Annotated in this window: 54 protein-coding genes (2 of these 54 running past the window's edge); 24 read left to right on the forward strand and 30 right to left on the reverse strand. The window is 58.1% G+C overall.

Annotated elements, in window-relative coordinates; all coding sequences use genetic code 11:
• Positions 1-63, forward strand: partial view of a transcriptional regulator TyrR gene (tyrR, locus tag DBY66_RS01110; RefSeq protein ID WP_104085005.1) — the 3' end only. The gene continues 1,503 nt to the left of window position 1, outside the view; only the last 63 of its 1,566 coding nucleotides appear in the window; its start codon lies off the left edge, out of view; it ends in the stop codon at positions 61-63.
• A 62-nt stretch (positions 64-125) separates the two neighbouring features.
• Here tyrR and tpx read toward each other — a convergent pair whose 3' ends face one another.
• Positions 126-629, reverse strand: a complete 504-nt coding sequence (tpx, locus tag DBY66_RS01115; RefSeq protein ID WP_039384481.1) for a thiol peroxidase — start codon at positions 627-629, stop codon at positions 126-128.
• A 149-nt stretch (positions 630-778) separates the two neighbouring features.
• Between tpx and ycjG the strand changes: the two genes are divergently transcribed.
• Positions 779-1,765, forward strand: a complete 987-nt coding sequence (ycjG, locus tag DBY66_RS01120; protein ID WP_108569347.1) for an L-Ala-D/L-Glu epimerase — start codon at positions 779-781, stop codon at positions 1,763-1,765.
• Here ycjG and mpaA read toward each other — a convergent pair.
• The gene (gene mpaA, locus DBY66_RS01125; protein WP_039384479.1) at positions 1,734-2,447 is read right to left on the reverse strand and encodes a murein tripeptide amidase MpaA; all 714 of its coding nucleotides are present in this window, start codon (positions 2,445-2,447) and stop codon (positions 1,734-1,736) included. The two genes, ycjG and mpaA, sit on opposite strands and share 32 nt — an antisense overlap.
• 183 nt (positions 2,448-2,630) lie before the next feature.
• Here mpaA and DBY66_RS01130 point away from each other — a divergent pair, with 183 nt between their 5' ends.
• The 3 genes from DBY66_RS01130 to DBY66_RS17895 all read left to right on the forward strand — a co-directional run bounded on the left by DBY66_RS01130 (position 2,631) and on the right by DBY66_RS17895 (position 5,722).
• Complete coding sequence (locus tag DBY66_RS01130; RefSeq protein ID WP_108569346.1) at positions 2,631-4,250, forward strand: peptide ABC transporter substrate-binding protein; 1,620 nt, start codon at positions 2,631-2,633, stop codon at positions 4,248-4,250.
• 95 nt (positions 4,251-4,345) lie between these two features.
• The gene (gene zntB / locus DBY66_RS01135) at positions 4,346-5,329 is read left to right on the forward strand and encodes a zinc transporter ZntB (protein ID WP_039384477.1); all 984 of its coding nucleotides are present in this window, start codon (positions 4,346-4,348) and stop codon (positions 5,327-5,329) included.
• A 246-nt stretch (positions 5,330-5,575) separates the two neighbouring features.
• Positions 5,576-5,722, forward strand: coding sequence for a hypothetical protein (locus tag DBY66_RS17895; RefSeq protein ID WP_199559908.1), 147 nt, complete (start codon positions 5,576-5,578; stop codon positions 5,720-5,722).
• 50 nt (positions 5,723-5,772) lie between these two features.
• On the opposite strand, the gene ttcA is transcribed toward DBY66_RS17895, so the two are convergent.
• Positions 5,773-6,708: a tRNA 2-thiocytidine(32) synthetase TtcA gene (gene ttcA, locus DBY66_RS01140; protein ID WP_104085350.1), complete on the reverse strand. Its 936-nt coding sequence runs from the start codon at positions 6,706-6,708 to the stop codon at positions 5,773-5,775.
• Between the two features lie 179 nt (positions 6,709-6,887).
• A complete protein-coding gene (locus tag DBY66_RS01145; RefSeq protein ID WP_039384476.1) occupies positions 6,888-7,544 on the reverse strand; it encodes an MgtC/SapB family protein in 657 nt (218 codons plus the stop codon).
• A gap of 189 nt (positions 7,545-7,733) precedes the next feature.
• On the opposite strand from DBY66_RS01145, the gene DBY66_RS01150 reads away from it, so the two are divergent.
• Positions 7,734-8,006 (forward strand): DUF333 domain-containing protein, encoded by a 273-nt coding sequence (locus tag DBY66_RS01150; RefSeq protein WP_108569345.1) that lies wholly within the window; start codon positions 7,734-7,736, stop codon positions 8,004-8,006.
• A gap of 15 nt (positions 8,007-8,021) precedes the next feature.
• Here DBY66_RS01150 and DBY66_RS01155 read toward each other — a convergent pair whose 3' ends face one another.
• Positions 8,022-9,014: a 2-hydroxyacid dehydrogenase gene (locus DBY66_RS01155; protein WP_104085003.1), complete on the reverse strand. Its 993-nt coding sequence runs from the start codon at positions 9,012-9,014 to the stop codon at positions 8,022-8,024.
• A gap of 164 nt (positions 9,015-9,178) precedes the next feature.
• On the opposite strand from DBY66_RS01155, the gene DBY66_RS01160 reads away from it, so the two are divergent.
• The 3 genes from DBY66_RS01160 to DBY66_RS01170 are packed head-to-tail and all read left to right on the forward strand — an operon-like array spanning position 9,179 to position 12,308.
• Positions 9,179-11,791 (forward strand): YdbH family protein, encoded by a 2,613-nt coding sequence (locus tag DBY66_RS01160; RefSeq protein ID WP_104085002.1) that lies wholly within the window; start codon positions 9,179-9,181, stop codon positions 11,789-11,791.
• A 2-nt stretch (positions 11,792-11,793) separates the two neighbouring features.
• Positions 11,794-11,979, forward strand: coding sequence for a YnbE family lipoprotein (locus DBY66_RS01165; RefSeq protein ID WP_108569420.1), 186 nt, complete (start codon positions 11,794-11,796; stop codon positions 11,977-11,979).
• Positions 11,979-12,308: a YdbL family protein gene (locus tag DBY66_RS01170; protein ID WP_108569344.1), complete on the forward strand. Its 330-nt coding sequence runs from the start codon at positions 11,979-11,981 to the stop codon at positions 12,306-12,308. Before DBY66_RS01165 ends, DBY66_RS01170 begins: the two co-directional genes overlap by 1 nt.
• 70 nt (positions 12,309-12,378) lie before the next feature.
• On the opposite strand, the gene DBY66_RS01175 is transcribed toward DBY66_RS01170, so the two are convergent.
• From DBY66_RS01175 to DBY66_RS17760, 3 genes are all read right to left on the reverse strand, one after another.
• Complete coding sequence (locus DBY66_RS01175; RefSeq protein WP_104085000.1) at positions 12,379-13,521, reverse strand: hypothetical protein; 1,143 nt, start codon at positions 13,519-13,521, stop codon at positions 12,379-12,381.
• A 341-nt stretch (positions 13,522-13,862) separates the two neighbouring features.
• Positions 13,863-14,462, reverse strand: coding sequence for an FMN-dependent NADH-azoreductase (gene azoR / locus DBY66_RS01180; RefSeq protein WP_094110923.1), 600 nt, complete (start codon positions 14,460-14,462; stop codon positions 13,863-13,865).
• Positions 14,463-14,477: 15 nt separating this feature from the next.
• Positions 14,478-14,726 carry a hypothetical protein gene (locus DBY66_RS17760; protein WP_145339057.1) on the reverse strand — a complete coding sequence of 83 codons (249 nt, stop codon included), beginning with the start codon at positions 14,724-14,726 and terminating at the stop codon, positions 14,478-14,480.
• On the opposite strand from DBY66_RS17760, the gene hrpA reads away from it, so the two are divergent.
• The gene (gene hrpA, locus DBY66_RS01185; RefSeq protein ID WP_108569343.1) at positions 14,713-18,609 is read left to right on the forward strand and encodes an ATP-dependent RNA helicase HrpA; all 3,897 of its coding nucleotides are present in this window, start codon (positions 14,713-14,715) and stop codon (positions 18,607-18,609) included. The genes DBY66_RS17760 and hrpA overlap by 14 nt on opposite strands.
• Positions 18,610-18,652: 43 nt before the next feature.
• Here hrpA and DBY66_RS01190 read toward each other — a convergent pair whose 3' ends face one another.
• The 5 genes from DBY66_RS01190 to rstA all read right to left on the reverse strand — a co-directional run bounded on the left by DBY66_RS01190 (position 18,653) and on the right by rstA (position 23,839).
• Positions 18,653-19,459 carry a serine protease gene (locus DBY66_RS01190; protein WP_039384464.1) on the reverse strand — a complete coding sequence of 269 codons (807 nt, stop codon included), beginning with the start codon at positions 19,457-19,459 and terminating at the stop codon, positions 18,653-18,655.
• Between the two features lie 270 nt (positions 19,460-19,729).
• Positions 19,730-20,152: an acid resistance repetitive basic protein Asr gene (gene asr / locus DBY66_RS01195; RefSeq protein ID WP_039384462.1), complete on the reverse strand. Its 423-nt coding sequence runs from the start codon at positions 20,150-20,152 to the stop codon at positions 19,730-19,732.
• 157 nt (positions 20,153-20,309) lie between these two features.
• The gene (locus DBY66_RS01200; protein ID WP_039384459.1) at positions 20,310-21,794 is read right to left on the reverse strand and encodes a carboxypeptidase M32; all 1,485 of its coding nucleotides are present in this window, start codon (positions 21,792-21,794) and stop codon (positions 20,310-20,312) included.
• A 12-nt stretch (positions 21,795-21,806) separates the two neighbouring features.
• Complete coding sequence (gene rstB, locus DBY66_RS01205; protein ID WP_039384456.1) at positions 21,807-23,117, reverse strand: two-component system sensor histidine kinase RstB; 1,311 nt, start codon at positions 23,115-23,117, stop codon at positions 21,807-21,809.
• Complete coding sequence (gene rstA / locus DBY66_RS01210; RefSeq protein ID WP_039384454.1) at positions 23,117-23,839, reverse strand: two-component system response regulator RstA; 723 nt, start codon at positions 23,837-23,839, stop codon at positions 23,117-23,119. Before rstA ends, rstB begins: the two co-directional genes overlap by 1 nt.
• A 176-nt stretch (positions 23,840-24,015) precedes the next feature.
• Here rstA and DBY66_RS01215 point away from each other — a divergent pair, with 176 nt between their 5' ends.
• On the forward strand, positions 24,016-24,429 hold the full coding sequence (locus DBY66_RS01215; RefSeq protein WP_039384453.1) for a hypothetical protein: 414 nt from the start codon (positions 24,016-24,018) through the stop codon (positions 24,427-24,429).
• On the opposite strand, the gene DBY66_RS01220 is transcribed toward DBY66_RS01215, so the two are convergent.
• The 4 genes from DBY66_RS01220 to DBY66_RS01235 form a co-directional block, all read right to left on the reverse strand.
• Complete coding sequence (locus tag DBY66_RS01220; RefSeq protein WP_039384450.1) at positions 24,430-25,821, reverse strand: basic amino acid/polyamine antiporter; 1,392 nt, start codon at positions 25,819-25,821, stop codon at positions 24,430-24,432.
• A 205-nt stretch (positions 25,822-26,026) separates the two neighbouring features.
• On the reverse strand, positions 26,027-26,983 hold the full coding sequence (gene ydgH, locus DBY66_RS01225; RefSeq protein ID WP_039384446.1) for a DUF1471 family protein YdgH: 957 nt from the start codon (positions 26,981-26,983) through the stop codon (positions 26,027-26,029).
• Between the two features lie 302 nt (positions 26,984-27,285).
• Complete coding sequence (gene uspE / locus DBY66_RS01230; RefSeq protein ID WP_071668843.1) at positions 27,286-28,242, reverse strand: universal stress protein UspE; 957 nt, start codon at positions 28,240-28,242, stop codon at positions 27,286-27,288.
• A 118-nt stretch (positions 28,243-28,360) separates the two neighbouring features.
• On the reverse strand, positions 28,361-29,113 hold the full coding sequence (locus DBY66_RS01235; RefSeq protein ID WP_039384441.1) for an FNR family transcription factor: 753 nt from the start codon (positions 29,111-29,113) through the stop codon (positions 28,361-28,363).
• 251 nt (positions 29,114-29,364) lie between these two features.
• On the opposite strand from DBY66_RS01235, the gene smrA reads away from it, so the two are divergent.
• Positions 29,365-29,928, forward strand: a complete 564-nt coding sequence (gene smrA / locus DBY66_RS01240; RefSeq protein ID WP_104084997.1) for a DNA endonuclease SmrA — start codon at positions 29,365-29,367, stop codon at positions 29,926-29,928.
• Here the strand turns inward: smrA and DBY66_RS01245 are convergent.
• Positions 29,925-30,845, reverse strand: coding sequence for a LysR substrate-binding domain-containing protein (locus DBY66_RS01245; RefSeq protein WP_071668841.1), 921 nt, complete (start codon positions 30,843-30,845; stop codon positions 29,925-29,927). The genes smrA and DBY66_RS01245 overlap by 4 nt on opposite strands.
• 320 nt (positions 30,846-31,165) lie before the next feature.
• Here DBY66_RS01245 and DBY66_RS01250 point away from each other — a divergent pair, with 320 nt between their 5' ends.
• The 4 genes from DBY66_RS01250 (at position 31,166) to DBY66_RS01265 (ending at position 37,648) form a co-directional block, all read left to right on the forward strand.
• Positions 31,166-32,500 carry an aromatic acid/H+ symport family MFS transporter gene (locus DBY66_RS01250; protein ID WP_108569342.1) on the forward strand — a complete coding sequence of 445 codons (1,335 nt, stop codon included), beginning with the start codon at positions 31,166-31,168 and terminating at the stop codon, positions 32,498-32,500.
• An 88-nt stretch (positions 32,501-32,588) separates the two neighbouring features.
• On the forward strand, positions 32,589-33,932 hold the full coding sequence (locus tag DBY66_RS01255) for a VOC family protein (RefSeq protein WP_108569341.1): 1,344 nt from the start codon (positions 32,589-32,591) through the stop codon (positions 33,930-33,932).
• A gap of 363 nt (positions 33,933-34,295) precedes the next feature.
• The gene (locus DBY66_RS01260) at positions 34,296-35,819 is read left to right on the forward strand and encodes a carboxylesterase/lipase family protein (RefSeq protein ID WP_104084993.1); all 1,524 of its coding nucleotides are present in this window, start codon (positions 34,296-34,298) and stop codon (positions 35,817-35,819) included.
• Positions 35,820-35,977: 158 nt separating this feature from the next.
• A complete protein-coding gene (locus DBY66_RS01265) occupies positions 35,978-37,648 on the forward strand; it encodes a methyl-accepting chemotaxis protein (RefSeq protein ID WP_108569340.1) in 1,671 nt (556 codons plus the stop codon).
• Here DBY66_RS01265 and DBY66_RS01270 read toward each other — a convergent pair.
• Positions 37,645-38,487, reverse strand: a complete 843-nt coding sequence (locus tag DBY66_RS01270) for a LysR substrate-binding domain-containing protein (protein WP_108569339.1) — start codon at positions 38,485-38,487, stop codon at positions 37,645-37,647. The two genes, DBY66_RS01265 and DBY66_RS01270, sit on opposite strands and share 4 nt — an antisense overlap.
• Before the next feature lie 128 nt (positions 38,488-38,615).
• Between DBY66_RS01270 and DBY66_RS01275 the strand changes: the two genes are divergently transcribed.
• Entirely contained in the window at positions 38,616-39,782 is a 1,167-nt protein-coding gene (locus DBY66_RS01275) for a methionine aminotransferase (RefSeq protein ID WP_039384423.1), read from the forward strand.
• A gap of 13 nt (positions 39,783-39,795) precedes the next feature.
• Positions 39,796-40,581 (forward strand): transporter substrate-binding domain-containing protein, encoded by a 786-nt coding sequence (locus tag DBY66_RS01280; RefSeq protein WP_039384421.1) that lies wholly within the window; start codon positions 39,796-39,798, stop codon positions 40,579-40,581.
• A 33-nt stretch (positions 40,582-40,614) separates the two neighbouring features.
• Here DBY66_RS01280 and pepT read toward each other — a convergent pair whose 3' ends face one another.
• A complete protein-coding gene (gene pepT / locus DBY66_RS01285; RefSeq protein ID WP_071668838.1) occupies positions 40,615-41,847 on the reverse strand; it encodes a peptidase T in 1,233 nt (410 codons plus the stop codon).
• A 124-nt stretch (positions 41,848-41,971) separates the two neighbouring features.
• Here pepT and DBY66_RS01290 point away from each other — a divergent pair, with 124 nt between their 5' ends.
• Complete coding sequence (locus DBY66_RS01290; protein WP_199559912.1) at positions 41,972-43,558, forward strand: ABC transporter substrate-binding protein; 1,587 nt, start codon at positions 41,972-41,974, stop codon at positions 43,556-43,558.
• Here DBY66_RS01290 and DBY66_RS01295 read toward each other — a convergent pair.
• Positions 43,548-44,462, reverse strand: coding sequence for a LysR family transcriptional regulator (locus tag DBY66_RS01295; RefSeq protein WP_071668836.1), 915 nt, complete (start codon positions 44,460-44,462; stop codon positions 43,548-43,550). The two genes, DBY66_RS01290 and DBY66_RS01295, sit on opposite strands and share 11 nt — an antisense overlap.
• Positions 44,463-44,607: 145 nt before the next feature.
• On the opposite strand from DBY66_RS01295, the gene DBY66_RS01300 reads away from it, so the two are divergent.
• Positions 44,608-46,029 carry a M20 family metallopeptidase gene (locus DBY66_RS01300; protein WP_104084988.1) on the forward strand — a complete coding sequence of 474 codons (1,422 nt, stop codon included), beginning with the start codon at positions 44,608-44,610 and terminating at the stop codon, positions 46,027-46,029.
• Positions 46,026-47,300: an MFS transporter gene (locus DBY66_RS01305; RefSeq protein WP_104084987.1), complete on the forward strand. Its 1,275-nt coding sequence runs from the start codon at positions 46,026-46,028 to the stop codon at positions 47,298-47,300. Before DBY66_RS01300 ends, DBY66_RS01305 begins: the two co-directional genes overlap by 4 nt.
• Positions 47,301-47,339: 39 nt before the next feature.
• Here the strand turns inward: DBY66_RS01305 and DBY66_RS17765 are convergent, their stop codons facing one another.
• The 5 genes from DBY66_RS17765 to DBY66_RS01325 all read right to left on the reverse strand — a co-directional run bounded on the left by DBY66_RS17765 (position 47,340) and on the right by DBY66_RS01325 (position 50,923).
• Positions 47,340-47,438, reverse strand: a complete 99-nt coding sequence (locus DBY66_RS17765; RefSeq protein ID WP_139239671.1) for a YoaK family small membrane protein — start codon at positions 47,436-47,438, stop codon at positions 47,340-47,342.
• Between the two features lie 11 nt (positions 47,439-47,449).
• Entirely contained in the window at positions 47,450-47,773 is a 324-nt protein-coding gene (locus DBY66_RS01310; protein WP_108569337.1) for a hypothetical protein, read from the reverse strand.
• A gap of 117 nt (positions 47,774-47,890) precedes the next feature.
• A complete protein-coding gene (locus DBY66_RS01315; RefSeq protein ID WP_094110957.1) occupies positions 47,891-49,075 on the reverse strand; it encodes a sugar transporter in 1,185 nt (394 codons plus the stop codon).
• A 243-nt stretch (positions 49,076-49,318) separates the two neighbouring features.
• A complete protein-coding gene (locus DBY66_RS01320) occupies positions 49,319-49,570 on the reverse strand; it encodes a hypothetical protein (protein WP_108569336.1) in 252 nt (83 codons plus the stop codon).
• A 147-nt stretch (positions 49,571-49,717) separates the two neighbouring features.
• On the reverse strand, positions 49,718-50,923 hold the full coding sequence (locus tag DBY66_RS01325) for an MFS transporter (protein WP_233499558.1): 1,206 nt from the start codon (positions 50,921-50,923) through the stop codon (positions 49,718-49,720).
• Between the two features lie 128 nt (positions 50,924-51,051).
• Between DBY66_RS01325 and DBY66_RS01330 the strand changes: the two genes are divergently transcribed.
• From DBY66_RS01330 to bioD, 3 genes are all read left to right on the forward strand, one after another.
• Positions 51,052-51,948: a LysR substrate-binding domain-containing protein gene (locus DBY66_RS01330; RefSeq protein WP_108569334.1), complete on the forward strand. Its 897-nt coding sequence runs from the start codon at positions 51,052-51,054 to the stop codon at positions 51,946-51,948.
• A 135-nt stretch (positions 51,949-52,083) separates the two neighbouring features.
• Complete coding sequence (locus tag DBY66_RS01335) at positions 52,084-53,301, forward strand: ROK family transcriptional regulator (protein ID WP_094110910.1); 1,218 nt, start codon at positions 52,084-52,086, stop codon at positions 53,299-53,301.
• 108 nt (positions 53,302-53,409) lie between these two features.
• A complete protein-coding gene (bioD, locus tag DBY66_RS01340) occupies positions 53,410-54,132 on the forward strand; it encodes a dethiobiotin synthase (protein WP_052246494.1) in 723 nt (240 codons plus the stop codon).
• Positions 54,133-54,169: 37 nt separating this feature from the next.
• Here the strand turns inward: bioD and osmV are convergent, their stop codons facing one another.
• The 4 genes in view from osmV to DBY66_RS01360 are tightly spaced (at most 18 nt apart) and all read right to left on the reverse strand, a layout consistent with a single transcriptional unit that may run on beyond the window.
• The gene (gene osmV / locus DBY66_RS01345) at positions 54,170-55,306 is read right to left on the reverse strand and encodes an osmoprotectant ABC transporter ATP-binding protein OsmV (RefSeq protein WP_108569333.1); all 1,137 of its coding nucleotides are present in this window, start codon (positions 55,304-55,306) and stop codon (positions 54,170-54,172) included.
• Positions 55,306-55,953 (reverse strand): osmoprotectant ABC transporter permease OsmW, encoded by a 648-nt coding sequence (osmW, locus tag DBY66_RS01350; protein ID WP_108569332.1) that lies wholly within the window; start codon positions 55,951-55,953, stop codon positions 55,306-55,308. The genes osmV and osmW overlap by 1 nt, the downstream gene beginning before the upstream one ends.
• A gap of 9 nt (positions 55,954-55,962) precedes the next feature.
• On the reverse strand, positions 55,963-56,889 hold the full coding sequence (locus tag DBY66_RS01355) for a glycine betaine ABC transporter substrate-binding protein (protein ID WP_108569331.1): 927 nt from the start codon (positions 56,887-56,889) through the stop codon (positions 55,963-55,965).
• 18 nt (positions 56,890-56,907) lie between these two features.
• A protein-coding gene (locus DBY66_RS01360; protein WP_108569330.1) for an ABC transporter permease crosses the window boundary here: on the reverse strand, positions 56,908-57,038 show its end. 586 nt of this gene lie beyond the right edge of the window; the window shows 131 of its 717 coding nt (coding positions 587-717); the start codon falls outside the window, past its right edge; the stop codon is at positions 56,908-56,910.

Raw genomic sequence — 57,038 nt, forward strand, 5'->3', positions numbered from 1 at the left:
ACGGCGATTGCCAATAAACTGCGTGAATATGGATTAGGGCAGAAGCGCGGAGAGAGCGAGTAGCTGCGCTGGCCTGTTCTGAACAGTAAAAACCGTCCCGTAAGGACGGTTTTTTTATGAGCAACTTACTTCAGCGCGGCCAGCGCTGCATCGTAATCGGGCTCTTCGGTGATCTCATTGACCAGCTGGCTGTAAAGCACCTTGTCATTCTCATCAAGCACCACTACTGCACGGGCGGTCAGGCCTTTTAGCGGGCCGTCAGAGATAGCGACGCCATAATTCTCTTTGAACTCAGAGCCGCGCATAGCGGAAAGCGTGACCACATTGGCGACGTTCTCCGCGCCGCAGAAGCGTGACTGGGCAAACGGCAGGTCAGCTGAAATGCAGAGCACTACGGTGTTGCTGGTATCACCGGAGCGCTCGTTAAACTTGCGAACCGAGGCGGCGCAGACGCCGGTATCGATACTCGGGAAGATGTTCAGCACTTTGCGCTTTCCGGCATAGTCTGCCAGCGAAACATCAGCCAGATCTTTAGTGACCAGCGTAAAAGGCTGCGCCTGCTCGCCTGCCTGCGGGAAGTGGCCGGCAACCGGAACAGGATTACCCTGAAAGTGAACGTTCTGTGACATACAATCTCCTTTTTAAATGAAAAGTCAGCGCAGCGCGCGACTTTACGAAAACCGTTAAAGTTTATGCCATAATTTTTAGGGGTTTACGATTACCTTTCTTACAATAATCGCTCAGCTTCACATCAGGCGCACAATTTTAAGGTGTAAAAATGAGAACAGTGAAGAGTTATCCTGAAGCCTGGCCACTGCATTCGCCGTTCGTTATCTCGCGCGGCAGCCGGACGGAAGCGCAGGTTGTGGTGGTGGAAATTGAAGAGAATGGTATTAAAGGCACCGGAGAAGCGACCCCGTATGCCCGTTATGGTGAGAGCGAGACCTCAGTGCTGGCGCAGATTGCCGCTCAGCTGCCCGCGCTGCAGCAGGGCTTAACCCGAAGCGCGCTGCAGCAGGCGATGCCGGCGGGTGCGGCGCGCAATGCCATTGATTGTGCGCTCTGGGATCTGGAACGCCAGCAGCATGGGCAGACGCTGGCCGCGCTGTGCGATCGCCCTCTGGCCGGGCAGGTAGCCACGGCGCGCACCATCAGTATCGATACGCCGGAAGCGATGGCCAGCAGCGCGCTGGCGCTGTGGCAGCATGGTGCAAAGCTGCTCAAAGTGAAAATGGATAATCATCTGATCAGTGAGCGGCTGGTAGCGATCCGCAGCGCGGTGCCGGAAGCGACCCTGATTATCGACGCAAATGAATCCTGGGAAGCGGAAGGGCTGGCGGCACGCTGTCAGCTGCTGGCGGATCTCAATATTGCGATGCTGGAGCAGCCGCTGCCCGCCGGGCAGGATGCTGCGCTGGCAAATTTTGTCCATCCGCTGCCGATCTGCGCAGATGAGAGTTGCCATACGCGCGACAGCCTGGCGGAACTGGCGGGGCGCTACGAGATGATCAATATCAAGCTGGATAAAACCGGCGGCCTGACAGAGGCGCTGGCGCTGGCCGCTACCGCGCGTGAGCAGGGATTTACGCTGATGCTGGGCTGTATGCTCTGTACCTCGCGCGCTATCCGGGCCGCGCTGCCGCTGGTTTCACAGGCCGCCTTCACCGATCTGGATGGCCCGACCTGGCTGGCAGCAGATGTCGATCCCGCGCTCTCATTCAGCTATGGCACACTTAATGCGGCGCCTGCCAGCGCAGCAGATTAATCATCGCCTCAAGATAGCGTTCGGTCGCCTCATCAACGGAAATCGGCGGCATTTCCGCCGTAATGCAGAGTAGCCCCAGATCGGCGCACCAGCTGCCAAAAGAACCCGGCGTGGCGTATCCCACGCTGCTTACCACCGGCAATGCGGTCTGCTCACCCAGCCAGCGCGCCAGCGCGCTGTGATGGGGATCGTCGATACAGGCCAGCGGTTCATGCCATGAGACCACCCAGCGCGGCTGCAGCTGATGGATCAGCTGGCACAGCGCGCTGGTTTCGGGTTCGGAGGCGGGCTTCTCACCAGTAGAGAGCACCACATCGCGTGCGTCAGCGGCGCTGTTCCAGCGGTAGTGCGTATCGCCCCGCTGCCAGTTAGCGGCGGGAAAGTTACGGTTGAGATCGACGCCGCGCGCGTTGGCGCGCAGCCCGAGCTGACAGCCGTCCGGATTCACGGCCAGAATGACATGATGGCGGCGCAGGGAGGCTGGCAGCGTCCGCAACGCGGCGGAAAGCGTGGCGATTGCGGCGTTCTCATCGCCGTGAGTGCCGGCGATGATCAGTCCGCTCTCTTCATCAGCTGACTGCGCCGGAAACCAGAGCAGCGGGGCGCCGAGCGCCGAGCGACCATACTGCTGCCAGACCGCATCAAGCTGACCGCGCTGCGGTCGCGGGTGATGAAATGACATATCAGGCTCTCCTGTGAGCGGCTCTGCAAACGAGCGGGGCGCGCGCCTGTCCGGCACTACATTAACGGTAAACAGCAAACCGGGAAATAGCTACATACCAATCAGCAATTTGCGTTACAGTTGCCGGAGTTGCTGGCGACATTACGCACTTCAGGTCGCCCTTTTTTCTGTTAAGGAGTGATGATGAAGCCTCTGTTTTTCCCCACGGCGCTGGCGCTGATCGTCAGCAGCACGTTTTTTCCGGCTACTGCTGCTGAGATACCGGCGGGCGCGCTGCTCGCCAGCCAGCAGACAATTGTTCGCCACATCAAAGATGAACCCGCCTCGCTTGATCCCATGAAAGCCGTGGGATTGCCGGAAATTCAGGTCATGCGCGACCTGTTTGAAGGCCTCACCAGTCAGGATGCAAAAGGCCAGATTGTGCCCGGTGTCGCTGAGAGCTGGAGCAGTAATGACAATAAAATCTGGCTGTTTACGCTGCGCAAAGATGCGCGCTGGTCAGATGGCAGCCCGGTCACTGCGCAGGATTTTGTCTACAGCTGGCAGCGTCTGGTCGATCCGAAAAACAGTTCGCCTTTTGCCTGGTTTGCGGCGCTGAGCGGTATTGAAAATGCGGAAGCGATTACCAAAGGCAGCATGAGTCCGGAGAAACTGGGCGTAACGGCCACCGATGCCACCCATCTGAAAGTGACGCTGTCACGACCGGTGCCGTGGCTGCCAGCCATGATGGCCAACGCCGCGCTGTTTCCCGTGCCGCAAAAAGTTATCCAGGCTGAAGGTGACGCGTGGACCGCACCGGGCAAGCTGGTGGGAAATGGCGCCTATCAGTTACAAACGCGGGTCGTAAACGAAAAGATTGTTCTGGTGCGCAATAAACATTACTGGGACGACAAGCATTCAGTGCTGACGCAGGTGACCTTTCTGCCCATCAATGAAGAGTCCAGCGCCACTAAGCGCTACCGCGCCGGGGATATCGATATCACCGAATCATTTCCGAAAAATATGTTTGCGCTATTGAAAAAGAGTCTGCCGGGTGAGGTCTATACCCCTGACCAGCTCGGAACCTACTACTACGCCTTTAATACGCAGAAAGGACCGACGGCTGATGTGCGCGTGCGTAAAGCGCTTTCGTGGAGTATCGATCGCCGCATTATTGCGGAGAAGGTGCTGGGGACCGGCGAGAAGCCGGCGTGGCATTTCACTCCCGATGTGACGGCCGGTTTTACGTCACAGCAGAGCTATCTGCAGCAGCATAGCCAGCAGGAGCTGAATGCGCAGGCGAAAGCGCTGCTCGCGGCAGCGGGCTACGGTCCAGTTAAGCCGCTGCATCTGACGCTGCTCTATAACACCTCAGAAAGCCACCAGAAAATTGCTATCGCCGTCGCCTCGATGTGGAAAAAGACTCTGGGCGCAGAGGTTACGCTGCAAAACCAGGAGTGGAAAACCTATATCGACAGCCGCAACAGCGGAAATTTTGATGTGATCCGCGCCTCGTGGGTCGGTGATTATAACGAACCCTCTACCTTTCTCAGTCTGCTGACGGCCAGCCACAGCGGGAATATTGCGCGTTTCAATAGCGCGGAGTATGACGCGCTACTGGCAAAAGCGAGTACCGAAACCAGCGTGCAGGCGCGCAATGCAGATTACAACAAAGCGGAGCAGATCATTGCCGACCAGGCACCCATCGCACCGCTATATCAATATACAAACGGCCGCCTGATAAAACCGTGGGTAAAAGGCTATCCCATCACCAACCCGGAAGATGTGGCTTACAGCCGCGAGTTGTGGATTGAAAAGCACTGAGTACCTTGCGTCACGTTTGCATACACCGGCGCGATTGCAACTGAAAAGCGCGGCGCTAGACTGTAGCCTGTTGATTGAGAGCGTGGAGTGGGGACGTGAACGTTATTGAAGGGAAAGCATTACAGGTATCAGATGCCATTATTGCCTGTCAGTTTGATGGCAAAGGTGGCGTTATCGCGATTAAAGATGACGATATCATCCACTGCGAGCGCCACTGCTGGCTGCATCTGAATTACGCGCAGCGCCAGAGCGCGGAGTGGCTGCAGAATACGCCGCTGATCCCCGATGCCGTGCGCGATGCGCTGGCAGGCGACAGTATGCGGCCGCGCGTCACGCGGCTTGGCGACGGCTTTATGATTGTGCTGCGCAGCGTGAACCACAACGCCGACTCGCGTCCCGATCAGCTGGTGGCGATGCGCGTATTCATCAATGACAAACTGATCGTCTCTACGCGCCGCCGCAAAGTCAACGCGATAGATGAAGTGCTCAATGAGCTGCAGCATGGTAATGGCCCGGCAGACGGCGGCAGCTGGCTGGTGGATGTCTGCGACGCGCTGACCGATCACGCCAGCGAATTCATTGAAGATATGCATGACAAGATTATTGAGCTGGAAGATGCGCTGATGGATCAGCAGGTGCCGGCCAGAGGCGAGCTGGCGCTGCTGCGCAAGCAGCTGATCGTCATGCGCCGCTATATGGCACCGCAGCGTGATGTCTATGCGCGACTGGCCAGCGAGAAACTCCCGTGGATGAGTGACGACGACCGGCGACGCATGCAGGACGTGGCGGACCGTCTGGGCCGCGGCCTGGACGATCTCAACGCCGGCGTGGCGCGCACCGGCATCCTCGCTGACGAGGTCGCCTCGCTGCTGGCGGAGTCGATGAACCGCCGGACGTATACCATGTCACTGATGGCGATGATTTTTCTGCCTGCGACCTTTCTTACCGGACTGTTTGGCGTCAACCTCGGTGGCATTCCGGGCGGTAACTGGCAGCACGGTTTTCTGCTGTTTTGTCTGATCCTGCTGCTGATGGTCGGGGGCGTGGCGGTATGGCTGAAAAAACGCAAATGGCTGTAGCAAAAGCGGGAAAAGCTGATCGATATCAACTCACCCTGCGGAAAATCGCGGCACACTCTCTTTCGCAGGTGAATGCAACGTCAGGCGATGGGCGTTGTACTCCATATTGTCTTACTTCCTGTTTGCGAATTACTGCATAGCACAGTTAATTCCTCTGACACCGGCCCCAGGGCCGGTTTTTTTTATGCTGGCTTGTTCAGCAAAGCTTTCCTACGCTTAAAGTACGTTCCGCAACAGGAGAAAGCGATGCAAGCTATCCACGCCAGTGAACCGATCCCAACCGACCCGGTGCCGATTCCGGAGCCTGTTCCGCAGCCGCAGCCCATTCCGGAGCCGGAGCCGCCGCACGATCCCGATGTGCCACTCATCAGCGATCCGCCGCCGCATCAATAAAAAAAGGCGCGTTCCCGCCGGGATACGCGCCTTTGTAGTTCTCAGCAGAACTACTTTATCTCTAATACATCCAGCCGCAGCTTCGCGGTGGCTGCTGCATCCTCATCCGGCTGCCAGCCCGCGGGCTGCATCGGCAGCGTTTCGCGATCGAAGCCAATATCACCACCATCAACCACTTCATCGCCATGGCGGATGCCTTTGAAATCGAACAGGCTGATATCCGCCATATGCGAAGGCACAATGTTCTGCATGGCGCTGAACATGGTTTCAATGCGGCCCGGAAAACGTTTATCCCAGTCGCGCAGCATATCGGCCACCACCTGACGCTGCAGGTTGGGCTGCGAACCGCACAGGTTGCAGGGGATAATCGGGTACTGGCGCGCTTCAGCAAAGCGGATAATATCTTTTTCACGGCAGTAGGCGAGAGGGCGGATAACAATATGCTTGCCGTCATCACTCATCAGCTTGGGCGGCATGCCTTTCATTTTGCCGCCGTAGAACATATTAAGAAACAGCGTCTGCAGGATATCGTCGCGATGATGGCCGAGCGCAATTTTAGTACAGCCCAGTTCGCTGGCGGTGCGATAGAGAATACCGCGACGCAGACGCGAGCAGAGTGAGCAGGTGGTTTTGCCTTCCGGGATCTTCTCTTTAACAATAGAGTAAGTATCTTCGGTGACAATTTTATACTCCACGCCCAGCGTCTCAAGATAAGCGGGCAGAATATGCGCCGGGAAGCCGGGCTGCTTCTGATCGAGATTGACCGCCACCAGCGAAAAATTCACCGGCGCGCTCTGCTGCAGGCTGCGCAGGATCTCCAGCATGGTATAGCTGTCTTTACCGCCTGAGAGACAGACCATGATGCGGTCGCCTTCTTCAATCATGTTGAAGTCAGCAATCGCTTCGCCGACGTTGCGGCGCAGGCGCTTCTGCAGTTTATTGAAGTTGTATTGCTCTTTTTTTGTTACGTCTTGATTTTCTGACATTATTTTCACGCTTGAGAGTGCCGGCGAACAGAACAGGCGGCTGAAACCCGCATTGGCGGTCATAAACCTGTAGTTATGGATGCGTATGGTACGGATTGCGCGCGCGAATACCAGCCTCGCGTGAACGCTTTTAATCTGTTGCCGCATCCGTGGCTAATAATTTTGCTCTGTCTGCGCCTCTATACCATCTCCAGTGACTGCACCCCTTTAATATCCATGACCTTCTCATAAAGGCTGTGGCGCGGTGCCCGGCGGGAGAGTGTGACCTCTACGCTGAGTTCACACAGGCCGCTCTCTTCGTCACGGTTGACCACCGCGATATGCCCGTAGCGGATCCCTTCACGCTGCAGCACCAGTAACACCAGCGGGACGCTTTTGGCTTTCAGATGCACGATCAGCGTATGATGGCGGCCAATCAGCCAGTGGCTGAGGCGGCGAAAAACCTCCAGCACGACCAGCGCCAGCAGCGTGCCATAAATGCCAATTTCATACATGCCGCTACCGATAACCAGACCGATGGCGGCGGTAACCCAGAGGCCCGCTGCGGTAGTCAGGCCTTTTACGATCTGCTTCTGAATAATGATGGTACCGGCCCCGAGAAAGCCCATACCGCTGACGACCTGCGCCGCGATGCGGCTGGGATCAAGACCCACATGGTCGCTGCTGAGCATATCGGCAAAGCCATATTTCGAGACCAGCATAAACAGGGCGCTGCCGATCCCCACCAGAATATGGGTACGCAGACCCGCCTCTTTTGCCCGCATCTGACGCTCAAGTCCGATAAGCCCGCCGAGAACGCCGGCCAGCGCGATGCGTAACAGCATATCGGTTAACATAATTTCCCCTGAGCAATTGAAATAACGGATTATTTTAGAAGATAACCGGCAAAAATCTTCTCTTCAGGATAATTCTGCTTGCAATGAAAGGTCTGAAATTTTGTAAAAAGCTATGTCCGCACTCGATTCGCAGCAGAGGCTGTCATATGCTGTGAGCACTTTTCGTCCCCTGTCCCCGGAGTCCGACTAATGAAAGCTGCCTCTTTACTGCTGGCTGGTGCAGCACTGCTGCTCTCCGCCTGCAGCAGTACCCCTGATAACGAACCGCCGCAGCAGGCGACCGCGGCTCACGTCCAGCCGCACGTCGTGATGTCCGCGATGGCAGAAAGCAGCTGCAGCGGTGCCGGGGGCACGCTGGCATTTTCCCGCCAGCTGGATGGTTCACGTATCGGCATGTGTCAGCTGTCAAACGGCCGCCGCTGCGATGAACAGGCGCTGATAGGTGGCACGTGCGCCCGCTGATGCGGGCGCACCATTTCAGGGCTTAACCCGGTTCGGGCACGCTTCGCCTTGATCGAGCTGCTGCAGATTACCCAGCGTGGTTTCTGAGATGGCGGTCAGGGCTTCTGCGGTCAGAAACGCCTGATGTCCGGTAAACAGCACGTTGTGGCAGGCAGAGAGGCGGCGGAAAATGTCGTCCTGAATAACGTCGTTCGATTTGTCCTCAAAAAACAGATCGCGTTCATTTTCATAGACGTCCATTCCCAGCGACCCGATCTTCTGCTGTTTTAGCGCTTCAATAGCCGCCTGCGAATCGATCAGGCCGCCGCGGCTGGTATTGATGATCATCACGCCATCTTTCATTTCGCTGAACGCCTGCGCGTTAAGCATATGATGATTTTCCGGCGTCATCGGGCAGTGCAGCGTAATCACATCCGAGCGGGCAAACAGCGTTTTCAGATCGACATATTCTGCACCCAGCTCAAGCGCAGCGTCGCTCGGGTAGGGATCACAGGCCAGCAGCTTCATGCCAAATCCTTTCAGGATCCGCAGCGTAGCCACACCGATTTTCCCCGTACCGACCACGCCTGCGGTTTTATTGTGCATGTTGAAGCCGGTCAGGCCATCAAGCGAAAAGTTTGCGTCACGGGTGCGCTGATAAGCGCGATGAATGCGGCGATTCAGCGCCAACATCATACCCACCGTGTGTTCCGCCACCGCTTCCGGGGAGTAGGCGGGCACGCGTACGACCTCCATGCCCAGCTCAGCAGCCGCCTGCAGATCGACGTTATTGAATCCGGCACAGCGCAGGGCAATATACTTAATGCCCAATGCCGCCAGCTCTTCCAGTACCGCTCTGCCGCAGTCGTCATTTACGAAAATACAGACCGCGTCACAGCCGGCAGCATTTTTTGCCGTATCCTCGCTGAGCAGGAAATCAAAGAACACCAGCTCAAATCCAAAACGGGCGTTGACCTGTTCAAAATATTTCTGGTCATAGTGCTTGGTGCTGTAAACCGCAACTTTCATTGTTTCGCTCCTGAAAAATGCCATGTCGGTATCATTAAAGGATAACGGTTTCTGCGCGACTTTGCTTTTCTTCACGCAGCAGGCCAGGCTAACACCTTCATTTGCGAATGATTACGTGCCATCATTTCGGCAGGAAAATATAAACAACAGGATAGTTACCCGCCATGACGCGTGGCCTTCGCCGACTACTTGCCGCCTTGCTGGCGCTGATTCTGCTGCTGCTGGGCCTGCTGCTGACGCTGACGCAGTGGCTGCCACGGCTGGCCGGTATCTGGCTGCCGGATGAGACGCGCATCGAAATTGAGGGCAGGCCGGGCTGGCAGCAGGGCGCAGTGACGTTGCCGCAGCTGCGTTACCTGACGGGCAGCTGTACGCTGGCTAAGGTTGAGCAGGTGGCGCTGGGCCGCTCACAGCAGCGCTGGCAGCTTAGCGCACAGCGCGTCACGCTTAACAGCGCCTGCTGGCAGTCGCTGCCGCCGCAGCCAGCTTCTGCCGTACCGCGTACGCTGGCCGACTGGCAGCAGCGCCTGCCGGGGGCCGATGTACATATCGGCAGGCTGGCCGTCCTGCCGTGGCAGCACTATGCCGGTGAACTCGATCTCACGCTTGCACCGGAACAGCAGCAGCTGCGCTATCGCGGCGATAATCTCAGCCTGAACGCACGCCTGCAGGGCCAGACGCTGACGGTCGACTCTCTTAAGTTACAACATCCTTTTCTGACACAACCGCTGACGTTACATGGCAGCGTAGCGCTGCCCACATTTGCGGATGGCTTGCCAGTAACCGGCGCACTGCAGAGTGAGCTAAGCGTGGCTCAGTGGCCGCAGCCGCTGACGCTGGATCTGCAGTGGCAGCAGCAGCAGGGTAAGCTGATCGTTCAGGAGCAGGGCGATGAGACACCGCTGCTTGAGCTGCCGTGGCAGAGCGACCGCGATACGTTTCAGATCGCCGACGGGCGCTGGCGCTGGCCTCTGGCCAGTCAGATGCTGTCAGGCGGCGTGGGGCTGACCCTGACCGGATGGCAGCAGGGGATGGACAATCTGCGCGTGCAGGGGCGGCTGAATCTGCTGACGCAGGGGCGCGGCGGTAAAGGTAATGTGGTATTGAGCGTAGGGCCGGGACCGCTGCGCGTAACGGATAACGCGCTGCCGCTGCGCATTACCGGCGAGAGTAAATTTGCCGGGCTGCAGCTCTATGGCAGCCTGCCCGGCGAGCTGCGCGGTGCACTCAGCGCGCCGACGCTGACGTTCCAGCCAGGCGCACTGCTGCGCCTGCGCGGCCAGCTGCTGGATCTCCCTGAAGTGGATGAAGCGCGCTGGCCCCTGGCGGGTGTTTCACTTTCAGCGCAGGGCATTGATGGCCGGCTGCAGGCGATTCTGACGGCGCATAAGCGCGACTATGGTCACTTTACGCTGCATCTGGATGGCCGCGCTGCCGCGTTCTGGCCAGACAGCGGCAGCTGGCGCTGGCGCTACTGGGGCGACGGCAAACTGCAGCCGTTTAACGCAGAGTGGGATGTTACAGGCACCGGCAGCTGGCTGGATCAGCGTATTACGCTGGATACGCTCAATACCGGCCTGAATCAGCTGGCGTGGGGGCCGGTGCAGATTGACCGGCCGCGTATCCGGCTCACTGCGCCGCTGCGCTGGCAGCGGGATAGCACGCAGCCCGGTTTTGCAGGCAGTTTTCGTCTTGATGCGGGGCAAACGCACTTCAGCTACGGCGGCTGGCTGCCGCCTGCAGGGCTGACGTTTGATGTAAAAGGCCGCGATCCGGCACGGTTTTTATGGCGCGGTGAACTGCGCGCTGAAGATATCGGCCCGCTGCGCGTGCACGGGCGCTGGGATGGTGAGCGGCTACGCGGGGAGGCCTGGTGGCCGGCACAGTCGCTGCGCGTGTTCCAGCCGCTGCTCAGCAGCGACTTAAAAATGCGTATCCGCAGCGGTGAGCTGCGGGCGCAGGTCGCGTTTTCAGCCGGAGCCAGTCAGGCATTTCAGGCTGGCGGCTTCTTTGCGGTTCAGCAGGGTAGCCTGCAGCTGCCGGACAGTGACATCAACGGCATCGACTTTGCGCTGCCGTTTCGCTATCGCGCTCAGCAGTGGCAGCTGGGACGGCGCGGACCGGTTTCGCTGCGTATCCGCGAGGTTAACAATCAGTTTGCGCTGCAGAATATCACGGCCGATCTGCAGGGTTACTATCCCTGGCAGGAGAGACAGCCGCTTACCCTGAGTAACGTGACGCTCGATTTACTGGGCGGGCACGTCAGTATGCCGGCGCTGCGCATGCCGCAGCGCGAAGCGGCCAGGATTTCGCTGCGCCAGATCGATCTCAGCCGGCTGGTGACGGCACTCAAGCCCAAACAGTTTGCTATGTCGGGTAAGGTTAACGGTGAGCTGCCGCTCTGGCTCAGTAATCCGCAGTGGCTGATCAGAAATGGCTGGATTGCTAACAGCGGGCCGCTCACGTTTCGGCTGGATAAGGATACGGCAGACGCGATTGTAAAAGACAATGTCGCCGCCGGGGCAGCGCTGAGCTGGCTGCGTTATCTGGAGATTTCACGCTCCTGGGCCACACTCGATCTGGATAATACCGGTAATCTGGTGATGCAGTCGCAGGTCACCGGCGTCAGCCAGTTCAGCAACCGGCGCCAGACAATCAATCTCAACTATCGTCATCAGGAGAATCTGTTCCAGCTATGGCGCAGCCTGCGCTTTGGCGATAATTTACAATCCTGGGTGGAGCAGAACGCCACCCTGCCATCAAAGAGGGATCCCTGATGATGAGGTTAAGAAGTGCGCTGCTGGCAGGCAGCGTTGTGCTGGCAGGATGCGTACCGCGGATTGAAGTGGCCGCTCCTGATGCGCCGATTACGATAAATATGAACGTGAAAATTGAACATGAGATCCACATCAAGGTGGATAAAGATGTCGAGGCGCTGCTGCAGAATCAGAGCGGGCTGTTCTGATGGCCCGCAACCGAACAATACGCGCCGTTGCGCTGCTGCTGGTTTTGCTGGCCGGGTCTGCCCATGCGCTGACGCTTGATGAGGCGCGGCAGCAGGGGCGGGTCGGGGAAACGCTGAGCGGCTATGTTGCTGCACGGCAGCAGGATGAGGTCACGCTGGCGCTGGTGAGTCGTATCAATGAGGGCCGCCGGATGGCGTATCAGCGCATTGCCGGGGAAAACAAACTCACAACCAGCGACGTCGCGCGGATTGCCGGAGAGAAGCTGGTGAGCCGGGCCACCGCAGGGGAATATGTGCGCGGCATCAACGGCCAGTGGCTGCAGAAGTAACCGGTGGCGGGAGGCTCAGCGCTTTCCCGCCACCGGGTGTGGCTTGCGAAGGATCTGCTGCTGTCAGGCATTACGCTGCACTGCTGGTACGTAAGACTGCCAGCGCCGGCTGCCCTTCAAGCAGCGCGGCACGCATTTCGTTACGGTCGAAGCTGTGGCGTGTACCATAAATATTTCTTTTGTCATTGTGTATATCATTAAACAGTTTTGAATAGGCGTCATTAACCATCCTCCGGGTTATTGACTGTACTGAGTTAGCACGCTGGCGCCCACTTAAGCTCTGCGAATTACGACGTAAGGTTGCGGAGGTTGCGTTTTTACTTCCAATGTCTTCCTCTACCCGACTGACGCGCTGCTGCATAGTCGGTACGCCATATTTTATATTGTGCCCGATAGTGTTATTTTTTGATAGCGTGAAAAATCTGGCGTTAGCGCCTGAATTAACCGCATAGCGATTAGCCTGATCGCATAGCTTACGCAGATCGATTTCTTTATTTTCTTTTTCTGCCTGATCAATGATGTCACTTATAGCATTAAATATTAGCTCCTGTTTTGCTGCGTTATAAAGAAAGAGAGCATTGGAAGGACTATTGTCATATGCGTTTATTATTTCAGTCATTGATTTACAGCCTTCAGATTTGGTTCTGGCGGTATTTTCAAAGTGTGCTATTTTTTCGCTCTGTTGCTGCCGGAATGTATCTGTCAGTGACGAAATATAACTTTTTATCGATGACCAGAACTGCGCAAATTGATGCTTAATTTGGGTTAGCAATGAGGGCGCGCCTTTATGCCCGGCTGTAGTTTTTGCCTGAGTAGTGACAGGGTCAGGTTTTGCTTCTGCCAGAGAAGATGCTGACACACTCGGTCGGGCGATAGAGATATCCTGTACTCTCGCAACTGGCGCTGCTACAGCCGTCGCTATAACCGGTGCAGCGATAGGGCGTGTTACGGAAGAAGATGGCGTGCGGTTGCCCGTACTATGAAGTTTTTCAAAAGCTGATGTCAGCTGCGAAACCTTCTTTTTAGCTTCAATTACAGCGATTTCGCGTGTGTTTTTAACATTGGCATTCAACTGTGCGTCATAGTTACCCGTTCTTTTAATGGGCATCTCAAACATTTTAATCTTGTCGCTCACACCCGAAAAAGAGTTAACGGTTGCAGTTTGTCCGGGCAGCGTATCGCTTACATGGATATAGCATAACAGTAAGGCCATATTATTCTCCTGGTAAAAAAATTATTATTTGAGTAAAAGTTCAAATGTAGTTCCAGCCTGCACGGCTGGATTTGATTGCGGATTAATCGTGCCACGTTACTGGTGAGAAAACTTTCGTATTTCGATTTTTATTAAAGGTCGGGCGGTGCTGCGCTTTAATTAAAATGCGGGCGCGGGTTGTCAGTAACAGGGTTGAAATCGTAAAGCAGAATGAGAGAGTGATACTGCAGTGTAAATTAAAAAAGCGGGCAGCTGCCGGGAAGCAAAGATATATTGACGTTAAAATAAAAAACCGGGCGCTCAGGCCCGGTAAAATGAAGCAGAATATCTTTTTTTATTAATCAGGCAGAGACGCGCTGTTTAATCGCATCTTTCGCATCAGCGGTCGCTTTGGTCGCCACTTCCGGACCGTAGGCGATACCTTCCGCGAAGACAAACTCAACGTCAGTGATGCCGATAAAGCCAAGGAACAGCTTCACATACGGCGTCAGCAGATCGGTTGGGGTATCTTTGTGGATACCGCCACGGCTGCTCAGGATCACCGCACGTTTGCCTTTAACCAGACCTTCCGGACCCGCTTCGGTGTAGCGGAAAGTCACGCCCGCGCGGGCAATCAGGTCAAAGTAGTTTTTCAGCTGCGTCGGGATGTTGAAATTGTACATCGGTGCCGCAATAACAATGGTGTCATGCGCCTGCAGCTCAGCGATCAGCGCATCAGAGAGCGCCAGCGCCTCCTGCTGACGTGGAGAAAGTGGCGCATCTGAAGGACGCAGAGCACCCACCAGTTCACCATCCAGTACCGGTACCGGATCGGCAGCCAGGTCGCGTACGGTTACGCTGTCGCCGTTGGCGCGCGCTTCTTCAGCGTAAAAATCAGCCAGCTGACCTGACTGTGAATAACCGGCAAGGATACTGGACTTCAGAATTAATACGTGGCTCATAATAGGTTCCTGTGGTTATGCGGCGGGCTTCCCGCTCAATGCGTCATACTCTACGGCGTTCACCGGCAGCGTAAAAGCGTAATAATTCGAGGCCAATGTTCGAATTAATTGAATAAGCCAGCCGGAGCGGCTCAGCCAGCAGGCTGAGAATATGCTATTATGGCGTCCGGTAATTGATTGAATCTGCCGGGAAAGCGTTCCGGCGCCGCGCGTGTTTTCGCCGTGCTGCACTAACAGGTAATCCATCCCTATGTCATCATCCATTGAATCACCTTTAGCACCACTCTGGGCCCGGCTTGATGCGCTGACGCTGCGCGATCGCCAGCGCCTGCAGCGACGTCTGCAGGGTGCGGCAAAGGTGAAAAACAGCGCCGCACAGCAGACCATTGCCGCAGAGCTGGCGGAGGAATTCAGCGTTGCCGAACAGCGCATCGCCCGGCGCGTGGCCGGCACCCCGCGCATCACCTTTCCTGAGAATCTGCCGGTCAGCCAGAAGCAGCAGGCGATATCAGACGCGATTCGCGATCATCAGGTAGTGATTGTTGCCGGTGAAACCGGATCGGGTAAAACTACTCAGCTGCCAAAAATCTGCCTGGCGCTGGGACGCGGCGTGAAAGGCCTGATCGGGCACACGCAGCCGCGTCGTCTGGCAGCCCGCACCGTGGCGAGCCGCATCGCGGAAGAGCTGGAGACCGCGCCGGGAAGTACCATCGGCTATAAAGTCCGTTTTACCGATCAGGTCAGCGACAGCACGCAGGTCAAACTGATGACCGACGGTATCCTGCTGGCGGAGATCCAGCAGGACCGGCTGCTGCTGCAGTACGACACCATCATTATTGATGAGGCGCATGAGCGCAGCCTTAACATCGATTTTCTGCTGGGATACCTGCGTGAGCTGCTGCCGCGCCGCCCCGATCTCAAAGTGATCATCACCTCCGCCACTATCGATCCGCAGCGCTTCTCGCGTCACTTTAATAATGCGCCGGTTATCGAAGTGTCAGGCCGGACTTACCCGGTGGAGGTGCGCTACCGGCCTATCGCGGAAGAAGCGGATGAGAGCGATCGCGATCAGCTGCAGGCCATTTTTGACGCCGTGGATGAGCTGGGGCAGGAGAGCCGTGGCGATATATTGATCTTTATGAGCGGGGAGCGTGAGATCCGCGACACGGCCGATGCGCTGATGAAGCGTGATTTGCCGCATACCGAGATCCTGCCGCTCTACGCGCGTCTCTCCAACGCCGAGCAGAATCGCGTGTTTCAGTCCCACAGCGGGCGGCGCATTGTCCTGGCCACGAACGTGGCAGAGACCTCGCTCACCGTGCCGGGCATCAAATATGTCATCGATCCCGGTACCGCGCGAATCAGCCGCTACAGCTATCGCACCAAGGTGCAGCGCCTGCCGATTGAGCCGGTTTCACAGGCTTCGGCAAACCAGCGTAAAGGGCGCTGCGGCCGCGTTTCGGAAGGGATCTGTATCCGGCTCTACTCCGAGGCTGATTTCCTCAGCCGGCCCGCTTTTACCGATCCGGAGATCCTGCGGACCAATCTCGCGTCGGTGATCCTGCAGATGACCGCCCTGGGGCTGGGCGATATTGCGGCGTTCCCGTTTGTGGAAGCGCCTGACAAACGAAATATTCAGGATGGCGTGCGGCTGCTGGAAGAGCTGGGCGCCATTACTCTTAATGAAAATGAGCACTACCGGCTGACGCCGTCCGGTCGTACCCTGGCGCAGCTGCCGGTGGATCCGCGGCTGGCGCGGATGGTGCTGGAGGCGCAGCGCTTTGGCTGCGTGCGCGAGGTGATGATTATCGCGGCGGCGCTCTCGATTCAGGACCCGCGCGAGCGGCCGGTCGAGAAACAGCAGGCGTCCGATGAGAAACATCGCCGCTTTGCTGATAAAGAGTCTGACTTTCTCACCTTTGTTAATCTCTGGAACTATATCCAGGAGCAGCAGAAAGCGCTGTCGGGCAACCAGTTCCGCCGCCAGTGTAAAAGTGACTATCTCAACTATCTGCGCGTGCGCGAATGGCAGGATATCTACACCCAGCTACGTCAGGTCGTGCGTGAACAGGGGATGCCCGTCAACAGCGAGCCGGCACCTTATCGTGAGGTGCACTGTGCGCTGCTGACCGGCCTGCTGTCGCATATCGGACAGAAAGATGCGGAGAAGCAGGAGTTTACCGGCGCGCGCAACGCCCGCTTTGCCATATTCCCTGGCTCCGGTTTGTTTAAAAAACCGCCGAAATGGACCGTGGTGGCAGAACTGGTAGAAACCAGCCGCCTGTGGGGCCGGGTGGCGGCACGCATCGATCCGGAGTGGATTGAGCCGCTGGCTCAGCACCTTATCAAGCGAAGCTACAGCGAACCGCACTGGGAGAAAGCACAGGGCGCGGTGATGGCTACGGAAAAGGTAACGCTCTACGGGCTGCCCATCGTGCAGGCGCGTAAAGTGAATTACAGCCGCATCGATCCGCAGCTGAGCCGCGAGCTGTTTATTCGCCATGCGCTGGTTGAGGGCGACTGGCAGACGCGCCACGCCTTTTTCCGCACCAACCTGAAGCTGCGCAGTGAAGTTGAGGATCTGGAGCATAAATCACGCCGCCGCGACATTCTGGTGGATGATGAAACGCTGTTTGCGTTTTACGATCGCCGTCTGGGCAAAGAGGTGGTCTCTGCCCGTCACTTTGACAGCTGGTGGAAGCAGGCCAGTAAAGAGAATCCGGACCTGCTCAACTTCGACAAGCAGATGCTGATCAAAGAGGGAGCAGATAAGGTCAGCCAGCTCGACTACCCTAATGTCTGGCAGCAGGGCAACCTGAAGCTGCGGCTCACCTATCAGTTTGAGCCAGGCGCCGATGCGGATGGCGTGACCGTTCATATCCCGCTGCCGCTGCTGAACCAGGTGGATGAAGCGGGTTTTGAGTGGCAGATCCCTGGCGTGCGGCGTGAGCTTATCATCGCGCTGATTAAATCGCTGCCCAAACCGCTGCGCCGCAATTTTGTGCCGGCCCCCAATTACGCGGAAGCGTTTCTCGGTCGCGTTCAGCCGCTGGCACAGCCGCTGCTGGATGCGCTGGAGCGTGAGTTCCGGCGCATGTCAGGCGTGACGATTGAGCGCGATGCCTGGCACTGGGATCAGGTGCCCGATCACCTTAAAATGACGTTCCGCATTGTGGATGAGCACAACCGCAAGCTGCAGGAAGGTAAAGATCTGCATCAGCTGAAACAGGCGCTGAAAGGCAAAGTGCAGGAGACGCTGTCGAAGGTTGCCGATGATGGTCTGGAGCAGAGCGGCCTGCACATCTGGAGTTTTGGCGACCTGCCACAGAGTTATGAGCAGAAGCGCGGCAGCTATCAGGTCAAAGCCTGGCCGGCGCTGGTAGATGAAAAAGATAGCGTGGCGATCCGCCTGTTTGACAGTGAAGAGGAGCAGCAGAAGATGATGTGGCGCGGTCAGCGTCGCCTGCTGCTGCTGAACATTCCGTCACCGGTTAAATATCTGCATGAAAAGCTGCCGAATAAAGCCAAGCTCGGGCTCTACTTTAATCCGTATGGCAAAGTGCTGGAGCTGATAGACGACTGTATTGCCTGCGGCGTGGATAAGCTAATGGCGGAGGCGGGCGGCCCCGCGTGGCAGCAGCAGAATTTTGAGCAGCTGCGCGATAAAGTGCGGGCGGAGCTGAACGACACCGTGGTGACGATTGCGCAGCAGGTTGAGCAGATCCTCACCTGCGTGTTCAATATCAACAAATTTCTGAAAGGCCGCGTGGATATGACGCTGGCGCTGGCGCTGGCAGATATCAAACAGCAGATGAGCGGTCTGGTCTATCGCGGATTTGTCACCGGCAACGGCTACGATCGGCTGGGGGATACGCTGCGCTATCTGCAGGGAATCGAGCGCCGTCTGGAGAAGCTGCCCGCCGATCCGCACAGCGATCGCGCCCGCATGCTGAAGGTACAGGCGGTGGAACAGGCGTGGAACGTCTGGCGCAGCAAGCTGCCGCCGCAGCGCCGGGATGATGCCGATGTAGTGGCGATCCGCTGGATGATTGAAGAGCTGCGCATCAGCTACTTTGCTCAGCAGCTGGGTACTCCCTATCCGGTTTCAGATAAGCGGGTGCTGCAGGCGATGGAGCAGCTGAGCTGAATGCATAATGCGCGCAGGTGTGCGTGATCGCGCGCCTGCCTGCTTATTCAGCCAGCTCTTCGAGTTTATCTTTAAATGAGGTCACGGCAATGGCCCGGTTGTCAGCGCGATAGCGATCGACCGGCGCCGGTGCCGAACTCTGTACGGCGATGAGCTGCCAGCCATCATCTTTTTTCAGCAGCAGCGGGGAGCCGCTGTCGCCAGGCAGCGTATCGCACTGGTGCGAAAGCACGGCGCGCTGCGCCCAGCCGGTGACTATACAGTCGCTATGCGAATAGAGTGAATCGAGGTGATCGGCCGGATAACCCGCCTGGGTGACTTTGCGTCCGCTCTCTTTGAGCGCGGCGGTGAGATCGCTGCGTGAGCCATCAAACAGCGGGATCGGCACAATACCTGAAGGGGGGTTGTGCAGGATCACCAGACCATAATCGTAAGGCGCGGCGGCAGAGGGCACAATCCAGCCCTCGCCATCGGCCTGCAGGCGCCGCGCCAGCGACGGCTCAACCCGGGCATCTATATCGTGAATTTCGTAACGCCAGCCTTTTTCACCCGCCATAAAGCGCAGCGCAACCGGCTTATCGAACCGCCCTGGCGGTGTCAGCAGGCAGTGGCCGGCGGTCAGGGCCAGATGAGCAGAGATCAGCGTGGCGGTGCAGAGGTTGCCGCTTTCCGTCTCCAGCTGACCAATGGCATCCCAGGGCGCAGCGGCCACGTCGCTTATTGCCTGGCGATGGTCTTTACCAAAAAACAGCGTCTTGATCTCTTCGGGACTCAGCCCGTCTTCATCATCGGCGTGTGCTGTGAGGGTAAAGCCGAAAATACCAATAAATAACAGAATTGCCAGGCGCATAGTTCTCTCGACAGGGAGAATAAAAGGGAGTTTTTGTTATCACGCTTAGGCGATAACTATAGTCGGTGAGCGGTAAAAAAGGGAGAAATATTGGAGTAATCAGCGCGCTACAGCCATCAAATAAAAAAACTGGCCGCGACAATGCCGCAGAGAATCATCACAAAGAGAATAATTTCGAAGCGATAGCGACGCACCATTTTTCGCTACTCCAGTAAATAAACACCCGGCATAACCGGGTGTTTTAAACAACATCGTGGTGTTGGCGCGAACTTATTTCGCTGATTTTTTCATTTTGTGATGCTTTTTAGCTGCCTGCGCTTTCTGCGCAACTTTAGCGTGGTGCTTTTTAGCCGCCTGTGCTTTCTGTGCAGCAGGTTTAGCGGATTTCACGTGGTGCTTTTTGGCAGCCTGCGCTTTCTGTGCAGCGGGCTGAGTTGATTTTTTGTGATGCTTTTTAGCGGCCTGCGCTTTCTGTTCAGCAGGCTTGGTTGCTTTTTTATGATGCTTTTTCGCAGCCTGGGCTTTCTGCGCAGCAGCTTTATGTTTGTGATGCACCATTTTATGTTTAGCTGGCGCAGCGGTAGTGGAGCTGGTGGTGGCAGTTGCCGCCGGAGCAGCGGTTGTCTCAGCAGCAAAAGCAGCAGAAGAGAGACCCATAGCAGCGGCGATTACCAGTGCACATAATTTTTTCATCGCTTAATCCTCGGACTATTTTTCATATGTAGCCCACTGCGGGGCCGGTGAAAACACTATATGAAAAAGCGATTTCGCTTTCCGTGAGGGATTGGTATCGGCGTGTAACGGATTGTACAAGGCGGGAAAGTGGCGGCCGTTGCGGCCGCCTGCGGGATCAATCTGCGAGGTAGCGCTGCTCAAGGTGCTGACGGAAATAGTCCGGGTTCAGCGCTTCACCGGTGGCGTTGCGCAGCAGCTGTTCAGTCGGGAAGCGACTGCCGTGCTGCCAGATATTCTGCTGCAGCCAGTCAAATACCGGCTGCAGCTCGCCGTTAAGGATCAGCGTCTCCAGCTGCGGGATCGCGCGCTTAACCGCCTGATAAAGCTGTGCCGCATACATCGCACCCAGCGTATAGGTCGGAAAGTAACCGAACGCGCCGTCGGTCCAGTGGATATCCTGCATACAGCCATCGCGATAGTTGCCACGGGTATCAATGCCGAGCGACTGCTGCATTTTTTCATCCCACAGCGCCGGAATATCCTCTACCTCAATCTCACCTTCAATCAGCGCGCGCTCAATCTCATAGCGCAGAATAACGTGTGCCGGATAGCTCAGCTCATCGGCATCGACGCGGATAAAGCCAGGCTTAACGCGCTGCGCCAGACGAATAAAGTTAGGCGTCTCCAGCGCAGGCTGCTCACCCATCAGCGCGACGACCTGCGGCTGAATATGCTGCAAAAAGGCGCGGCTGCGGCCCAGCTGCATCTCCATAAACAGGCTCTGCGACTCATGAATCGCGGTAGAGCGCGCCAGGGCCACTGGCTGACCCCGCCACTGCTGTGGCAGATTCTGTTCGTAGCGCGCGTGCCCGGTCTCATGGATCACACCCATCATGGCGCTGAGAAACTCGCTTTCGTTGTAGCGCGTGGTGATGCGCACGTCGTCCGGCACACCGCCGCAAAAAGGGTGGGCGCTGACATCCAGACGACCATGATTGAAATCGAAGCCGAGCAGCTTCATTACGCTCAGCCCCAGCTGCTTCTGTGACTCAACGGCAAAGGGTCCCAGCGGCTGAAGCGGCGCCTGCGCCTGCTTTGCCACCGCCCGCTGCAGTAAATCAGGCAGCCAGCTTTTCAGCGCGCCAAAAGTGGCGTCAAGCCGGGCGCTGGTCATGCCTGGCTCATACAGATCCAGCAGCGCGTCATAGCGCGACGTGCTGGCCGCAGCGGCGCGCAGCTGCGCCTCTTCCCGGCTCAGCCGGACAACCTCTTTGAGGTTAGCGCTGAAGCCCTGCCAGTCATTCGCCGGGCGCTGCGATCGCCACGCATGCTCGCAGCGCGAGCCCGCCAGCGATTTTGCTTCGACCAGCGCGGCGGGAAGCAGCGTTGCCTGACGCCAGGCGCGCTGCATCTCCGCCACGTTTGCCTGCTCAACATCGTTCAGCGACTCCTGCTCAGCAGCAGAGAAAAGCCCTTCCAGCGCCGGCGCGGTCAGCAGCTCATGCATAAACACGCTGAGTTCGGCCAGCGCTTCGCCACGCGCCTGACTGCCGCCGGGCGGCATGGTAGTCTGCATATCAACCCCGGCAATCGCACCGAGGTGACCGAAACGGGAAAGGCGCTGAAACGTGCGGGTAAGTTCCTGATAAGCTGATGTCACAGCCAGATCTCCTTAAGCGGGTAAGCGGGGGGGTGTCTCACGCAAGGGTAAATCAACCGGCCAGCAAAAGCGAACGCTGGCGCCGCCGAGCGGCGAGCTCTCGATCACCACCTGACCCTGCAGCGCCTGGGCAATCGAATGGACGATAGCCAGCCCGAGGCCGCAGCCGCCGGTCGCGCGATCGCGGCTGGGATCGAGACGAACGAAAGGCTCAAAAACCCGCTGGCGCTCTTCGGCCGGAATGCCGGGACCATCATCCTCTACCTGCAAAATGCCGGTTGTGCCGTCAAACCAGAGGCTGACGCGCAGCCGCTCAGTAGCGTAGCGCAACGCATTATTGACGAGGTTATCCAGCACCCGCTCCATCAGCCGCATGTCGGCGCTGCCGGTATTCTGCAGCTGCGGAATATCCAGCGCGATCTGCGTGTGCGGCTGCATACTCTGTACATCAGCAATATAGAGCCGCAGCCACTGCGCCAGGTCGAACGACTGCAGATGCAGGTCGACCCGCGGACGGTCCAGCCGGGCATAGGTCAGCAGTTCTTCAATCAGGCTCTCCAGCTGGCCCACATCGCGATTCAGCGCGGCGGACTCCGCCTCTGTCAGGTTATCGCTCATTTCCAGCCGGTAGCGCAGGCGCACCAGCGGCGTGCGCAGCTCGTGGGCGATGCCATCAATCAGCTGTTTTTTGCTGGCCACCAGCGTATTGATGTTATCCGCCATCTGGTTAAACGCCACGCCGAGACTGTGAAGGCTGGAGGTGCTTTCAAAATGGGTGCGCACGTCCAGCTCACCGCGGCCAAAGCGCTCCGCGGCTTTCTCCAGCCGCTGCATCTCCTGCCAGTGCGGACGCAGCCAGATAAATACCGGCAGTGCCAGCGACATACCGATAAACGCCACCAGCGCAATATCCAGCAGCCGCATCTGATGCAGATAAAACAGATAGGGGATAGGCCCGACAGAGAGCACGTAGTGGCTGCGGGGAATATGCTGCAGAAAGGTGTATTGATCGTCGAGCGCGACAATTTCGCCGGCGCGCAGACGTTTCATATCCCTCTCATCAAGCTGGTATTTGCTCATGGGTTCGATATTGAGATCGAAGGAGAGGTCAAGATCGAGACTGCGGATAGTTTTGTTCCAGTCACGCGGCGGGATCTCGCGCAGCTCGCTGCGCATCAGAAACAGCGAGCTGGCCATCAGGTCATTCATCGACTGCCGGCCAGCCCGCTCGGCGGTAAACTTATACACCAGGCCCACCAGCAGGGTCATCACCAGAAAGCAGACAAACAGCAGCAGGTAAAACTGAATAAAGAGCTTTCTCATCAGCTGCGGGTATCCCAGGCCTGAGGCGCAAACAGGTAGCCTTTGTTGCGGATGGTTTTGATGCGAAACGGCTCAGTCGCGCTGTCATAGAGCTTTTTGCGCAGCCGCGAGATAGCCACATCAATACTGCGATCCATGCCGTCATAGCTCACGCCGCGCAGCGTCATCAGCAGCGCGTCGCGATCGAGGATCTCGCCGGCGTGGCTCGCCAGCTGCCACAGCAGATCGAAGTCGGCCGTTGAAAGCGTAATGTTCTCATCAAACAGCAGCACCTGACGGTTCAGCGCATCGATGGTCAGCGAACCAAACCGCAGCACTTTCTGCGACTGCTGCTGTGCCGGCGTGCTCTCCGGCTTGTTGACCACCGCCTGACGCAGATGCAGCCGCAGCCGCGCCAGCAGCACGGCAGGGGGCGTGGTCTTGAGAATGTAGTCATTGGCGCCCATTTCAAGCGCGAGAATATGGTTCATATCGCTGTCGAGCGAGGTCAGCAGGACAATGGGACCACTCCAGTGCGCCCGCAGGTCGCGGCAGAGCGTCATGCCATCTTTACCCGGCAGCATAATATCCAGCAGGACCAGATCCGGCTGGACGTTAAGAATCGTCGCCTCGGCGCGATCGCCGCGCGTTTCGACCACCACGTCAATATCATGGCGACCCAGATAGGCGGCGATCAGCTCGCCGACTTCCGGCTCATCTTCAACATAGACAATTTTGTTCATAGGTAAGCGCGCTGAAAAAGAATGGCAGCAGCATAGCTTTTCCTGGTCCTGAGCACTACGCTACCGCACGAAATATCCCTGTCTCACTGGTATGTATACCGTGAAATGTGCCATTATTAGCGGCGCGTTAAGGCGCAAGGTTCGGAACCGCATTGAAAAACAGGAGGAGTGCGAGGGTGTCTGATAAAGAGCTGGCTTCAGCCGGATACAGTGATCGCATCTGCTTCAATTACAGTGACTTTCTCTCCGCTTCCTGCAAAAAACGCTGGAGCTTTGTTGACGCCATTTACGGTGTCATGCCCATTTTTGGCATGGTAACCCGTAAGTCCGCTCACAGCTTACAGGCCAGCGACGATCATCTGAAAGAATTAGCGTTGCAAATCATTTCAACGCAGGTCAGCGATGAGATCAATATCGCCCGGCTGATTACGCTGGCGGAGCAGCAGCATATCAGCCGGTTTGATATTCAGCTGCCTTATCCGCTCTCTGCGGAACAGCTTGATGGGATCCACCTCGAATACAGCAAACCCCTGAATCTTACACAGCAGAACGATCTGCTGTGCGTCTCCATTCCGGCACTCGCGCATTGATTACTGCGTAAGCTGCCACAGCGCGGGCAGCGATGCCGCCATCAACAGCACAATCGCCATGCGTTCCAGCTGCAGCAGCGGCTTGTCACCGCGTCCGCCGCGGCGCGCGTAGAGAAACAGCAGCAGTCCCGGCGCGTAAAGCACCACGGAGAGCAGCAGATGCAGCGGGCCTGAGGCGTAGAGCAGCCAGAGGCCATACAGCGTGGCACCCAGCCCGATGCTCATCGCCAGCGGTTTCTGCTGGCCGCGCACCACCTTCATCAGATAGAGTCCCACCAGCAGGTAAGGCACCAGAATCATCTCTGAAGCGATTGTCAGCAGGGTATTGTAGTCAGCGCCGGTCAGCGCGATGGCGATCAGGCAAACCTGTACGCTGCCGTTGGTCAGCCACAGCGACGCCGCAGGCGAGTTATGACGGTTTTGTCGGGCGAGGCTGCGCGGAAATGCACCCTGCCGGGCAGCGATAAAGGGAACTTCAGCCGCCATGATGGTCCAGCTGAGATAGGCGCCGCAGACCGAGACAATCAGCCCTGCGGCTATCACCGCATCGCCCCAGTGACCCAGCAGATGCGTCATCAGCCCGGCCATTGACGGGTTGCGCAGCTGCGCCAGCTCAGCGCGCGGGATCACACCCAGCGAGAGCAGCGTGACCAGCAGATAAACCAGCAGCGCCGCCAGCACCGCCAGCAGCGTGGCGCGCCCCACATCCTGTTTATTGCGCGCGCGCGCCGATACCACCACGGCACCCTCAACGCCGATAAAGACCCACAGCGTGATAAGCATGGTCTGCTTGATTTGCTGCCACAGCGGCTGACCCAGCTCAGCGCCGCTGAAATCAAAGCTGAACCGGTCATAATTAAATGCCAGCAGCGCCAGCACCACAAACAGCAGCAGCGGGACCAGCTTGCCAAGCGTGGCCAGCATATTAATGCTCGCTGCGGTCTGCACGCCGCGCAGCACCAGCCAGTGTACCAGCCAGAGCAGCACCGAAGCGCCCAGCATCGCCTGCCAGGTGTTACCGTCGCCAAACACCACGTGCTGCGGCGTATCGGTAAAAAAGCTCAGCGCAGAGAACACAATCACCAGATAAGAGACGTTGGCGATCACGGCGCAGAGCCAGTAGCCCCACGCCGAGCAGAACCCCGTCAGCTCACCAAATCCGGCGCGGGCATAGGTAAAGATACCGCCGTCGAGCTCCGGTTTGAGCCGCGTCAGCAGCAGCATTGCGAGGGAGAGAAAAATGATACCCACCCCGGTGATGAGCCAGCCGATGAGCAGCGCCGCCGGACCCGCGACGGCCGCCATATTTTGCGGCAGGCTAAACACGCCCGCGCCAAGCATGGAGCTGAGCACCAGAGCCGTCAACGCGCTAAGACCTAATTTTTTATCCAAAATGCCTTTCCTGAACAGCAGAGTATGCTGGGTCGTGAACTTTCCGTAGAAGTGTAGTGCACCATCAGGCGCAGATTAAAACGGAATCCCCTGAAAACAGGCGGCAGATTTTACGAGGAGGAGAGGGGGATGGCAATGCAAGAGTATGCAGATTTGTGCAGGAACTATGCAAACAGCAGGGCAGTCTGGCTGCCCCGCTGCATCATTATTTAAACAGGTCGGCGGTAACGGTAAGGTTGCCACCGCTCTGGTTCTGCCACTGGCGCGTGATGTGGTAATACTTCGCGCCTTTGGCGATAGCCCGCTTGCCGACGGCCTCTGAAATCTCAGTCGGCGTGCCGAAATGATCGGAGAAGGTGATGGTATCAAACGGCTGCATCTGCGCGGCGGTAATCGCATTGACTTCCTGCACGCTGCGGCCGTCTGACTGCTTCACCGTATAGCGTTTGCCGGTTGAACTCTGCGTCTCAAAGAAGCGACCTACATTGGTGCTCGGCGTATCAGAAGAGGCTACACCCGGCAGCGCCACGCGCGACGCCGCTGCGCCGCCAGCGGCCAGCGCGGCTTTTCCGGCTTCAGAATCAGCAGGAATCGAGTTTGATGTATCCTGGACGATACGCGCTTTGGCATCAGCTTTATAGACATAGGCGGTGACGTACTGATTGCCGCCGTTATTGGCATCAACCTGGCGCACGATAAAGAATGAGGCGGCGCCTTTTTTCTGTGCGGCTCTGGAGATCGCATCATTTACCGCAGGCTGGCTGGAGAAGAAGCCACTGACTGAAACCGTGTCGAACGGTTCAAGGCGGTAGGCTTCCGCTTTCGGCAGCTCTTTAACGCCGTTGATCACGCGATACTGCGTATCGGTCGATGCTTTAGCGGCGTCCGCTTTGTATAAATCTGCGGTGACGCGCCAGTTGCCGCCGTTACCGTTGGTATCATTGATGCCCTGAACGTAAAACGAGTCAGCGCCTTTCTCATCTGCTGCTCTCGAGACTGCGCTGGTGGCATCACCGATTGCGTTGAAGCGGCCGTTGATATTAATACGTTCGAATGGTTTCAGGCCGGCCGCTTGTTCCGGCGTCAGCTCTTTGGCAGCAAACGCGTTAGCTGCCAGCAGCGATAACAGAGTAGACGCCAGAATGGTGTTCTTCAGCTTCATAAAAATGATCCTTCGCCTTACGCAAAATGAGTACGAAAACGTGCTGGACTCTTGATGTATAACAGATTAGCCGCTGATTATTGCATGTAATAATCAGCCTGTCTCAGCCAATTTAGCGTGAATGCCGTATGGATGCATGTCTCTTTTTGCGGCAATATTTTTTCTGAAATCGCGGACGCATCTGTCGGGCAGTTAAGCGCGTAGCCCGTTCAGGCTACGCGCTGCGGTATAGGATGTTGTTAAGCGGGGCAATGGATCAGGATGGGCGTCATCATGCAGGGGCGCCGCAGCGCCCGTGACGGTTAATCCTCTTCATCTTCCTCATCATCACGATCGACCGGCGATTTAAAATCATCCGGCTTGATGGCCAGTAAATCACAGCGCAGATGATCAATAACCTGTTCAGCGGTGTTGCCAAGAAAGGCCGCCGAGAGGCCGGTACGGCCAATCGTACCAAGCACGACAATACCGGCATCCAGCTGTGAAGCGATATCGGGGATCACCTCTTCCGGCAGGCCTTTAGCGACGTGAGTAAACTCTTCACCAATGGAAAATTTCTGTCGCAGCGCTTTCATCGCCACCAGATGCTGACCGCGGATAGCGTCGTTATAGACGCTGGGATCAAAATCGGGCAGCTCAATGGCGATATTAATCGGCGTAACCGGATAAGCGCCCACCAGATGGACCTCGGTGTGATTTACCATTTCCGCTAGACGCGCGGTTTCGCGGATCAGTTTCTGATTCAGCTCATCGTGATGCGGCTCTTCGCTGGCGAGGTTTACCGCCACTACCGCTTTACCGCCTTCCGGCCACGGCTGATCTTTTACCATCCACACCGGGCAGGGACATTTACGCAGCAGATGCCAGTCGGTGGGGGTAAAAATAACCGACTCCAGCCGGTCATGCTGGTGTGCCATTTTCAGCACCAGGTCATGATTGTGCGCCAGCACCTCCTGAATAATCGCTTCAAAAGGGCGGTTGTGCCAGACCACTTTGATTTCGATATCTACGCCGGCATCCAGATAGGCCTGCGCCTGCTCACGGATCCACTCGGTGCGCTGGCTAATCACCCCTTTGCGCATATTGGTGCGCTCATCAGGCGAAAGCAGGGTGGTCATTTCATAGGAGAAATCATAGATAGGCAGAAACGCTTTAATTTTTCCGCCGATGCGTTGATTCAGATAAACCGCGCGACGCAGCGCCGGCTGATCGTCCTGCTGAGGATCGATCGCGACCAGAACATGTTGGTAACGGGACATAGCGCACTCTCCTTAGACCCAGGCCATATGGAATAAAGATAGCCTAAGTTTCGGGCGTGCAGAAGCGGAAAAGGTGTAGCCGGATCAATAAAATAACAATTACTGACCCGGCATTGCCTCAGGCGGGTTGTTCCGCCTGACCCGCCAGCTCAGAGAGCAGGGCGTGATCTTCAATAGTGATATATTTGCCTTTAACAGCCAGCATGCCGCTTTTCTGAAAACGCCCCAGCAGGCGGCTGATGGTTTCAACCGTCAGTCCCAGATAATTGCCGATATCGCCGCGCGTCATGGTCAGCCGGAACTCGCGCTGCGAAAAACCGCGCTGGCCAAAGCGCCGCGAGAGATTCCAGATAAAGGCGGCCAGACGCTCTTCAGCATTTTTTCTGGAGAGCAGCATAATCATATCCTGATCGCCTTTAATCTCTCCGCTCATCAGACGCATCATCTGCTGACGCAGTGCGGGCATTTTGCCTGACAGATCGTCCAGCGTCTCAAAAGGGATTTCGCAGACCATGGCCGTCTCCAGCGCCTGTGCGAAGCCCGGGTGCTTAGCGTTAACGATGGCATCAAACCCGACCAGGTCGCCTGCCAGATGAAAGCCGGTGATCTGCTCGTCGCCCTGTTCGGTAATGGTATAACTCTTGATTGTGCCGGAGCGAATGGCATACAGCGACTTCAGTTCGTCACCCGCCTTGAATAATGTCTGGCCTTTCTGAATCGGCTTTTTACGTTCGATGATGTTGTCCAGCTGATCAAGCTCATGCTCATTCAGTGTGAAAGGAATACACAACTGGCTGATACTGCAATCCTGACAGTGGATCGCACATCCGCCAGACTGAATACGTCGAATGCTGCGTTTTTCCTGGATCATATCTGTACGCTCGATGATTATTGACTGCCGTCAATTTTACCATTTTTCTTCCTGCTGTGAATGCATGCAGGCTGGATCTGGCACAAAAACCTTACAAATAATGGGTATTCGCCCGATTGATCTCACCCGCGCGGCGTAACAGCATCCGGCCTCTGCGGTGCAGACCTTTTACCCCGTACGGCAACCTTTGCTATTCTTCAGTTTTATCAGTATGCCGTGCGCATATGCTTAATCGGGTATGGGGAAACATGATGAACCTTGATGATGAAGACCTGTTCCGCGATGCCATGGGGGATGTCACGCCCCTGAAAGATTGTGCTAATACGCAGTGGCTGCGTGCGCCCTCCACTAAAGCGCCACGGACTGTGCCGCCGGAGAGCGAAGAGAACTTTCTTACGCGCGGTTTTCTGGAGATTGTCCCGCTCACATCACCGCTGGAGTACCGGGCAGAAGGCATTCAGCAGGGCGTCGTGGATAAAGTGCGGCTGGGCAAATATCCGCTGGAGGCCAGCCTGAATCTGCTGCGTCAGCCGGTGGAGACCTGCCGCCAGTCGCTGTTCAGTTTTATGCAGGAAGCGCGCCGGCAGGGGCTGCGTAATTTGCTGATTATTCACGGCAAAGGACGTGATGACGAGTCGCATGCCAACATTGTGCGCAGCTATCTGGCGCGCTGGCTGCAGCAGTTTGATGCGGTGCAGAGCTTCTGTACCGCACAGCCGCAGCACGGCGGTGCGGGCGCGCTTTATGTGAGTTTGCGTAAAACTGAGCAGGCGCGGCTCGACAACCGCGAGCGGCATGCAAAGCGCAGCCGCTAATGGTGAAACTTGCGGATCGTGGCGATCAGCACTTCGGCGCTGAGGCTGAGCGGATAGCCGCTGCGGGTGATGATCCCTACCGGTTCGCCCGGACCGGGTGAGGCGAGCGGCAGTGCATGCAGGGCATGGTGTTCAAGATCCTCCTTGACCGCGCCAGAAGGAACAAACCAGACGTAGTCGTAGCGCAGCGCCAGCTGGCGGGCAAGGGAGGTAGAGGAGGTTTCAACGCAGTCCGGAGGCAAACTGCAGCTCTGCTCATCCAGCATATGCTGCGCGATGCGCCGCGGCGCGGTGCCTTCCGGCGAGATCACCACCGGCCACTGCATGGCGCGGGACAGTGTGACGTTGTCACTTAAAAGCGGATGTTCCGGCCTGACGACCAGCTTCAGCGACTCCAGAAACAGCAACTCATAACTTAACCCCGCCATCATTTCACTGCTGGCCATGCGGCCAATGCCGACATCAAATTCACCGGCGCGCAGCCCGGCCAGCAGCACGTTGTTGTGCAGCGTGGCTACCTGCACCGTGGTGTTTGGCTGCTGCTCATGAAAGCGGTTCAGAATCTGCGGTAACATGCCCATTGCCGCCGTGGTCAGCGCCCCCAGCCGGATAATAACCGGCCGTCCCGGTGCCGGCGCGTTAAAGCTTTGCGCAGCATGATTCAGCGCGTCCAGCACTTTTACTGCGTAAACCAGAAACTGTTCGCCCGCCGTGGTCAGCTGCGCGCCTGAACGCCCGCGATCCAGCAGGCGCGCGCCTGCCAGCTCTTCAAGCTCATTCAGGGTCTTGGAGAGCGCAGGCTGGCTCAGGCTGAGCGTCTCTGCTGCACGCCCCAGCGTTCCCTGTTGCGCAACGGCGACGAAAGCGTGCAGATGGCGCAGGCGAATGCGCTGGCTGAAAACCGTGTTTTTATCCATAGGGTCAACGTAATCCGTAAGGGCTGGCGAGAGCAACCAGCAAAAATGCGTTCTGTTAACTTAATTGCAAAATGAATTTAACAAAAGTCTTTTCATACACGGCCTCCCTTAACCCCTTGTTTTTGCAACCTGGTCCCGACTGGCTGAAAAGCAGTTTTTGCAAAAGTATGTTTTATCAGAGGCTTAAATCGTTCTGTTTTTGAGTGAAACGGGCGTCATGTGAAAAAATTGTGCAGTGCAGGGTTAACGATGGGCTATCATATCCGCCGTTTTTTTTACCAAAACTGATGACCTTTTTGCTGAACAGCAGGAGTTAAACCGTGACCAGCGCCGAAGCCGTAGATGTTCGCCAGTTAATCAACCGTCATGCGCTGAGCCGCTGGCAGAAACGGCTTATCGCGCTCTGCTTTGTGATTGTGGCACTGGACGGTATGGATATCGCGCTGATGGGGTTCATTGCGCCCGCGCTAAAAGCAGGCTGGGGCGTAACAAACCATCAGCTGGGCATGGTGATCAGCGCCGCGCTGATTGGTCTGGCGCTGGGGGCGATGGTGGCCGGGCCGCTGGCCGACCGCTATGGGCGCCGCATCATGATCCTGCTCAGCGTGCTCTTTTTTGGGCTCTGGACGCTGGCCACCGCGCTGGCGCAGAACATCGAGCAGATGATGCTGTTTCGCTTTCTGACCGGACTGGGGCTGGGCGCCGCCATGCCCAACGTGGGCACGCTGGTGGCGGAATATGCTCCTGAACGTCGCCGATCTTTTATTATCACCGTAGTCTTTTGCGGCTTCACCTTTGGCGCAGCGGCTGGCGGATTCGCAGCATCCTGGCTGCTACCGCGCTACAGCTGGCACGCGGTGTTACTCATGGGCGGCATTTTGCCGTTGCTGGTGCTGCCCTGGCTGATGTATGGCCTGCCGGAGTCGGTGCGTTTTCTGATTCACCAGCGCGCGCCGGCGGCGCGTATACATGCGATCCTTGAGCGTATGCTGCCAGGAGAGGTGGCGCCAGGCAGCCGCTATCACGCCAGTGAAACTCTGAACGTGCGGCGCGGCGCGATAGCTACCGTGGTATCAGAATCCTATCTGTTTGGCAGCCTGATGCTCTGGGGCGGCTATTTTATGGGACTGTTTCTGGTCTACCTTATTGGCAGCTGGCTGCCGTCGCTTATCAGCACGCTGGGGATGTCGCTCACCGAGGCCGCGATTGTCACGGCCATGTATCAGGCGGGCGGCACGCTGGGCTCGCTGTTTACCGGCTGGCTGATGGACCGCATGAACGCCAGTCTTGCGCTGGCGACCATCTACTTCTGCGGCGGCATTGCGATAGTTGCGCTTGGCTTCTCTCCGGCGCAGGTCGGATTGATGAGCGCAATCGCGTTCTGCAGCGGCTTCTGTTTTAACGGCGCCAATACCGGCATGAATGCGCTCTCCGCTCACTTCTATCCCACACACGCCCGCGCCACCGGCTCAAGCTGGATGCACGGCGTAGGCCGTATCGGTGCGATTCTCAGCGCGTTTGCCGGCGCAGAGTTGCTGACGCTGGGCTGGGCGTTTAGCCAGATTTTCCTGCTGCTGGCGATACCGGCCGTGCTGACAACCCTGATGCTGGTGCTCAAGTACCGCTTTGCCGATCCAAAACCGGGCGTGGAGTGACAGGGCGATCACACTTCAGGGAAAATTTTACCTGCGCTGCGTGCCTTGATTTAGAGTAACAGCACTGTTCCGGCTCAGGACCCCTGTTATGGAAAATTTTCTCAGCTCTGATGCGATCCGTACGCTATTTTCACAGGCCATGTCGGCCATGTATCAGCAGGAAGTGCCGCAGTATGGCGCGCTGACGCAGCTGGTCAGCGCGGTCAATGAACGCACGCTGGAAGCGAACTCCGCGCTGAAAGATCGGCTGGCAGCGGCGGATGAGCTGGCGCGGCTGAGCGTTGAACGCCATGGCGCTATCCGGGTCGGGACGGCCGCCGAGCTCTCTCTGCTGCGGGAGATGTTTGCCGTGATGGGCATGGAGCCGGTGGGCTATTACGACCTGTCGCAGGCGGGCGTACCGGTTCACTCCACGGCTTTCCGGCCCGTGAGCGAGGCCGCGCTGCGCCGCAATCCGTTTCGCGTTTTCACGTCGCTGCTGCGTCCTGAGCTGATTGACGATCCGGCGCTGCACGCCCGAGCGATGGCGATACTCGGCGCGCGTGACATCTTTACGCCCGGCTGCCGCAGGCTTATCCGGCGTCATCAGGAGCAGGGCGGCCTCAATGCCAGAGACGCAGCCGCGTTTGTCAGCGAGGCGCTGGAAACGTTTCGCTGGCACGCGCAGACCACGGTGGACAGCAAAACCTATCATGCGCTGAGCCAGCAGCACCGGCTGATCGCTGACGTTGTCTGCTTCCGCGGCTGCCATATCAACCATCTGACGCCGCGTACGCTGGATATCGATCGCGTGCAGGCGCTGATGCCGTCGCGCGGTATCGAGCCAAAAGTGCTGATTGAAGGCCCGCCGCGGCGCCAGGTTCCGATCCTGCTGCGGCAGACCAGCTTTAAAGCGCTGGAAGAGGCCGTGCATTTCAGTGACGGTATGCCGGGCACGCACACGGCGCGCTTCGGCGAGATAGAGCAGCGCGGTGCGGCGCTGACCCCGGCCGGCCGGGCTCTGTATGACCGGCTGCTGGCTGCCGCGGGCTCCGGCAGCGATAATGCGCAGCATCAGCAGCGCCTCAGTGAGGTATTTCGTGATTTCCCCGATGATGAAGAGACGCTGCGCGAGCAGCAGCTCGCCTGGTTCCGCTATCGTCTGACGGAGCGCGGCGAACAGCAGCCTCCGCGCGCCGGAGAGAGCGTGTCAGCCCTGCTGCAGGCTGGCCGGCTGCAGGCAGAACCTATCGTGTATGAAGATTTTCTGCCGGTCAGCGCGGCGGGCATATTTCAGTCTAATCTGGGTAATGCGGTAACAACGCGCGAGGCGGGTCACGCCAGTCAGGCAGCGTTTGAAGCGGCGCTGGGCGCGTCAGTACAGGATGAGATGGCGCTCTATGCGCAGATGCAGCAGCGCAGTCTGATTCGCTGCGGCATTCACGAGGGATAACAGAGAGCCGGTCAGCGAAATCAGCGATGATTTCAGCAGCCGGCGATTTTTTATCATTATAATGGCAGAAGCATATGCGAATACGCTTCTGCTCAGCGGCACCGTTCAGAACGGTTACGCTTTTTCCCCGATGTAAGCATGGTATTCGATCAAATCCGCCCGTTCAGGATGAAACTCATCTGACCTGCCGGATTCAGCCCCGTCACAATAGACTAAACAGCCTGCCGACAGTAAGCCAAAATATTTGATGATCTCATTCAGCGATCCGGGTCATGTTTCGGCATAATCTGCAAATGCTTTAAGAACATAGACATTTATCGGGTCGCTGCAAATAATGAGGCACGCTTTATCAGGGAACCCGATATGAAAAATGAACCGCGTCTGAGGATCAAGACAGCAGAAGGCGAGCTCAGCGGCCTGATGGATGATGACATCTATGTTTTCAAAGGGATACCTTATGCTGCGCCGCCGACGGGCGCGTTACGCTGGCGGCCGCCTCAGCCGGTTACCCCCTGGCAAACCGCACGCGACGCGACCGCGTGGGGAGCAGCGAGCTGGCAAAATCGCGAATACTGCATCGGCATCGGTGGTGGCGATCCGGGCACTTTCAGTGAAGATTGCTTATATCTCAATATCTGGACCCCCGATCCTGAGCCTGGCGCACCGCTGCCGGTGATGGTCTGGCTGCACGGTGGTGGTTTCACCCTCGGTGCCGGCAGCCTGGATCCCTATCAGGGTAAAGCGCTGGCCGCCCAGGGCGTGGTGGTGGTCACCCTTAACTACCGGCTGGGCCATCTTGGTTTTTTCTCACATCCCGCGCTGGATGCGCAGTATAAGGCGGGCGCAACCGTCAATAACTTTGCGCTGCTCGACCAGATAGCCGCACTGCAGTGGATCCAGCGCAATATTCCCGCCTTTGGCGGCAACCGTCGCAATATCACGCTATTTGGTGAATCGTCTGGCGCCCGCAGCGTACTCTCTCTCTGCTGTTCACCGCTGGCAGAAGGGCTGTTTCACAAAGGCATCGTCCAGAGCAGCTACAGTCTGCCCGATCTGACGCAGCCGCAGGCGCGGCAGAAGGGAATAGAGGTCGCCGCCCACTTCGGACTGCCGGAGAACGCAACGGCAGAACAGCTGCGCGCGCTGCCCGGCGATGCATTCTGGTCGCTGGCACAGCCGCTGGCGCCGGGACCGGTGGCGATCAGCGGGGATGCCGTGCTGCCAAAGCCGATGCTCGACACCTTTATCGCCGGCCGGCAGCATCGCGTGCCGCTGATGATTGGCAGCAACAGCGATGAAGCCAGCGTACTCAACTATTTTGGGGTCGACGCGCGCGGCGTGCTGCTGCAGATGCGCGAGAAGAACCGCTTCACTTATCGCCTGCTGAAATGGTTATACGACATTCATGATGATGCGCTGCTGGGACGCGCGGTGGCACGCGACATGGCGTTTACCGTCATGCCGCTGCTGATCGCGCAGTCGCAGTCCGGTACCGGCATGCCCGTCTGGCGCTACTGGTTTGACTATGTTTCTGAAAATGCGCGCGATCTCTACCCGCACGGCGCCTGGCACGGTAATGAAATCCCCTATGTGTTTAACGCGCTGGAGACGCTGCCGCCGCCCGATAACCGGCCTTATACTGCCGCGGACAAAACCCTGGCGGCAGAGGTAAGCGCATACTGGGTGGCGTTTGCCAGGGATGCCACTGAATTCAGCTATCGCCTGCGCGGTCGCAATGAAACGGAGTGGCCCGTCTGGCGCACCGGAGAGGATGTCACGCTCGCGTTTGGTGAACAGGGCCGTGCGGTTACCACTTTAAAAAAGCGCTTTATGCGTCGCCGTTTGCGCCTGTTCCGGCTGATGATGCGCAGCCACGTGCAGCTGTAATGCCGGTAGCAGACCGGCGCACGATTGCGTTGTTCCCCCCCGCTGCGCTGGCGCTTATTTAGCTTACAAAACGGTTACATTTTCCCTGCCTGCTGCCGATAACCGCAATATGCCCGATTTTATCGGGCGATAACGCGTATCAATCCAGGGGAACAGGTATGGGTATCTTTAAAAATTTTACGATTCGCGCGGTTTTACTGGTGCTGCTCGGGCTGTTTTGCCTGCTGTGGTGCGGCGTCGGTCTGTTCAGCGTTTATGCGCTGAATGCGCTGGGGAAAGGCAATGAGGTCGATCGCCAGCTGGTGAATCAGATGACGGTGCTGAGCAAAGGCAACGATCAATATTTTCGGGTAGTAACGCGTCTGTCGCGCGTGATGGAGAGCCGTACCGCCGGCGCGGCAATCAGCACAGAAGCCTTTGCCCCCGTTGAGCAGGCGCTCAGCAGCATGAAAGCGCAGCTGGATCAGTTTAAAGCGATGGCACCCGGTCCGATGGATCCGGCAACAGCGCAGAGCGTAATCAACAGCTGGCAGAAACTGCTGGATGAGGGCATTGCGCCGCAGGTCGCGCTGGCGCGCCAGGGCACGCCTGAAGCGTACAAAGCGCAGGCGACCGGCGTGACGCCGGCGCTGAGCCGCGCGTTTGGCGCCACTGCCGAAACCTTTAATCAGTCCGCGGGCAGCAAACTGGATGCAACACGGGTCACGGTAGACCGGCTGACAGGCATGACCAAAGTCATCATCGTGATGGCGGTGGCGGCAGGTCTGCTGATCCTGCTGTTTACGGACAGGTATCTGGTGAGCATGCTGGTCAGGCCGCTGGCGCGGATCCGCGAGCACTTTACGCTGATCGCGCAGGGCGATCTCAGCCAGCCAATTGAGGATGCAGGCCGCAACTGCGTGGGCAAACTGATACCGCTGCTGCGCGCCATGCAGGAGAGCCTGCGCGATGCCGTCAGCGCTATCCGCAGCGGGACAGATAATATCTACCGCGGCGCGTCGGAAATCTCCGCCGGCAACAACGACCTCTCTTCACGCACCGAAGAGCAGGCGGCCGCGCTGGAACAGACCGCGGCCAGCATGGAGCAACTCACCGCGACGGTGAAACTCAACGCCGATAACGCCCGTCAGGCCAGCGCGCTGGCTGATACCGCGACCGGCACCGCGCAGCAGGGTGGTCAGCTGGTAGGCGAAGTGGTTGCCACGATGCAGGGCATTTCCGGCAGCTCGAAGAAAATTGCTGAAATTACCAGCGTCATCAACAGCATCGCTTTCCAGACCAATATCCTGGCGCTCAATGCGGCAGTTGAAGCGGCGCGTGCCGGTGAGCAGGGGCGCGGCTTTGCCGTAGTGGCCAGCGAGGTGCGCAATCTGGCACAGCGCAGCGCCGGAGCCGCAAAAGAGATTGCCAGCCTGATTGCCGACTCGGTGGAGCGGGTGGACAAAGGCTCCGTGCTGGTAAGCAGCGCCGGCACCACGATGGATCAGATCCTGACGTCCGTGCAGGATGTCAGCGAAATTATGAAGCAGATCGCCGCGGCCTCCGAAGAGCAGAGTAAAGGGATCTCGCAGGTTGGCACCGCAGTCACGGAGATGGACAGCGTGACGCAGCAGAACGCCTCGCTGGTTGAGCAGGTCTCTGCGGCGGCGAGCGCGCTGGAGCGGCAGACGGAAGCGCTGCAGCTCTCCGTCGCGCGTTTCCGCCTCTCTGCCGCCGCGCCGGTTCATCATGCGCCGCCGGTTTCCGCTGCTCCGCTGCGTCGTCCGGCGCTGGCTGGCGCTACGCCGGCGGCGAAACCCGCAGCCAGTGAGGAGTGGGTCGCTTTTTAGGCACGGCTGAGCCACGACACCAGCTCAGCGAGCAGCGGCGGGGCGCGCTTATCCTGACGCTGCAGTAAACTGTACGCCGCCCCGGTTGCCACGCTGCCGGGGAACGGCGTCACCAGGCGCTGCGCCAGCAGATCGTTTTCAATCAGCGTGATATCCGCCACCGTAATACCAAACCCCTGTATTGCCGCACTGATAGCGAGATCCATCGTGGCAAAATGCTGATTACGCTGCATCACCAGCTCAATCCGCTGCTGCTGCAGCCAGTGCTGCCAGTCACGCCGGTCTGGCGTCGGATGCAGAAACGTCAGCGCGCTCATCTCTTCAATTCGCTGCGGGATCGCCATCCCGGCGGCCAGCACCGGCGTCAGACGCTCATCAAACAGCCGCAGCGCATCGGGTGGCGGCAGACCATAAACAATCGCCGCATCGAACTCCTCCAGCTGAGAGAGATGCTCCTGGGTCGTGGTCAGCGCGACATGCGTTGCCGGGTAGCGCTGTTCAAACGCAATCAGGCGCGGGAGCAGCCAGCGCATAATGCAGCTGGGCGCTTTCAGCCGCAGCGTCTGCGACGGCTGGCGCGCCCGTTCCGTTACCGCCAGCAGCTGCTGATAGCTCTGCTGCAGCTCCGGCAGCAGCGCCGCGCCGCGTTCAGTCAGCCGCAGGCCACGCGCATGGCGCTGAAACAGCGCAAAGCCCAGCCAGTTTTCCAGCGTGGCAATTTTGCGGCTTACCGCACTCTGCGTCAGGTACAGCTCGCGCGCCGCATGCGTCAGATTGAGACAGCGCGCCGTCACCAGAAACGCGTTAATCGCTGTCAGGGGAGGAGCAGAACAGGCCATAACATCCTCAGCTATGCAATTTTCTCATGGCTATTATGACGACAATTCGCTTGTCGTCTCAAGGCGCTATGCGTTGAATAACGATCTGATCTTTCAATCTTACTCTGTCAGTCAGCGAGGCCGCAGCAATGAGCATCACCACGCCAGTTTCTCTCTGTTCAAAACAGCCCGATGTGGGCACCACGATCTTTAGCGTGATCGGTCAGCTCTCGGCCCGCCATCAGGCGATTAACCTGTCGCAGGGCGCCCCCAATTTTCCCTGCGATCCGCTGCTGGTGGAGCTGGTGGCGCAGGCGATGCACGACGGCCAGAATCAGTACGCGCCGATGACAGGCCTGCCGGCGCTGAAAAACGCGCTGGCGGAAAAAGTGCGCACGCTTTATGGCCAGCATTATGATGCTGACAGCGAAGTGCTGATCACCGGCAGCGCCAGCCAGGGGCTCTATATGGCGATTTCAGCCCTGGTGCACGCAGGCGATGAAGTGATTTTTTTTGAGCCAGCCTTCGACAGCTATGCGCCGGTGGTGCGCCTGCAGGGCGCCACGCCGGTAGGGATCAAGCTGCAGCAGCCCGATTTTGCCATTAACTGGGATGAGGTACGCGCCCGTCTCTCACCGCGTACCCGCATGATCATTATTAATACGCCGCATAATCCGACCGGACAGGTGCTGACGCCGGCAGACCTGAGCGCGCTGGCGCAGCTGACGCGCAACACCGATATTATTGTGCTGTCAGATGAGGTGTATGAGCATATTCTGTTTGATGGCCGTCAGCATTGCGGTATGGCGACCCATCCGGAACTGGCGCAGCGCAGCGTTATCGTCTCGTCATTTGGCAAAACCTTTCACGTCACCGGCTGGCGGGTTGGCTACGCGCTGGCACCGGCTGCTATCATGGCAGAAATCGTCAAGATCCATCAGTTCATGATGTACGCGGCAGACACGCCGATGCAGGCGGGGTTTGCCTGCTATCTCGCGCAGCCGGAGCACTATCTGCAGCTCGCTGCGCTCTATCAGGCAAAGCGCGACCGGCTGGCCACGCTGCTGCAGGCGTCACCGTTCAGGCTGCTGCCCGCCAGCGGATCCTTTTTTATGCTGGCGAGCTTTCGCGATTTCAGTGACGAGAGCGACAGCGAAATGGTAAAACGTCTTATCGTTGATTACGGCGTGGCGACCATTCCGCTCTCAGCGTTTTATTCAGATGGCACCGATAACCGATTAATCCGTCTTTCGTTTGCTAAAGATGACGCCACACTTGAGGCGGGCGCAGCTGCGCTCTGCCGGGTTACAGGGTAAAAGAGGACATATAATGAAAAAACTAAACGCGCTGTTTATTGCACTGGGCATGATCGCATCGGCACAGACGCTGGCGCAGACCAGCCTGCGCTATGGCGTGGAGTCACAATACCCGCCGTTTGAGAGCCGCAACGCGCACGGCGAGCTGGAAGGCTTTGATATTGAGCTGGGTAACGCCATCTGTAAAACCGGCAACTTCAATTGCAGCTGGGTGGAGAGCAGCTTTGATGCGCTGATCCCGGCGCTGCAGGCGAAAAAGTTTGATGCGATTAACTCCGCGATGAACATCACCGAGGCGCGGGCAAAAAGCATCGATTTCACCAAACCGATTTACCGTATTCCCAGCATGCTGATTGTGAAAGCGGGCGAGAAGCTGCAGCCTTCAGCAGATGCGCTGAAAGGCAAATCGGTCGGCGTGCTGCAGGGCTCTATTCAGGAGACCTATGCGAAGAAACACTGGGAGCCTCAGGGCGTGACGGTAACGTCCTATCAGGATCAGAACCAGGTCTATAACGATATGGTCGCCGGTCGTCTGGACGGCACGCTGGTGATGTCGGCGGCCGGGCAGTCCGGCTTCCTGGATAAGCCGCAGGGGAAAGGTTTTGCCTTTGCCGGCGGACCGGTTGAGGATGACGCTATCCTGGGCACCGGCATCGGTTATGGACTGCGCAAAGGCGACAGCCAGCTGAAAACGGCGCTGGATGAAGCTATCAGCAAGGTTCAGGCGGACGGCACCGTGACCCGGCTGGCAGCCAAATATTTTCCGGGCATTGACGTGACCGCCAGCAAACAGCCCTGATAAAGAGCGGGCAGGCGCAACGCCTGCCCTCTGTCAGGCTGGCCTGGCAGCCAGCGCGCACAGCGCCTCCGCCACCTGATACGACTTCACAAATGAGGGGATCGGCAGAAACTCAAAGCGCGAATGAAAATTGTGCGCGCCGGTAAAAAAGTTAGGCGTCAGCAGACCTTTCGCTGACAGCGCAGAGCCATCGGTGCCACCGCGCATCGGGATCACTTTCGGCGTCACGCCAGCCTGCGCCAGCGCGGCAAACAGCAGATCGATGGCGCGGCGATCTTCACCAATCGCATTGCTGATATTGCTGTAAACGTCGCCGATCGTCAGCGCCACCTTGCCGGTGGGATAGCGGGCGGCAATCTGTTCGGCAACCGTTGCCAGCTGCTGTTTCTTCGCGGCAAAACCCTGCAGATCGAAATCACGAATGGAGGCTTTCAGCACCGCCTGGCTGGCGTTCGCCTGCATCTCATTAAACCAGATATAGCCTTCGCGGCCCTCGGTCTGTTCCGGCGTCGCCTGGCGATCAAAACAGCTGATAAAATCATGCGCCATCAGCAGCGGATTGACCAGCACCCCTTTCCCTGACATCGGATGCGCCGGCACGCCGCTAAACACCAGCTCAGCGCTGGCGCCGTTGAAGCATTCATAGACCACCTCTCCCAGCTCACAGCAGTCGATGGTCCAGGCGAAATCGACGTTAAAACGCCGCTCAAGATCCAGCGCTTTGGCACCGCGCAGCCCAATCTCTTCGTCCGGCACAAACGCGACCACGACATCGCCGTGCGCGCCCTGCAGATTCGCCATGAGCGTCATCACCACGCTTACCGCCGCTTTGTTATCGGCACCCAGCACGCTGGTGCCGTCGCTGAAAATAATCTCCTGACCGCGGTAAGGCAGGATCTCCGGATGTTCCGCCACGCGCAGCCAGATTTGCTGCTCAGCATTAAGACAGAGGTCGTCGCCGGTAAAGGTCAGCTTTTGCGGATGGATATCGGGCGAGAGGCCAACGTCCACGGTATCGATATGGGTAATAAAACCGATACGGGGTGCGCCAGGCGTGTTGCCGGGCTTAACGGCGGTTACGGTGGCGTGCTGGTCAATCTCGACCTGCTGCAGCCCCAGGTCTCGCAGCTCCTGTGCCAGCAGCGCAGCCATCTCATGCTGAGAGGGCGTACTGGGCAGGGTGGTGGACTTTGCATCACTCTGGCTGGAGACCGCCAGATAACGATAAAACCGCCGGGTCAGTTCCCGGGCAAGCTGGTCTGTCATCACAATTCCTTATCAGTAAGGGTCCGCAGGTGATACGCCTGGCGGTGAAAACATGTTATCAATGAAATAAATAGCGATGCAGACCAACATAAGTCAATAAAAAGCGAGAAACAGTATGAAAATGATGATGAGCAAACTGGCGCTAAGCCTGCTGGGCGTGGCTGTGGCGGGCAGTGTGTCAGCGAAGACGCTGGTTTACTGTTCTGAAGGCTCCCCGGAAAACTTTAACCCGCAGCTTTATACCTCCGGCACCAGCGTGGATGCCAGCGCCGTACCGCTGTTTGACCGGCTGGTGGACTTCCGTCCCGGCACGACCGATTTACAGCCTGCGCTGGCAGAAAGCTGGGAGATCAGCCCCGATGGCAGGGTTTACACCTTCCATCTGCGCAAAGGCGTAAAATTCCACAGCAATAAACTTTTCACGCCGGGACGCGACTTCAATGCGGACGACGTGATTTTTTCTTTTATGCGGCAGATGGATGCAAAAAATCCCTATCACACCGTATCCGGCGGCAACTACGCGAACTTTGAGAGCCTGGAGCTGGCAAAACTCATCACTGCCATTGACCGCGTAGATGATCACACCGTGCGTATCACGCTGGCGCACCCGGAAGCGCCTTTTCTCGCCGATCTGGCGTGGTATTTCGCCTCCATTCATTCCGCCGAGTATGCGGACAAAATGCTGAAGGCGGGCACGCCGGAAAAGGTTGATATGCAGCCGATTGGCACCGGCCCGTTTGAGCTGGTGCAGTATCAGAAAGATTCACGCATTCTGTATAAGGCGTTCCCGGCTTACTGGCAGGGCAAAGCAAAACTGGATCGGCTGATATTTTCAATCACGCCGGACGCCTCGGTGCGACTGGCGAAGCTGGAGAAAAATGAGTGCCAGGTTATGCCGTTCCCGAATCCGGCCGATCTCGATAAGATGCGCAACAATCCCGATCTGACGCTGGAGCAGAAGTCGGGCCTGAACACCGGTTTTCTCTCGTTTAACACCACCAAAGCGCCGCTGGATAATGTGAAGGTGCGCCAGGCGCTCGCAATGGCCATCAATAAACAGGCGATTATCGACGCAATCTTCAAAGGCACCGGCACAGTAGCGAAAAACATTCTGCCGCCGGGCGTCTGGAGCGCGGATCAGCAGCTGAAAGATTACGCCTACGATCCGCAACAGGCCAAAGCGCTGCTGCAGGAGGCGGGCATCAAACCCGGTACCGAAATCGCACTCTGGGCGATGCCGGTGCAGCGCCCCTATAATCCCAACGCGCGCCGGATGGCTGAGATGATTCAGGCGGACTGGGCGCAGGTGGGTATCAAAGCCAGCATCGTCAGCTATGAGTGGGGCGAATACCTTAAGCGGGTCAAGAGCGGCGAGCATCAGGCGGCGCTGATGGGCTGGACCACCGCCACCGGCGATCCGGATAACTTCTTTGGTCCGCTCTACAGCTGCACATCAGCGAATGGCGGCTCCAACTCGTCAAAGTGGTGCTATCAGCCGTTTGAGAAAATCATTACCGCCGCGCGCGCCGAGCAGGATCATGATCGGCGCGTTGCGCTCTATCAGGAAGCGCAGCAGATGATGCATGACCAGATGCCGGCGGTCATGATCGCACACTCCACTATTTTTGAACCGGTGCGCAAGTCGGTCAGCGGCTATCAGGTTGATCCGTTTGGCAAGCACAACTTCTATCCGGTCGATATTAAGCAGTAAGCGCTGGATCTTCTGCGCTCAGCTGCTGCTGCAGGAACGCGAGGAACAGCGTCAGGGCGGCGCTGCGGGGCCGCCCTGACTGCGCCTGCAGCTGGAGTGTACGCTGACTGAGCTGTTCGATATTAATGCTCCGCAGGGCGAGCTGATGCCGTCCGGTCTGGCCGCGTACGGTAAAGGCGCTGCAGATTGTCACCGCCTGCGGCGTCTGCAGCAGAAAGTTAAACAGCGCCGAGAAGTTGTCGCAGGTTAACACCGGCTCAATCAGCTGGCCGCTCATGTGGCTCGCCAGTTCAAACAGCTGGCGTACGGTCGTATTTTGCTGCGGCAGCGCCAGCGGATAGTGGCTGAGCTGCGCCAGCGTAATAGCGGACGCTGCGGCCAGCGGGTGCTGCTGCTGCATCAGGAGCAACACCGGCGCAGGCCAGGAGCCGATAACCTCCACTCCCTGTTCAGCACGCAGGCTGAACTGCAGCGCAATATCGCACGCGCCCTGACGCAGCTGCTCTGCCACACCCTGTGCGTCTGCCACCTGTACCTCAAACAGCGTGGCCGGGTGGTCAGCGCGAAACGCGGCGATCAGAGCCGGTAGCAGGCTGAACGCCAGACCATCGGTACAGGCCACGCGGATCAGCGTGCGCCGCATCGCACGTAATCCGTTGATTTCCGCCAGGGCATACTCCATATCGAGCTGCGTTTTTCGCACGTGATGCGCAAAGATTTCCCCCGCCTCCGTCAGCACCATCCCGCGCGCGTGGCGCTGAAACAGCGGCGTGCCAACCTGCGTCTCCAGCCGCTGTATCTGACGACTGATAGCGGAAACGGCCACGTAGAGCTGCGCGCTGGCCGCGCTGAGCGATCCTTCCCGGGCAACCACCAGAAAATAGCGAAGTTCAGTGCTTAACATCGACGTGCCTCATGATAGTGCATGCCTCAGAAACGGGCAGGGAAGCTTTGCTGTAAAAGCAAAGCATACTCGATAAATTGATAATTGTGGCAAAGCAGTGATTTCGTAACTATGTCAGCACAATAACGCAAACAGAGATGCAAACATGACACGAGATCGGGCGATATCAGCCGCGCTGCGCTACTTCGACAGCGGTGAGTTTCAGCAGCTGCTGGCGAGACGCGTGGCGCTGCGCACGGAGAGTCAGCGACCAGATCGTGCGCCGCAGCTGGCGCATTACCTGCGCGAGGAGATCGGCCCGCAGCTGAGCGCGCTCGGTTTTGAGCTGCACTTTATCGCCAACCCGCTGGCGGATAAGCCGCCGTTCCTGGTTGCCATCCGTATGGAAGCGGCGACGCTGCCCACGCTGCTGAGCTATGGTCACGGCGATGTGGTCTTTGGTGACGATGAAAACTGGCGCGCCGATCTGGATCCCTGGCAGCTGACGGCAGAGGGCGATCGCTGGTATGCGCGCGGCAGCGCGGATAATAAAGGCCAGCACTGCATAAATCTGGCGGCGCTGGAGCAGGTCTGGCACGCGCGGGGCGGCCGGCTCGGCTTTAACTGCAAACTGCTGTTTGAAATGGGTGAGGAGATTAGCTCGCCGGGCCTGGCGGAACTCTGCCGGGAACATGCTGCGCTGCTGAAGGCCGATCTCTTTATCGCGTCAGACGGACCGCGCGTCAGCGCACCCCGTCCGACCCTGTTTCTCGGCTCACGCGGCGCGGTAAATTTTCGTCTCACTATCAACGCGCGCGACAACGCCTGTCACTCCGGCAACTGGGGCGGCCTGTTGAGTAACCCCGGTACCCGGCTCGCCCATGCGATCGCAGCACTGATAAGCGCCCGCGGTGAGCTGCAGGTCGCCGCGCTGAAACCTGACTCTCTGACGCCCGCGGTGCGTGCGATCCTGAGCAGCATCCGCGTGGGCGGCATGCCGGGCGATCCTGCGCTTGCCTGCAACTGGGGGGAGCCGGGGCTGACGCCTGCCGAACGCCTTTATGGCTGGAACACGCTGGAAGTGCTGACCTTTATCACCGGCAATCCGGCACGCCCGATGAATGCTATCCCCGCCAGCGCCACGGCGGTATGCCAGCTGCGCTTCGTGGTGGGAACCGACTGGCAGCGGCTGGGCGAGCACGTTACGGCTCACCTTGCCGCCGCAGGCTTTACTGACGTTGAGGTTGAGGTGCTGCACGGATCGCCGGCAACGCGTTTTGATCCGACCGATCCGCTGGTGGAGTGGGTCATGCATACCATGACGGCGCTGTGTGAGCAGCCTCCGGCGCTTCTGCCGAATCTGGGCGGATCGCTGCCGAACGATGTGTTTGCGGACATTCTGGGATTACCGACGCTCTGGGTGCCGCACTCCTATCCGGCCTGCGGGCAGCATGGCGTCAATGAGCATCTGCTGACGCCGGTGGCGCGCGAAGGGCTGCAGATCATGACCGCGCTGCTGTGGGATCTGGGCGAGCGGGGTGACGCGCTTATTGCACAGCATCGTGCCAGAGCAGGAGGTGCACAATGAGCAGCCTGAACCCGGCCGCCACGCTCGCGGGGAGTAAACCTGCGCTGCATAAAACGCTGTTTGCCACCTGCATCGGCAACGCCCTGGAGTGGTTTGATATTGCGGTATATGGATTTTTTGCCAGCTATATTGCCCACGCCTTTTTCCCGGTCAGCGATCCGGCGGTCTCGCTGCTGCTGACCTTTGGCAGTTTTGGCGTCTCATTTCTGATCCGCCCGCTGGGGGCAATCGTGCTGGGTAACTACGCCGATCGCCACGGACGCAAGCGGGCGCTGCTGCTCTCAATCAATCTGATGATGCTGGGCGGGGCGATCATCACTTTTATGCCGGGCTATGCGCACATCGGGCTGCTGGCGCCGCTGCTGATTCTGGTAGCGCGGCTGATTCAGGGATTTTCAGCTGGCGGCGAGTTTGGCAGCTCGACGGCCTTTCTGGTGGAGCACTATCCCGAGCGCAAAGCCTTTATTGCCAGCTGGCAGTTCGCGACCCAGGGAGCCAGTACGCTGATGGCCTCTGCGTTTGGGCTGGGGCTGACGCAGCTGCTGAGCGAAAGTGAAATGCAGGCGTGGGGCTGGCGCATTCCGTTTGCCTTTGGGCTGCTGATTGGTCCGCTGGGTCTCTATATCCGCCGCCATGTGCATGAGCCCGCAAGCTTTGCCGACCGCCCGCCGGAGCCCGCGCCGCTGAAGCGTCTGTTCGGGCGCCAGAAGCAGCTGATGCTGCTGGCGATTGGCCTGATGGTAATCTCGACGGCGGTTAACTACATGCTGAACTATGTGCCGACCTGGGCGACCAAAAATCTCCACCTTTCAGGCAGCGCGGCCTTTACCGCTACGCTGCTGGGCGGGGTGATCCTGACGCTGGTGACGCCGCTGATGGGCCTGTGGGCGGAGCGCGTTGGCCGCGCACCGCTGATGTGGGGATCGCTGATACTGTTAATGGTTACCATCTGGCCGGCGTTCCGGCTGTTAGCGAACCATACCACGCCGGTGACGCTGATTTTGCTGGTCTGCTGGATGGCGCTGCTGAAGTCGGTCTACTTCTCCGTGGTGCCTTCAGTGATGGCCGATCTCTTTCCGATGGGCACGCGCGCCAGCGGCATGGCGATCAGCTATAACGTCGCCGTTACCCTCTTTGGCGGCTTTGCGCCCCTGATTTGCACGCTGCTGATTAGCTGGACGGGAAGTAGCCTGGCACCGGGCTATTATCTGATGGCGATGTCGCTGCTGAGCGGCGCGGCGTTGCTCTTTAGCCAGAAGCATATCCGTTAAGGCGCAGACGTCGGCTGCTGCCGCCGCAGCGGTGCCGCTTTACGACCCCGGCACCGCTGCACCGCTGGCGATAAACCAGGCCAGAAACGTTACGCCGGCAACAATAATGGCAATGGGAAACAGCAAACCAATCTTCATAGCAATCCTTATTAAGCGAGCCGGAGCAGCGCGCGATGCGTTTTCATCATGCTGAACAGTTCAAACTGCGTTGCATCCGCGATCTGCCGCAGGCGATCGCCTTTATGGTAGTCAATGTGCTGAATCTGCCCGAGCTGACGCCAGACCATAATAGCGGAGGCGAGCAGCGCACAGTTCTCTTCGCTCTGCAGGCACTCAACCGTGGCGTAGCGGGTTTCATCCAGGGTATTGATAAAAACGCTCAGCGCAGCGGCTGGCACAATCGCCCGGATATCCTCAAGCATGACGTGGCTGACGGCGCGCGACAGAATCAGCGTTACTCGTTTACTGTTCATAACGGTCCCTGCGGAGAGAGTCAGTGGGATTATAAAGGGCAAAACGGACAGGATGCGAGGCGTAATACAAAAAGCGGGATCCGGCAGCGTGCGTCCCTGCAGCTGCCGGTCAGTCAGTCAGCCATTAGAGCGTAACTGCGGATAGCGGCGGAAAATCGCCACGCACCAGAACAGCGAGAAAAGCCCTATCAGCGCCCCGACGTTACCCACGTCTGAGAGCTGCAGATGCTGGCTGACCTGGCTGCCGAGCAGTGCGCCGGCTCCGATACCGATATTATAAATACCGGAGAAGAGCGACATCGCCACATCGGTGGCATCCGGGGCCAGTGACAGCACGCGAACCTGCATCGCCAGTCCGATCATCATCATCGCCATGCCCCAGATAATACAGAGGGTAATAATGGCGGTCGGGCGCACCGCTGCAAAAATCAGCAGTCCCATACAGAGCGTGATCAGCGCAATAGCAGCGATTAACATCGCAGACGGGAAGCGGTTACCCAGCGTACTGAACAGAATACTGCCGAGAATGCCCGCAGAGCCGAACAGCAGCAGCAGCAGGGTGGTAAAATTGGCATCCGCGTTCGCTACCACCTGCATAAAGGGCTCAATATAGCTATAAGCGGTGTAGTGCGCCGTGACCACCAGCGTCACCAGCAGATACATCGTCACCAGCGCCGGACGGCGGAACAGCATCGGCACGCTGCTGAGTGAGCCGGTATGCTCGCTGGGCAGCCGCGGTAACACACGCACCAGCAGGATCATCAGCACCAGCGCCGAGAGGCCAATCATGCCAAACGTGGTGCGCCAGCCGAGATACTGCCCGATTACGCGCCCGATAGGCACCCCCAGAACCATTGCCAGTGCGGTTCCGGTGGCAAGCATACTCAGCGCCTGCGTTTTCTTACCCGCCGGTGCCACGCGAATAGCCAGCGAGGCAGTAATCGACCAGAACACGGCGTGTGACAGCGCAATCCCGACACGGGACACCACCAGAGAGCGGAAGTCCCAGGCAAACGCTGAGAGCACGTGGCTGCCGGTAAAGAGAATAAACAGCACCGCCAGCAGCAGACGCCGCTCAACGTTGCGCGTCAGCAGCATCAGCGGCAGCGACAGCAGCGCCACCACCCAGGCATAAATGGTGAGCATGATCCCCACATCTGCCGTTTTCATCGTAAAGCTTGCTGCAATATCAGAAAGCAGGCCGACCGGGACAAATTCAGTGGTATTAAAGACAAACGCCGCAATGGCCAGCAGGACAACGCGTAGCCAGGCTGTTTTACGGGAAACGGTAGATGTTTGCATGAAGTTCAAATTAGTCAGACAGCAGGTTAACGGGAGCAGAGACGCCTCAAAGGTGATCCGCGTCACAAATTATCTCTATTGTGGCTGATGAACCGGCAGATGGAAACCTGCTAAGGCTTTTTTATTCCTCTGTTTATTACCGGCATCAGCCGCTGACGGGGAAAAGCGCGGAATTCAGGGCTGACAGAGTGGCGACGTAACCCTTATTTATAACAGTGTGACTTCAGACCAGAATTATCAGAGTCACACCATATGTTTCAGGGCCACGCTATTATAGGGGGTCAGGTTTTTTTTTACACCCACCGGGCAGCAGTGCTCACAGCCCATGGCGCCAGGATAGAATTTACGCGCCTGCTGGATCGCCGCGTTCGGCGCATAAAAAGTGCCAAGAAAGCGCCGCGCAGGGTCGGCAGGGAGGAACGGGCAGCCTTTTGCGTGCACCACATGATTATTGTTATACCCGGCATGTTTATCAACATAGTAAAAAAGCGCCATTAACCACCTCATTGCTGTAAAAAAAAACGTCTGACTATTATTGGAATAGAAAAGATTATAACGATGAATTGCAGTTTTGTTTCAGGTGGACCTGGAGAAAGGTGGCAGAAGCGGAGCCGGGGCGCTCCGCCTGGCCATAAGCGCGGGTCAGAGGCGGCGGCGCAGCAGCAGAAAACCGGTGAGCAGTGCCAGCAGCAGCAGCAGCGTAATAAATAACGTGACGCCCGGCCAGCCGTAACTATGCCAGAACAGGCCGCCCGCCGTACCGGCCAGGCTGGATCCGGCATAGTAGCTAAACAGATAGAGTGAAGAGGCCTGGCCTCGGGCGCGCCGGGCGCGGGTTCCCACCCAACCGCTGGCAACGGCGTGAGCGGCAAAAAAACCGGCGGTAAAGAGCAGCATGCCGGGAACGATCAGCCACAGGGTGGGCGCCAGCGTCAGCAGCAGTCCGGCCAGCATAATAGCGATAGCGCTCAGCATCACCGGCGTGCGCCCAAAGCGGCCGGTCAGGGCTCCTGCTTTTGGCGAACTCCATGAGCCGGTGAGATAGACCAGCGACAGTAATCCTACTACCGCCTGGCTGAGAGTCCACGGCGCACTCATCAGCCGGTAACCAATATAGTTAAACAGGGTGACAAACGCGCCCATCAGCAGAAAGGCTTCGGCAAACAGCAGCGGCAGCCCGCCGTCGCGCCAGTGCAGGCGGAAGTTGATCAGCAGATGGCGCGGGCGCAGCGAGGCGGGGCGGAAGTGACGCGAGGCGGGCAGGATTTTCCAGAACATCAGCGCCGCCGCCAGCGAGCAGCAGCCGGTGACGCCAATAGCGATTCGCCAGGAAAAGAGATCGGTGATCACCCCGGTGAGCAGACGGCCGCTCATGCCGCCAATGGAGTTACCGCTGATATAGAGTCCCATCGAAAAAGCCACCACCCGGGGATGCATCTCTTCGCTCAGATAGGTCATGCCAACGGCGGCCACGCCGCTGAGCGACAGGCCGATCAGCGCCCGCATCAGCAGAATGGCGTGCCAGCTCTGCATCATCGCCGACAGCAGCGTACACAGCGCCCCCAGCATCAGCGCCGTTACCATCACCGGCTTACGGCCAATAGCGTCTGAAAGCGGACCGGTAAACAGCAGCCCCAGCGCCATCAATCCGGTAGAGAGCGAGAGCGAGATGCTGCTTTGCGCCGGCGTAATGCCAAACTGCTGCGACAGCACCGGCAGAATAGGCTGGACGCAGTAGAGCAGAGCAAAAGTGGCAAGGCCGGCAGAAAACAGCGCCAGCGTCACCGGCAGGAACTGCGGTGAGTCGCGCCCGATGCGGGACGGGGTGGCGTCAGCAGTGACGTCGATAGGGTTACGCCATATCAGCGAGGTAAGGCGGCTCACAGGATATCCTTATTGAGAGAGAGTGATTTACTGTAGAAAGGCGTTAATGAGATGTACAATATATTAATCCTCTCAACTGATATGTTAAAAATATGGCTATCGAGCTGCGTCACCTGCGCTATTTCATTGCTGTCGCTGAGGAGCTGCATTTTGGCCGCGCGGCGCGGCGCCTCAATATTTCTCAGCCGCCGCTCAGCCAGCAGATCCAGCAGCTGGAGCAGAGCATTCAGGCCCGACTGCTGATGCGCACCAATCGCAGCGTACAGCTGACGCCGGCCGGTGCCGCTTTTCTGCAGGATGCGCGCGCTATTCTGCTGCAGGTAAACCAGAGCGCTGACCGGGCGGCACGCATTCATCAGGGGCAGCAGGGCGAACTGCGCATCGGTTTCACCTCATCAGCCCCGTTTACCGGACTGGTTTCCGATGCGCTGTTTCGTTTTCGCCAGCGCTGGCCGGAAGTGCATATTCATATGCAGGAGCACAACACCCGCCAGCAGCTGACGCCGCTGCTTGATGGCCAGCTCGATCTGGGTGTGATGCGCAATACGCCGCTGCCGGCAGATCTGCATTACCAGCTGCTGCTGCGGGAGCCGTTATATGCGGTGATGCACCGCGATCATCCGCTGGCGCAGCACCGCAGCCTCTCCGTTCGCGCCCTGACCGGGGAGCCGTTTATCTTCTTTGACGCGCAGAGCGGTACGGCGCTCTACGGTGACATTCTGGCCCTGCTGCATCGCTATCACGTCAGCCCGGTTATCACGCAGGAGGCGGGTGAGGCGATGACGATTCTGGGACTGGTAGCGACCGGGCTGGGGATCTCGGTATTGCCCGCTGCGTTTGCCCGGGCGCGGCTCGCCGATCTGATCTGGATCCCGCTGGAGGAGAGCGATGCGCGCTCGGAAGTGTGGCTGGTCTGGTCAGCGCTGCGGGAACCCACCGCCCAGATGCGCAACATGCAGGCGCTGATGCTGGAAAACGCTGAAATCTGACGCAATCAGGGCAGACGGAGCCGAACAATCTGTGCGACCAGTCACATTTCCAGCCAAATAGTTAACGCTCTCCGGCAAAGTGCCTCACCATAGCGAATGTTTATTTAGAAGCGCGAAAATATCCGGGAGCAGGGTGTGAATCGGGAGAGTCAGCCTGGTCATATTGACCACATCAAACAGACTAACGCAGGCGTAGTCTACCGTCTGATTGACCAGCATGGGCCGATATCACGTATTGAACTCTCCAGACGGGCGCAGCTGGCACCCGCCAGCATTACTAAAATTGTACGCGAAATGCTGGATGCGCATCTGGTGCAGGAAACGGAGTTTCAGGAGCCGGGCAGCCGCGGTCGTCCGGCGATTGGTCTCGTGCTTGATACCCTGGCGTGGCACTATCTGGCGATACGTATTCAGCCCGGCGCAATCACGCTGACGCTGCGCGATTTAAGCAGCCGCGCACTGGAAGAGGATCGCCTGCCGCTGCCCGTGACGTCTGACGTGCCGCTGCTGCAGACGCTGCAGACGCTGGTGGATGCGTTCTTTATCCGGCATCAGCAGCGGCTGGAGCGTCTGACAGCTATCGCTATCACCACCCCGGGTCTTATCAACGCCGCCTCCGGCGTGGTTCATCGTATGCCGGGCTATGATGTAGAGGATATGCCGCTGGGCGAAACGCTGGCGCAGCGTTCCGGCCTGCCGGTGTTTGTGCAGCATGACATCTCAGCGTGGACGCTGGCAGAGGCGCAGTCTGGCGCATCGCGCGGCGCGCAGGATGTTATTCAGATTGTTATTGATGAGACCGTAGGCGCAGGGGTCATCAGTGGCGGTCAGCTGCTGCATAAAAGCGGCCGTGCGCTGGTGGAGATAGGGCATACCCAGATCGATCCCTGGGGCCAGCAGTGCTATTGCGGTAATCACGGCTGCCTGGAGACCGTGGCCAGCACTTCCAGTCTGCTGCAGCTGGCGCAGCAGCGGCTGGCGCTACAGCCTGACAGCCCGCTGCATCAGCAGCCGCTGACGCTGGAAAACCTCTGCCGCGCTGCGCAGCAGGGTGACCGGCTGGCGCACGATGCGATTGCCGGCGTGGGGCATCACGTCGGGCGTATGCTGGCGATGATGGTGAATATTTTCAACCCGCAAAAAATTCTTATCGGTTCGCCACTCAATCAGGCGGCAGACGTACTTTTCCCCGCCATAAACAGCACTATCCGGCAGCAGGCGCTGCCCGCTTACAGCCGCGATCTGGAGCTGGTGCCTGCGTTAATGAGCGATCCCGGTACGCTGGGGGCGGCAGCGCTGATCAAAGATGCCCTCTATAACGGTCATCTGCTGATTAAACTGCTGCAGGGATAACTACAGCCCACCTTAAGTTTGCGCTAACGCAAGCATCCGGCGGCGTCAATTACCTACACTGCCTTCTTCGCAGGCTATCCATGCTGCTTACTGGAAGGAGTGGAACAGGTGAAAACGCTATTTGTCACAGGTACCGATACCGGAGCAGGAAAAACAGTGGTTGCATGCGCGCTGCTGCAATTGCTGGCACAGGCAAACATCTGCGCCGCAGGTTTTAAACCTGTGGCAAAAGAGGCGCGCGCCACGCCGGAAGGATTACGCAACCGCGATGCAGAACTGCTGCAGCAGGCGTCAGGGCTGACGCTCAGCTATCCGGCGGTTAATCCGGTTATTCTGACCGATGATGCGTCCGGAACGGGGGCACGGCAGCATATCGATTACGCGCTGCTGGATCGTCATCTGGCCGATCTGCAGACGCAGGCGGGATATGTGATCGTGGAGGGCACAGGCGGCTGGCGCAGCCTGATAAACGATCGGCAGCCGCTCGCCGGCTGGGTACAGCAGCAGCAGCTGCCGGTCGTGCTGGTCGTGGGGATAAAAACGGGGTGTATTAATCATGCGCTGCTGACAGCGGAGGCGATTGCGCACGATGGCCTGACGCTGGCAGGCTGGGTCGCAAACCGCATCAATCCGGGTTTGGCTCACTATGCGGAGATTGTCAGCGTGCTGCGCGACCGGCTTGCCGCGCCGCTGCTGGGAGAGCTGCCTTATCTGCCGCGCGCTGAGCAGCGCGATCTCACGCGCTATATCGATCCGGAGGCGTTAACCGGGCCGGCGTTTTCCTTTACCAGGGCACAACCCGCAGCCGTCAGCGTGTCAGAACACGATTAACGAGCCACGCGTGCGCCGCTTCCGGCGCACGCAGCGTTCAGGGGTTCAGACGGCGGCGGGTCCGGCCAGAACTGAGATAATCCGCTATGTAATCCTGCGAAATTTCGCCGCTGTAGCGACCATCTTCATCGACAATCGGCATCCAGACGGTATTTTGCTCATACAGCTTTGACAGCACCACGCGCAGGTTCTCTTCAGCTTTACCGGTGACGCGAAAGTGGTGCAGCAGCTCTCCGCACTGGCCGGCAGCGCCGCGCGCTTCGCGCCGCTTCACAAATCCGAGCGGCCTGCCATCCTCATCGACAACCGTAACGGAACGCATATCGTTGTCATCCATGGTGGCAAAGGCCTCTGTAAGCGGCGTGCTGCGGCGTACGGTAATGGTGGGCTGCTGGTCAGTGACGTCGCCCGCCTGTACCAGCAGCAGGCGCTTAAGGGTGCGATCCTGACCAACGAAGGATCCGACAAAGTCATTAGCAGGTTTTGCCAGCAGCTCATCCGGGCTGGCGCACTGCACAATTTTTCCCTGACCAAACACCGCAATGCGATCGCCGAGCTTCAGCGCTTCATCAATATCGTGGCTGACCAGCATGACCGTTTTTTTCAGCTGTCGCTGCATCTCCAGAAACTCGTTCTGGATTACTTCGCGGTTTATCGGATCGACGGCGCCAAACGGCTCATCCATCAGCAATACCGGTGGATCGGCGGCCAGGGCGCGGATAACGCCAATACGCTGCTGCTGACCACCGGACATTTCACGCGGATAGCGATGCAAAAATTTAGTCGGGTCCAGCGCCACCATGCTCATCAGCTCCGTAGCCCGTTCGCGGCAGCGCTTTTTATCCCAGCCCAGCATACGCGGCACCACCGTAATATTCTCCTCAATCGTCATGTTCGGAAACAGGCCAATCTGCTGGATCACATAGCCGATATTGCGGCGCAGCGTTACCGTATCCTGGCCGCTGGTATCCTCTCCGTTGATATAAATCCGGCCGCCGCTGGCCGGTATCAGCCGGTTAATCATCTTCAGCGTGGTGGTTTTGCCGCAGCCGGAAGGGCCGAGCAGCACGCACATTTCGCCTGCCGGTACCTCCAGGCTGACGTTATCAACCGCATTGAAGGCCGCGCCGCTCTTCTGGGTAAAGGTTTTCGTCAGGTTTTCCAGTTTAATCATTAGCGAATTCCCCTCGGGGTCAGTGCCAGCTGCAGCCGGTGCAGCAGCCAGTCAAGAAAGATAGCCAGCAGACATATCATCAGCGCGCCGGCAATAAGCATGCGTACATCGCTACCGCCGATGCCATCCAGCAGCTGCAGTCCGAGACCGCCTGCACCGATAACGGCGGCGATCGCCATAACGCCGACGTTCATCACCACCGCCGTGCGGATGCCGCCGAAAATCACCGGCAGCGCCATCGGGATCTCTACCCAGCGCAGCCGCTGCCAGAACGTCATACCAATGCCGCGTCCCGCTTCGCGCAGTCCGGAGGGCAGGTTTTCCAGCGCCGTATGGGTGTTACGCACAATAGGCAGCAGCGAATAGAGAAACACTGCCGTGATGGCGGGCAGGGCGCCGATGCCCTGGCCGATCTGCGAAAACAACGGGATCATCAGCCCGAACAGCGCAATAGTCGGAATGGTCAGTACAATAGTGGCGATGCCCAGCACCGGTGTCGCCAGCCACTTAAAGCGTACAATTAAAATGCCCAGCGGTACGCCAGCCAGGATGGCAAAACCAACCGCCACCAGCACCAGCCAGGTGTGCTGCCAGGTCAGGCCGAGCAGCATCTGCCAGTTATCAGTGATGTAATAGAGGGTATCCATGGTGTCTCCTTACAGCATGTTACGGGTCTGGAGGAAATCGCGTGCAACCTGAGCGGGTGACTGATGATCGATATCCACCCGCTTGTTCATTTCTGAAATAGCGTCATCAGTAATCAATGCTGACAGCTGATTCAGCGCTTTCTCCAGGCCAGGATGTGCAGCGAGCACCTCTTTACGCACCACTGGCGTGACGTTGTAACTGGGAAAGAAATGCTTATCATCTTTTAATACCAGCAGGTCAAAGCCTTTGACGCGACCATCGGTGGTATAGATCAGGCCGGCGTCCACAAACTCGTCACGGACCGCGTTATAGACCAGGCCGGGATACATCTGACGGATTTGCGGGCGATCGAGCGGCAGTTGATAAACTTTTTGCAGCGGCTTCAGGCCATCGGAGCGACCAGCAAACTCCAGGTCGAGTCCCAGCCGCCAGTTATGCTCCGGATCGCTGGCGCGCACCTGCTCCATTTTGCTGACCAGCTGCGACAGGGTGGTGATACCCTCCTGCTCTGCGCGACGTCGCTGCATGGCGAAAGCGTAAGTGTTGTTCATCGGTGCCGGTTCAAGCCAGACCAGGCCCAGTTTCGCATCCAGCTTTTTTACTGTTTCCCACGCCTGTTCAGAAGACATGGGCTTACTGATGTGGTTAAAAATAATGAGCGAGGTGCCGGTATATTCCCATGTCATATCGATCTGTTTGTTGATCATGGCATTACGGCTGATGGTGGTCGCAATATTGGTCTTAGGGACGATCGTAAACCCGTTTTTCTGCAGCCACAAAACGGACAGGGCAGACAAAATATGCTGTTCAGTAAAGCTTTTGGTTGAGAGCGTAATAGGCGCAGCCGCCAGCGCTGACTGATTAAGCAGTAGCGCAGCGCTCAGGGCCAGCACAGCGCCGCGCAGCCGGTTGAAAAACAGCCTGGTGGGGGTCATCAAAACGTGCTCCATGAGTTAAGTTGCAGCGTGTGGCGAAAGAATGCGGCCCAGCGCGGCCAGCAGCATATCCAGGATCAGGGCAATCAGCGCGGTAGCGGCCGCACCCAGAATCAGCGTCGGGAAATCGTTCAGATAGATCCCGGGGA

The organism is Pantoea sp. RIT413, assembly GCF_003057675.2.
GTDB classification, from domain to species: Bacteria; Pseudomonadota; Gammaproteobacteria; order Enterobacterales; family Enterobacteriaceae; genus Pantoea; species Pantoea eucrina.

Coding starts and splice junctions, on each gene's coding strand:
- tpx (WP_039384481.1), bottom strand. CDS start 629: ATGTCACAGAACGTTCACTTTCAGGGTAATCCTGTTCCGGTTGCCGGC.
- ycjG (WP_108569347.1), top strand. CDS start 779: ATGAGAACAGTGAAGAGTTATCCTGAAGCCTGGCCACTGCATTCGCCG.
- mpaA (WP_039384479.1), bottom strand. CDS start 2,447: ATGTCATTTCATCACCCGCGACCGCAGCGCGGTCAGCTTGATGCGGTC.
- DBY66_RS01130 (WP_108569346.1), top strand. CDS start 2,631: ATGAAGCCTCTGTTTTTCCCCACGGCGCTGGCGCTGATCGTCAGCAGC.
- DBY66_RS17895 (WP_199559908.1), top strand. CDS start 5,576: ATGCAAGCTATCCACGCCAGTGAACCGATCCCAACCGACCCGGTGCCG.
- ttcA (WP_104085350.1), bottom strand. CDS start 6,708: ATGTCAGAAAATCAAGACGTAACAAAAAAAGAGCAATACAACTTCAAT.
- DBY66_RS01145 (WP_039384476.1), bottom strand. CDS start 7,544: ATGTTAACCGATATGCTGTTACGCATCGCGCTGGCCGGCGTTCTCGGC.
- DBY66_RS01150 (WP_108569345.1), top strand. CDS start 7,734: ATGAAAGCTGCCTCTTTACTGCTGGCTGGTGCAGCACTGCTGCTCTCC.
- DBY66_RS01155 (WP_104085003.1), bottom strand. CDS start 9,014: ATGAAAGTTGCGGTTTACAGCACCAAGCACTATGACCAGAAATATTTT.
- DBY66_RS01160 (WP_104085002.1), top strand. CDS start 9,179: ATGACGCGTGGCCTTCGCCGACTACTTGCCGCCTTGCTGGCGCTGATT.
- DBY66_RS01165 (WP_108569420.1), top strand. CDS start 11,794: ATGAGGTTAAGAAGTGCGCTGCTGGCAGGCAGCGTTGTGCTGGCAGGA.
- DBY66_RS01170 (WP_108569344.1), top strand. CDS start 11,979: ATGGCCCGCAACCGAACAATACGCGCCGTTGCGCTGCTGCTGGTTTTG.
- DBY66_RS01175 (WP_104085000.1), bottom strand. CDS start 13,521: ATGGCCTTACTGTTATGCTATATCCATGTAAGCGATACGCTGCCCGGA.
- azoR (WP_094110923.1), bottom strand. CDS start 14,462: ATGAGCCACGTATTAATTCTGAAGTCCAGTATCCTTGCCGGTTATTCA.
- hrpA (WP_108569343.1), top strand. CDS start 14,713: ATGTCATCATCCATTGAATCACCTTTAGCACCACTCTGGGCCCGGCTT.
- DBY66_RS17760 (WP_145339057.1), bottom strand. CDS start 14,726: ATGGATGATGACATAGGGATGGATTACCTGTTAGTGCAGCACGGCGAA.
- DBY66_RS01190 (WP_039384464.1), bottom strand. CDS start 19,459: ATGCGCCTGGCAATTCTGTTATTTATTGGTATTTTCGGCTTTACCCTC.
- asr (WP_039384462.1), bottom strand. CDS start 20,152: ATGAAAAAATTATGTGCACTGGTAATCGCCGCTGCTATGGGTCTCTCT.
- rstB (WP_039384456.1), bottom strand. CDS start 23,117: ATGAGAAAGCTCTTTATTCAGTTTTACCTGCTGCTGTTTGTCTGCTTT.
- rstA (WP_039384454.1), bottom strand. CDS start 23,839: ATGAACAAAATTGTCTATGTTGAAGATGAGCCGGAAGTCGGCGAGCTG.
- ydgH (WP_039384446.1), bottom strand. CDS start 26,983: ATGAAGCTGAAGAACACCATTCTGGCGTCTACTCTGTTATCGCTGCTG.
- uspE (WP_071668843.1), bottom strand. CDS start 28,242: ATGTCCCGTTACCAACATGTTCTGGTCGCGATCGATCCTCAGCAGGAC.
- DBY66_RS01235 (WP_039384441.1), bottom strand. CDS start 29,113: ATGATCCAGGAAAAACGCAGCATTCGACGTATTCAGTCTGGCGGATGT.
- smrA (WP_104084997.1), top strand. CDS start 29,365: ATGAACCTTGATGATGAAGACCTGTTCCGCGATGCCATGGGGGATGTC.
- DBY66_RS01245 (WP_071668841.1), bottom strand. CDS start 30,845: ATGGATAAAAACACGGTTTTCAGCCAGCGCATTCGCCTGCGCCATCTG.
- DBY66_RS01255 (WP_108569341.1), top strand. CDS start 32,589: ATGGAAAATTTTCTCAGCTCTGATGCGATCCGTACGCTATTTTCACAG.
- DBY66_RS01260 (WP_104084993.1), top strand. CDS start 34,296: ATGAAAAATGAACCGCGTCTGAGGATCAAGACAGCAGAAGGCGAGCTC.
- DBY66_RS01265 (WP_108569340.1), top strand. CDS start 35,978: ATGGGTATCTTTAAAAATTTTACGATTCGCGCGGTTTTACTGGTGCTG.
- DBY66_RS01270 (WP_108569339.1), bottom strand. CDS start 38,487: ATGGCCTGTTCTGCTCCTCCCCTGACAGCGATTAACGCGTTTCTGGTG.
- DBY66_RS01275 (WP_039384423.1), top strand. CDS start 38,616: ATGAGCATCACCACGCCAGTTTCTCTCTGTTCAAAACAGCCCGATGTG.
- DBY66_RS01280 (WP_039384421.1), top strand. CDS start 39,796: ATGAAAAAACTAAACGCGCTGTTTATTGCACTGGGCATGATCGCATCG.
- pepT (WP_071668838.1), bottom strand. CDS start 41,847: ATGACAGACCAGCTTGCCCGGGAACTGACCCGGCGGTTTTATCGTTAT.
- DBY66_RS01290 (WP_199559912.1), top strand. CDS start 41,972: ATGATGAGCAAACTGGCGCTAAGCCTGCTGGGCGTGGCTGTGGCGGGC.
- DBY66_RS01295 (WP_071668836.1), bottom strand. CDS start 44,462: ATGTTAAGCACTGAACTTCGCTATTTTCTGGTGGTTGCCCGGGAAGGA.
- DBY66_RS01300 (WP_104084988.1), top strand. CDS start 44,608: ATGACACGAGATCGGGCGATATCAGCCGCGCTGCGCTACTTCGACAGC.
- DBY66_RS01305 (WP_104084987.1), top strand. CDS start 46,026: ATGAGCAGCCTGAACCCGGCCGCCACGCTCGCGGGGAGTAAACCTGCG.
- DBY66_RS17765 (WP_139239671.1), bottom strand. CDS start 47,438: ATGAAGATTGGTTTGCTGTTTCCCATTGCCATTATTGTTGCCGGCGTA.
- DBY66_RS01310 (WP_108569337.1), bottom strand. CDS start 47,773: ATGAACAGTAAACGAGTAACGCTGATTCTGTCGCGCGCCGTCAGCCAC.
- DBY66_RS01315 (WP_094110957.1), bottom strand. CDS start 49,075: ATGCAAACATCTACCGTTTCCCGTAAAACAGCCTGGCTACGCGTTGTC.
- DBY66_RS01320 (WP_108569336.1), bottom strand. CDS start 49,570: ATGGCGCTTTTTTACTATGTTGATAAACATGCCGGGTATAACAATAAT.
- DBY66_RS01330 (WP_108569334.1), top strand. CDS start 51,052: ATGGCTATCGAGCTGCGTCACCTGCGCTATTTCATTGCTGTCGCTGAG.
- osmV (WP_108569333.1), bottom strand. CDS start 55,306: ATGATTAAACTGGAAAACCTGACGAAAACCTTTACCCAGAAGAGCGGC.
- osmW (WP_108569332.1), bottom strand. CDS start 55,953: ATGGATACCCTCTATTACATCACTGATAACTGGCAGATGCTGCTCGGC.
- DBY66_RS01355 (WP_108569331.1), bottom strand. CDS start 56,889: ATGACCCCCACCAGGCTGTTTTTCAACCGGCTGCGCGGCGCTGTGCTG.